The sequence below is a fragment of the uncultured Vagococcus sp. genome (assembly GCF_963518325.1).
Classification (GTDB): domain Bacteria; phylum Bacillota; class Bacilli; order Lactobacillales; family Vagococcaceae; genus Vagococcus_D.
This window is the reverse complement of the sequence record NZ_CAUQJB010000018.1, coordinates 1-57,671: the sequence shown is the minus strand read 5'-3', so window position 1 is coordinate 57,671 and position 57,671 is coordinate 1. Positions and strand designations below refer to the sequence as shown.

At 41.3% G+C, this 57,671-nt stretch carries 58 protein-coding genes, 1 pseudogene and 2 other annotated features (1 of these 61 running past the window's edge); of the genes and pseudogenes, 14 read left to right on the top strand and 45 right to left on the bottom strand.

Going from position 1 to position 57,671, the window contains the following annotated elements; translation table 11 throughout:
• From cysS to RWN13_RS14430, 14 genes and pseudogenes are all read right to left on the bottom strand, one after another.
• A protein-coding gene (gene cysS / locus RWN13_RS14495) for a cysteine--tRNA ligase (RefSeq protein ID WP_314065052.1) crosses the window boundary here: on the bottom strand, positions 1-461 show its beginning. Its footprint begins 949 nt before the window's first position; 461 of the gene's 1,410 nt are visible here — the first part of the coding sequence; the start codon lies at positions 459-461; its stop codon lies beyond the left edge, outside the window.
• Positions 445-978 carry a serine O-acetyltransferase EpsC gene (gene epsC / locus RWN13_RS14490; RefSeq protein ID WP_314065049.1) on the bottom strand — a complete coding sequence of 178 codons (534 nt, stop codon included), beginning with the start codon at positions 976-978 and terminating at the stop codon, positions 445-447. Before epsC ends, cysS begins: the two co-directional genes overlap by 17 nt.
• Positions 979-996: 18 nt before the next feature.
• Positions 997-1,294, bottom strand: a pseudogene (locus RWN13_RS14485) (YetF domain-containing protein).
• The gene (locus tag RWN13_RS23675; RefSeq protein ID WP_399553675.1) at positions 1,291-1,485 is read right to left on the bottom strand and encodes a hypothetical protein; all 195 of its coding nucleotides are present in this window, start codon (positions 1,483-1,485) and stop codon (positions 1,291-1,293) included. Before RWN13_RS23675 ends, RWN13_RS14485 begins: the two are co-directional and overlap by 4 nt.
• 163 nt (positions 1,486-1,648) lie before the next feature.
• Positions 1,649-1,859, bottom strand: a binding site (T-box leader).
• Positions 1,860-1,872: 13 nt separating this feature from the next.
• Positions 1,873-3,336 (bottom strand): glutamate--tRNA ligase, encoded by a 1,464-nt coding sequence (gene gltX / locus RWN13_RS14475; RefSeq protein WP_314065047.1) that lies wholly within the window; start codon positions 3,334-3,336, stop codon positions 1,873-1,875.
• 15 nt (positions 3,337-3,351) lie between these two features.
• Positions 3,352-3,828 (bottom strand): 2-C-methyl-D-erythritol 2,4-cyclodiphosphate synthase, encoded by a 477-nt coding sequence (ispF, locus tag RWN13_RS14470; RefSeq protein WP_314065045.1) that lies wholly within the window; start codon positions 3,826-3,828, stop codon positions 3,352-3,354.
• Positions 3,829-4,536, bottom strand: a complete 708-nt coding sequence (gene ispD / locus RWN13_RS14465; protein ID WP_314065043.1) for a 2-C-methyl-D-erythritol 4-phosphate cytidylyltransferase — start codon at positions 4,534-4,536, stop codon at positions 3,829-3,831. It lies immediately after the preceding gene.
• Between the two features lie 40 nt (positions 4,537-4,576).
• Positions 4,577-5,731, bottom strand: a complete 1,155-nt coding sequence (locus RWN13_RS14460; RefSeq protein WP_314065040.1) for a PIN/TRAM domain-containing protein — start codon at positions 5,729-5,731, stop codon at positions 4,577-4,579.
• A 68-nt stretch (positions 5,732-5,799) separates the two neighbouring features.
• Positions 5,800-7,170, bottom strand: coding sequence for a DNA repair protein RadA (radA, locus tag RWN13_RS14455; protein ID WP_314065037.1), 1,371 nt, complete (start codon positions 7,168-7,170; stop codon positions 5,800-5,802).
• Positions 7,171-7,447: 277 nt separating this feature from the next.
• A complete protein-coding gene (locus RWN13_RS14450) occupies positions 7,448-7,975 on the bottom strand; it encodes a dUTP diphosphatase (protein ID WP_314065035.1) in 528 nt (175 codons plus the stop codon).
• 175 nt (positions 7,976-8,150) lie between these two features.
• Positions 8,151-8,282 (bottom strand): hypothetical protein, encoded by a 132-nt coding sequence (locus RWN13_RS14445; RefSeq protein ID WP_314065032.1) that lies wholly within the window; start codon positions 8,280-8,282, stop codon positions 8,151-8,153.
• A 35-nt stretch (positions 8,283-8,317) separates the two neighbouring features.
• Positions 8,318-8,575 (bottom strand): metal-sensitive transcriptional regulator, encoded by a 258-nt coding sequence (locus RWN13_RS14440; protein WP_314065030.1) that lies wholly within the window; start codon positions 8,573-8,575, stop codon positions 8,318-8,320.
• Positions 8,572-10,224, bottom strand: coding sequence for an FAD-dependent oxidoreductase (locus RWN13_RS14435; RefSeq protein ID WP_314065027.1), 1,653 nt, complete (start codon positions 10,222-10,224; stop codon positions 8,572-8,574). The genes RWN13_RS14440 and RWN13_RS14435 overlap by 4 nt, the downstream gene beginning before the upstream one ends.
• Positions 10,225-10,239: 15 nt before the next feature.
• Positions 10,240-10,542, bottom strand: coding sequence for a rhodanese-like domain-containing protein (locus RWN13_RS14430; RefSeq protein WP_314065025.1), 303 nt, complete (start codon positions 10,540-10,542; stop codon positions 10,240-10,242).
• 175 nt (positions 10,543-10,717) lie between these two features.
• Here RWN13_RS14430 and RWN13_RS14425 point away from each other — a divergent pair, with 175 nt between their 5' ends.
• Positions 10,718-11,752 carry a M42 family metallopeptidase gene (locus tag RWN13_RS14425; protein WP_314065023.1) on the top strand — a complete coding sequence of 345 codons (1,035 nt, stop codon included), beginning with the start codon at positions 10,718-10,720 and terminating at the stop codon, positions 11,750-11,752.
• A gap of 47 nt (positions 11,753-11,799) precedes the next feature.
• Here RWN13_RS14425 and RWN13_RS14420 read toward each other — a convergent pair whose 3' ends face one another.
• The gene (locus tag RWN13_RS14420; RefSeq protein WP_314065020.1) at positions 11,800-12,291 is read right to left on the bottom strand and encodes a cupin domain-containing protein; all 492 of its coding nucleotides are present in this window, start codon (positions 12,289-12,291) and stop codon (positions 11,800-11,802) included.
• A gap of 243 nt (positions 12,292-12,534) precedes the next feature.
• Between RWN13_RS14420 and RWN13_RS14415 the strand changes: the two genes are divergently transcribed.
• The gene (locus RWN13_RS14415) at positions 12,535-12,921 is read left to right on the top strand and encodes a YxeA family protein (protein ID WP_314065018.1); all 387 of its coding nucleotides are present in this window, start codon (positions 12,535-12,537) and stop codon (positions 12,919-12,921) included.
• A 53-nt stretch (positions 12,922-12,974) separates the two neighbouring features.
• On the opposite strand, the gene RWN13_RS14410 is transcribed toward RWN13_RS14415, so the two are convergent.
• Positions 12,975-13,862, bottom strand: coding sequence for a LysR family transcriptional regulator (locus RWN13_RS14410; protein ID WP_314065016.1), 888 nt, complete (start codon positions 13,860-13,862; stop codon positions 12,975-12,977).
• A gap of 109 nt (positions 13,863-13,971) precedes the next feature.
• On the opposite strand from RWN13_RS14410, the gene RWN13_RS14405 reads away from it, so the two are divergent.
• On the top strand, positions 13,972-14,589 hold the full coding sequence (locus RWN13_RS14405; RefSeq protein WP_314065013.1) for a histidine phosphatase family protein: 618 nt from the start codon (positions 13,972-13,974) through the stop codon (positions 14,587-14,589).
• Positions 14,590-15,034: 445 nt separating this feature from the next.
• On the opposite strand, the gene nagA is transcribed toward RWN13_RS14405, so the two are convergent.
• Together nagA and RWN13_RS14395 are read right to left on the bottom strand one after the other, a co-directional pair.
• On the bottom strand, positions 15,035-16,177 hold the full coding sequence (gene nagA / locus RWN13_RS14400; protein ID WP_314065010.1) for an N-acetylglucosamine-6-phosphate deacetylase: 1,143 nt from the start codon (positions 16,175-16,177) through the stop codon (positions 15,035-15,037).
• 1 nt (position 16,178) lies between these two features.
• Positions 16,179-16,943: a DeoR/GlpR family DNA-binding transcription regulator gene (locus RWN13_RS14395; protein ID WP_314065007.1), complete on the bottom strand. Its 765-nt coding sequence runs from the start codon at positions 16,941-16,943 to the stop codon at positions 16,179-16,181.
• A gap of 152 nt (positions 16,944-17,095) precedes the next feature.
• Between RWN13_RS14395 and RWN13_RS14390 the strand changes: the two genes are divergently transcribed.
• A complete protein-coding gene (locus RWN13_RS14390) occupies positions 17,096-17,989 on the top strand; it encodes an aminoglycoside phosphotransferase family protein (RefSeq protein WP_314065004.1) in 894 nt (297 codons plus the stop codon).
• A 49-nt stretch (positions 17,990-18,038) separates the two neighbouring features.
• Here the strand turns inward: RWN13_RS14390 and RWN13_RS14385 are convergent, their stop codons facing one another.
• The 3 genes from RWN13_RS14385 to RWN13_RS14375 all read right to left on the bottom strand — a co-directional run bounded on the left by RWN13_RS14385 (position 18,039) and on the right by RWN13_RS14375 (position 20,809).
• Positions 18,039-18,494 (bottom strand): GNAT family N-acetyltransferase, encoded by a 456-nt coding sequence (locus RWN13_RS14385; RefSeq protein WP_314065002.1) that lies wholly within the window; start codon positions 18,492-18,494, stop codon positions 18,039-18,041.
• Positions 18,495-18,638: 144 nt separating this feature from the next.
• Positions 18,639-19,100, bottom strand: a complete 462-nt coding sequence (locus tag RWN13_RS14380; protein WP_314065000.1) for an MEKHLA domain-containing protein — start codon at positions 19,098-19,100, stop codon at positions 18,639-18,641.
• 11 nt (positions 19,101-19,111) lie between these two features.
• Complete coding sequence (locus tag RWN13_RS14375; protein WP_314064998.1) at positions 19,112-20,809, bottom strand: thiamine pyrophosphate-dependent enzyme; 1,698 nt, start codon at positions 20,807-20,809, stop codon at positions 19,112-19,114.
• A gap of 766 nt (positions 20,810-21,575) precedes the next feature.
• On the opposite strand from RWN13_RS14375, the gene RWN13_RS14370 reads away from it, so the two are divergent.
• A complete protein-coding gene (locus RWN13_RS14370) occupies positions 21,576-21,728 on the top strand; it encodes a hypothetical protein (RefSeq protein ID WP_314064996.1) in 153 nt (50 codons plus the stop codon).
• Positions 21,729-21,825: 97 nt separating this feature from the next.
• Here the strand turns inward: RWN13_RS14370 and RWN13_RS14365 are convergent, their stop codons facing one another.
• On the bottom strand, positions 21,826-22,773 hold the full coding sequence (locus RWN13_RS14365; RefSeq protein WP_314064994.1) for an HTH domain-containing protein: 948 nt from the start codon (positions 22,771-22,773) through the stop codon (positions 21,826-21,828).
• A gap of 108 nt (positions 22,774-22,881) precedes the next feature.
• On the opposite strand from RWN13_RS14365, the gene RWN13_RS14360 reads away from it, so the two are divergent.
• Positions 22,882-23,361 (top strand): GyrI-like domain-containing protein, encoded by a 480-nt coding sequence (locus tag RWN13_RS14360; protein ID WP_314064990.1) that lies wholly within the window; start codon positions 22,882-22,884, stop codon positions 23,359-23,361.
• A 65-nt stretch (positions 23,362-23,426) separates the two neighbouring features.
• On the opposite strand, the gene RWN13_RS14355 is transcribed toward RWN13_RS14360, so the two are convergent.
• The 12 genes from RWN13_RS14355 to RWN13_RS14300 all read right to left on the bottom strand — a co-directional run bounded on the left by RWN13_RS14355 (position 23,427) and on the right by RWN13_RS14300 (position 33,965).
• Positions 23,427-24,092: a hypothetical protein gene (locus tag RWN13_RS14355; RefSeq protein WP_314064988.1), complete on the bottom strand. Its 666-nt coding sequence runs from the start codon at positions 24,090-24,092 to the stop codon at positions 23,427-23,429.
• Positions 24,093-24,247: 155 nt separating this feature from the next.
• A complete protein-coding gene (locus RWN13_RS14350; RefSeq protein ID WP_314064987.1) occupies positions 24,248-24,463 on the bottom strand; it encodes a helix-turn-helix transcriptional regulator in 216 nt (71 codons plus the stop codon).
• A 10-nt stretch (positions 24,464-24,473) separates the two neighbouring features.
• On the bottom strand, positions 24,474-25,103 hold the full coding sequence (locus tag RWN13_RS14345) for a V-type ATP synthase subunit D (protein ID WP_314064986.1): 630 nt from the start codon (positions 25,101-25,103) through the stop codon (positions 24,474-24,476).
• 4 nt (positions 25,104-25,107) lie between these two features.
• Positions 25,108-26,484 (bottom strand): V-type ATP synthase subunit B, encoded by a 1,377-nt coding sequence (locus RWN13_RS14340; protein ID WP_314064983.1) that lies wholly within the window; start codon positions 26,482-26,484, stop codon positions 25,108-25,110.
• Entirely contained in the window at positions 26,477-28,258 is a 1,782-nt protein-coding gene (locus tag RWN13_RS14335; protein WP_314064980.1) for a V-type ATP synthase subunit A, read from the bottom strand. Before RWN13_RS14335 ends, RWN13_RS14340 begins: the two co-directional genes overlap by 8 nt.
• Before the next feature lie 24 nt (positions 28,259-28,282).
• A complete protein-coding gene (locus tag RWN13_RS14330; RefSeq protein ID WP_314064978.1) occupies positions 28,283-28,600 on the bottom strand; it encodes a V-type ATP synthase subunit F in 318 nt (105 codons plus the stop codon).
• Positions 28,590-29,594, bottom strand: a complete 1,005-nt coding sequence (locus RWN13_RS14325) for a V-type ATPase subunit (RefSeq protein ID WP_314064976.1) — start codon at positions 29,592-29,594, stop codon at positions 28,590-28,592. The genes RWN13_RS14330 and RWN13_RS14325 overlap by 11 nt, the downstream gene beginning before the upstream one ends.
• Complete coding sequence (locus tag RWN13_RS14320) at positions 29,591-30,205, bottom strand: hypothetical protein (RefSeq protein ID WP_314064973.1); 615 nt, start codon at positions 30,203-30,205, stop codon at positions 29,591-29,593. The genes RWN13_RS14325 and RWN13_RS14320 overlap by 4 nt, the downstream gene beginning before the upstream one ends.
• Positions 30,206-30,224: 19 nt before the next feature.
• The gene (locus RWN13_RS14315; protein ID WP_314064970.1) at positions 30,225-30,695 is read right to left on the bottom strand and encodes a V-type ATP synthase subunit K; all 471 of its coding nucleotides are present in this window, start codon (positions 30,693-30,695) and stop codon (positions 30,225-30,227) included.
• A gap of 28 nt (positions 30,696-30,723) precedes the next feature.
• Positions 30,724-32,676, bottom strand: a complete 1,953-nt coding sequence (locus RWN13_RS14310) for a V-type ATP synthase subunit I (RefSeq protein WP_314064969.1) — start codon at positions 32,674-32,676, stop codon at positions 30,724-30,726.
• Positions 32,663-32,986, bottom strand: coding sequence for a hypothetical protein (locus RWN13_RS14305; RefSeq protein ID WP_314064968.1), 324 nt, complete (start codon positions 32,984-32,986; stop codon positions 32,663-32,665). The genes RWN13_RS14310 and RWN13_RS14305 overlap by 14 nt, the downstream gene beginning before the upstream one ends.
• A 184-nt stretch (positions 32,987-33,170) precedes the next feature.
• Positions 33,171-33,216, bottom strand: a sequence feature (sodium ion sensor (DUF1646 type); this cis-regulatory element may regulate processes involved in with the transportation of sodium ions).
• Between the two features lie 257 nt (positions 33,217-33,473).
• A complete protein-coding gene (locus tag RWN13_RS14300) occupies positions 33,474-33,965 on the bottom strand; it encodes a GNAT family N-acetyltransferase (protein ID WP_314064965.1) in 492 nt (163 codons plus the stop codon).
• Positions 33,966-34,883: 918 nt separating this feature from the next.
• Between RWN13_RS14300 and RWN13_RS14295 the strand changes: the two genes are divergently transcribed.
• Complete coding sequence (locus RWN13_RS14295; protein ID WP_314064963.1) at positions 34,884-36,176, top strand: glycoside hydrolase family 18 protein; 1,293 nt, start codon at positions 34,884-34,886, stop codon at positions 36,174-36,176.
• Positions 36,177-36,254: 78 nt separating this feature from the next.
• Here the strand turns inward: RWN13_RS14295 and RWN13_RS14290 are convergent, their stop codons facing one another.
• From RWN13_RS14290 to RWN13_RS14270, 5 genes are all read right to left on the bottom strand, one after another.
• Complete coding sequence (locus RWN13_RS14290) at positions 36,255-38,300, bottom strand: beta-galactosidase (RefSeq protein ID WP_314064961.1); 2,046 nt, start codon at positions 38,298-38,300, stop codon at positions 36,255-36,257.
• Positions 38,301-38,320: 20 nt separating this feature from the next.
• Entirely contained in the window at positions 38,321-40,549 is a 2,229-nt protein-coding gene (locus RWN13_RS14285; protein ID WP_314064958.1) for an alpha-galactosidase, read from the bottom strand.
• Between the two features lie 26 nt (positions 40,550-40,575).
• A complete protein-coding gene (locus tag RWN13_RS14280) occupies positions 40,576-41,034 on the bottom strand; it encodes a DUF3284 domain-containing protein (RefSeq protein WP_314064955.1) in 459 nt (152 codons plus the stop codon).
• 22 nt (positions 41,035-41,056) lie between these two features.
• A complete protein-coding gene (locus tag RWN13_RS14275; RefSeq protein ID WP_314064953.1) occupies positions 41,057-42,346 on the bottom strand; it encodes a PTS transporter subunit EIIC in 1,290 nt (429 codons plus the stop codon).
• Positions 42,347-42,554: 208 nt separating this feature from the next.
• Positions 42,555-43,589, bottom strand: coding sequence for a LacI family DNA-binding transcriptional regulator (locus RWN13_RS14270; protein ID WP_314064951.1), 1,035 nt, complete (start codon positions 43,587-43,589; stop codon positions 42,555-42,557).
• Positions 43,590-44,035: 446 nt separating this feature from the next.
• Here RWN13_RS14270 and RWN13_RS14265 point away from each other — a divergent pair, with 446 nt between their 5' ends.
• The 4 genes from RWN13_RS14265 to RWN13_RS14250 all read left to right on the top strand — a co-directional run bounded on the left by RWN13_RS14265 (position 44,036) and on the right by RWN13_RS14250 (position 48,375).
• Positions 44,036-45,139, top strand: coding sequence for a toxic anion resistance protein (locus RWN13_RS14265; protein WP_314064947.1), 1,104 nt, complete (start codon positions 44,036-44,038; stop codon positions 45,137-45,139).
• Between the two features lie 11 nt (positions 45,140-45,150).
• Positions 45,151-45,837, top strand: coding sequence for a hypothetical protein (locus RWN13_RS14260; protein ID WP_314064944.1), 687 nt, complete (start codon positions 45,151-45,153; stop codon positions 45,835-45,837).
• Between the two features lie 21 nt (positions 45,838-45,858).
• Positions 45,859-47,547, top strand: a complete 1,689-nt coding sequence (locus RWN13_RS14255) for a VWA domain-containing protein (RefSeq protein WP_314064941.1) — start codon at positions 45,859-45,861, stop codon at positions 47,545-47,547.
• A gap of 153 nt (positions 47,548-47,700) precedes the next feature.
• A complete protein-coding gene (locus tag RWN13_RS14250) occupies positions 47,701-48,375 on the top strand; it encodes an O-methyltransferase (protein WP_314064938.1) in 675 nt (224 codons plus the stop codon).
• Between the two features lie 42 nt (positions 48,376-48,417).
• On the opposite strand, the gene RWN13_RS14245 is transcribed toward RWN13_RS14250, so the two are convergent.
• Positions 48,418-49,080, bottom strand: coding sequence for a class I SAM-dependent methyltransferase (locus tag RWN13_RS14245; RefSeq protein WP_314064935.1), 663 nt, complete (start codon positions 49,078-49,080; stop codon positions 48,418-48,420).
• Between the two features lie 77 nt (positions 49,081-49,157).
• Entirely contained in the window at positions 49,158-49,607 is a 450-nt protein-coding gene (locus tag RWN13_RS14240; protein ID WP_314064932.1) for a VOC family protein, read from the bottom strand.
• A gap of 212 nt (positions 49,608-49,819) precedes the next feature.
• Here RWN13_RS14240 and RWN13_RS14235 point away from each other — a divergent pair, with 212 nt between their 5' ends.
• Entirely contained in the window at positions 49,820-50,509 is a 690-nt protein-coding gene (locus RWN13_RS14235) for a hypothetical protein (RefSeq protein ID WP_314064929.1), read from the top strand.
• A 10-nt stretch (positions 50,510-50,519) separates the two neighbouring features.
• Complete coding sequence (locus RWN13_RS14230; RefSeq protein ID WP_314064927.1) at positions 50,520-51,428, top strand: sce7725 family protein; 909 nt, start codon at positions 50,520-50,522, stop codon at positions 51,426-51,428.
• A gap of 29 nt (positions 51,429-51,457) precedes the next feature.
• Here RWN13_RS14230 and RWN13_RS14225 read toward each other — a convergent pair whose 3' ends face one another.
• Positions 51,458-51,727: a hypothetical protein gene (locus RWN13_RS14225; RefSeq protein WP_314064925.1), complete on the bottom strand. Its 270-nt coding sequence runs from the start codon at positions 51,725-51,727 to the stop codon at positions 51,458-51,460.
• Positions 51,728-51,948: 221 nt separating this feature from the next.
• Here RWN13_RS14225 and RWN13_RS14220 point away from each other — a divergent pair, with 221 nt between their 5' ends.
• Positions 51,949-53,454 (top strand): helix-turn-helix domain-containing protein, encoded by a 1,506-nt coding sequence (locus RWN13_RS14220; RefSeq protein ID WP_314064923.1) that lies wholly within the window; start codon positions 51,949-51,951, stop codon positions 53,452-53,454.
• A gap of 38 nt (positions 53,455-53,492) precedes the next feature.
• On the opposite strand, the gene RWN13_RS14215 is transcribed toward RWN13_RS14220, so the two are convergent.
• The 3 genes from RWN13_RS14215 to RWN13_RS14205 all read right to left on the bottom strand — a co-directional run bounded on the left by RWN13_RS14215 (position 53,493) and on the right by RWN13_RS14205 (position 57,017).
• Positions 53,493-54,242, bottom strand: coding sequence for a YibE/F family protein (locus RWN13_RS14215; protein ID WP_314064922.1), 750 nt, complete (start codon positions 54,240-54,242; stop codon positions 53,493-53,495).
• 1 nt (position 54,243) lies between these two features.
• The gene (locus RWN13_RS14210) at positions 54,244-55,314 is read right to left on the bottom strand and encodes a YibE/F family protein (protein ID WP_314064919.1); all 1,071 of its coding nucleotides are present in this window, start codon (positions 55,312-55,314) and stop codon (positions 54,244-54,246) included.
• Positions 55,315-55,529: 215 nt separating this feature from the next.
• A complete protein-coding gene (locus RWN13_RS14205; RefSeq protein WP_314064918.1) occupies positions 55,530-57,017 on the bottom strand; it encodes a glucosaminidase domain-containing protein in 1,488 nt (495 codons plus the stop codon).
• Between the last annotated feature and the right edge of the window lie 654 nt (positions 57,018-57,671).

The window sequence follows — 57,671 nt, the reverse complement described above, 5'->3', positions numbered from 1 at the left end:
AACTGACCGTAGTTAGCAAACTTTCGGGTGCGATAATACACATCACCTTGAGAAACGTAAGCATACTCTTTTTCAATTAAGGCGTCAATAAACTCGATAATGTCGTCCATGTACTCCACCACTCGCGGATGTTCACAAGCCGGCTTAACGTTCAACGCAGCTGTATCTTCGTGAAAGGCCGCCACAAAACGATCAGCCAATTCTTTCGGCGAAATCCCTTGAGCCTTAGCTTCACGAATGATTTTATCATCCACATCCGTAAAGTTAGACACATAATGGACCTGATAGCCCCGATATTCCAAGTACTTACGAATCGTATCAAAGGCAATCGAACTGCGGGCATTGCCGATATGGATGTAATTATAGACCGTCGGCCCACAAACATACATCTTAACCTTCCCAGGTTCCAACGGAACAAAGGTTTCTTTTTCACGTGTTAAGGTATTATATATTTTTATCATCTATCTGACTCCTTTTCTGCTTAACTACTTTTGCTGGAATTCCCACAGCGGTGGCTCCCGCAGGAATATCCATTAAGACCACTGCAGAGGCACCAATTTTTGCGCCTTCACCAATCGTAATAGGTCCTAAAATTTGAGCCTGTGCTGATAATAAAACGCCGTTTTCAATCGTCGGATGTCGTTTACCGCACTCTTTCCCCGTCCCACCAAGGGTCACCCCATGAAATATCACCACATCATCGCCGACTTCAGCCGTCTCACCAATTACCACACCCATGCCATGATCAATAAATACTCGTCGGCCAACCGTTGCCCCTGGATGTATCTCAATCCCTGTAATAAAACGCCAAAACTGCGAGTTGATGCGAGCTAATAATTTAAAACCATGTTTGAACAGAAAATGGGAAACCCGATGAGCCCAAATAGCATGGAGACCGGGATAGGTTAAGATGACCTCAAGAGTCGTTCGCGCAGCGGGATCATTTTCTTTTACAGCTTGAATATCTTCTAGTCTCATCTTCCTCTCCTCATCTTTCTATTTTTGATACAAGTGGGCGATCAACTCGCCTGAAATGTATTCGCCAATATAAATATCTTTCAACTCTAGCCCTTGTTGTTTCAATTTCCCATCCAGCCAAAGACTGTCAAGATCAACTAATTCCAGGACGTCCTGATTAATTTGACCCTCTAAAATCAGCGGATACTTCACCGTATTAACGGATAGTCCACTGTCCATTTTGCTCAAGAATTCCTTTGTGAACCTTGCTAATTTCATAAACACCTGCTGTTCGTAATTTAAAACTGAGATCACTAGCTGCAATCCCATTTCTCATGCATTCACAAGGACCTTGCCATTTGAAATCAGCGTAACCGGTTTGCCATCAATGATTTGCTTGGCTAAACGGTTGTGATTTTTAATGAATTTAAGGGTAAAAACTAAAAAGGTCCAGATCACCAACACCAAGAAAAACTGCAATATCGTAATATCATCGTTATAAATAATGCCGCAAATACTGAAAGCCAACCAGTAGTAACAACACTAATACTGCCTACCAACACATAGTTAAGATAATTCGTTAAATGAGTCTGGTTTTCTAAAAACGAATAGGTATAAAACTGCATACGTCTCCCCCTCTAAAGGACAAATACAACTAAAAAACGTCTTTTTCCTCAAGCTAAAACTTGAAGAAAAAGACGTTTACACGTGGTTCCACTTTTTTTCGTGAGAGTTCCTCACCTCTAAACAAGCTAACGGCTGTTATCCCGTTTTTAGCTACTGAAAGTCCTTCGCTAAAACCACTGAAAGAGGCATTTCAAGACTCGTTAGTATCTGTTTTCACCAACCACAGACTCTCTGCAACTAACAACATCCTTACTTCTTCTTCTCAACGTGTTTGTACTGCTATTTATTTTATGCTAAAGCATTTTCCAAATGGGCGATTGTTTTTTCTTTACCAAGTAACACAATGGTATCACCTAATTCAGGACCGTGCATTTCACCTGAAACAGCGACACGAATTGGCATAAAGAGATTTTTCCCCTTAACACCTGTTTCCTTTTGAACAGCTTTAATTGCCCCTTTAATCGCTGGGACATCAAATTCAGTTAGTCCCTTGATCTCTTCTTTAAAGGCCGTTAGAACGGTTGGAACCGTTTCGCCTGCTAAGATTTCTTTGGCTTCCCCATCAGCAACAGGATGATCGCCGAAAAATAAATCTGACAACTCCACAATCTCTGCTGCGTAACTCATTTGCGGTTGATACAAGCTAACTAATTTTTTAACCCAAGCTAATTTTTCCGCATTGGGATTGGCTTCTACTTTATCAGCTTTCACTAAGAAAGGCAAGGCCATTTCAGTCAATTGATCCAAGTCTAATTGTTTAATGTACTGATTGTTAATCCACTCTAATTTTTTACCATCAAAAGCTGCTGGTGATTTACTTAAGCGATCCGCATCAAACATCTCAATGATTTGAGCTGGCGTGAAGAGTTCTTCTTCTCCCACCGGCGACCAACCTAATAAGGCAATAAAGTTAAACATCGCATCTGGTAAATAACCTAAATCACGGTACTGCTCAATAAATTGTAAAATCGTTTCATCCCGCTTGCTTAGTTTTTTACCCGTTTCACTGTTGATAATCAGCGTCATGTGGCCAAAGACTGGCGGTACCCAACCAAAAGCTTCATAGATCATCAATTGCTTTGGCGTATTAGCAATGTGATCATCGCCCCGAAGGACATGAGAAATTTCCATCATGTGATCGTCTACAGCCACAGCAAAGTTGTAAGTCGGCATGCCATCGCGTTTTAAAATAACGAAATCTCCACCAACACTGTCTGACTCGAAACTAATATCGCCTTTAACCAAGTCATTAAATTTAAATTCTTTGTTTTTCGGTACTCGGAAGCGAACCACATGCTCACGGCCTTCTGCTTCATACGCCGCTTGTTCATCGGCGGTTAAATCCGCACACATCCCGTTATAATGAGGCATTTCACCGCGCGCTTTTTGAGCTTCACGAACCTCTTCTAATTCAGCTTCTGTGGCATAACATTTGTAGGCCAAGTTGCTAGCTAACAATTGATCCACTAAAGGCGTGTAGATTTCTTTACGTTCCGATTGACGGTAAGGACCATATTTCCCAGGATTTTCCGGACCTTCTGCCCAATCAATTCCTAACCATGTTAAATTATCTAACTGGCTTTTTTCGCCACCTTCAATATTACGTTTCAAGTCGGTGTCTTCAATTCGAATAATAAACTCACCATCGTGATGTTTCGCATATAAATAGTTAAATAGCGCAGTTCGCGCGTTTCCAATGTGTAGATGTCCTGTTGGACTTGGTGCGTAACGCACACGTACTTTTTTCGTCATGGTCATAGCCTCTTTCTATTTTGTTATCACTAATAATGCTACTGCAAGGGCGCCGATTCCTTCTTCCTGACCGACAAAACCCATTGTTTCCATCGTCGTTGCCTTCACATTAACTTGAGAGATATCACAACCACAAGCCTGAGCAATTCGTGATTTCATTTCTGGCAAGTAAGGTTGCATTTTTGGCTTCTCAGCTAAAATAGTGCAGTCCAGATTGCCAATCGTAAAACCTGCTCGACTAATCTCTTGCCAAGCTTTACTTAATAATACCACGGAATCCGCATCTTTAAAATCATCATCTGTATCTGGGAATAAATGACCGATATCCGCCAAGCCAGCAGCACCTAAAAGAGCGTCAGTAATGGCATGTAATAAGACATCAGCATCGGAATGTCCGAGCAGTCCTTTTCCATAAGGAATATTCACCCCGCCAATCATCAACGGGCGCCCTGAAACCAGCTGGTGAACGTCAAACCCTTGACCAATCCTCATCTAATACCCTCCACTCTGTAATCGCCACTTGGCTATCGCCTCACCCATGATCATGTCATCAGGTGTCGTTAGTTTAATGTTTTCGTAACTGCCAGGCACCATCGCAATTTCTCGGTTGCCATACTCTTCAATCAGAGACGCATCGTCTGTCCCAAGATAGCCATCTCTTTGAGCTTGTTCATGAGCCTGACGCAATTCTAATGCCACAAAGGCTTGCGGCGTTTGAACTTGCCACAAGGTATCCCGAGGAATTGTCCCGATAACATTGCCACCTTCAGCTTTTTTGATCGTGTCTTTCACAGGTACTCCCACAATGGCAGCCTGTTGCCGCATAACACTCTTACTGACGGCTTTTAAAATTTCTTGTGTCACAAAAGGTCGAGCGCCATCGTGAACAAAGACATAACCAGATTGATTCTGAACGGCCAGTAACCCTTGGTAGACACTGTCCTGACGCTCACAACCACCAACTACCAATTCAATTGGGGTCCTACTATCAGGAAAGTAAACCGCGACCAAAGCTTCCACTAACGAGCGCTCGTCCTCTTGAATTACCACGATGACACGCTGACACGCCGGATCAGCTAAGAAAGTTGCCAAGGCATACGCCAGCACCGGTTTACCGTTTAGTTCAAGCAATACTTTATTACGAGACGCCCGCATTCGCCTTCCCTGGCCGGCACCTAACAGAATTAACTCATATTCCATGGCCAACGCCCCTCTCATGTTAAGCTTTCACTATTGGATTTTATTTCCTTTTTTTCTTCTGATTTTGATTCTGATTTTTATCGTAACGCGACTCGTGCTGATTTTCATTTAAGCCTCTTTGAGCATGAACGGGTTTAGCAAAAATCATTCGTCCAGCAGCTGTTTGCAAGGCGCTGGTTACCACCACATCGATATCCTGATTCATATAGTGCTGACCATCTTCCACAACAATCATCGTACCATCATCCAGATAAGCCACTCCTTGTTGACGCTCCGTTCCATCTTTGACAACCATCACCCGCATAGTCTCCCCAGGAATTACGACCGGTTTCACCGCATTAGCCAGCGCATTGATATTTAAAACTGGCACATTTTGAAATTCTGCTACCTTGTTCAAGTTAAAATCATTGGTCACAACGACACCATCCAACAATTTAGCTAACTTAATTAACTTACTATCAACTTCAGCAATGTCTTCAAAATCACCCTCATACATCTCAACCTGAACACTGTCTTCTTTTTGAAGAGCATTTAAAATATCTAAGCCTCGACGACCGCGAACCCGTTTCAAACTATCGCCAGAATCAGCAATGTATTGCAATTCATATAACACAAAATTAGGAATCAACAAGACCCCTTCAATAAAACCTGTTTTTGCTACATCGTATATCCGTCCGTCAATAATCACGCTAGTATCCAATACTTTATACTTGCGAAAGGTGTCTGACGCTTTACGCTCAAGGACATCCTCTGAATTCCGTTTATTTTTTGAAGCAAATAACTTCTTGAATTCATCTTGACGAAGGGTTCCCACTCTAAATCCTAAATAAGCTAACACCGTCATAATGATAATCGGGATAATATTGCTAATAACTGGTGAATCCGAATTAAACAGTGGCACAGAAACCAACACACCTAGCAATAAGCCAATTGCCGTCCCGATTGTCCCAAATAATAAATACGTCAAACTTTGACCGCTCAGACTTTTTTCTACTCGTTTGATTGCTGCGATAACGTATTTCCCAGTCACTAAAGATATAATAAGAAAAATAATAGCGCCAATAAGTCCATTTGAAAAATAATTGTTTAAAATACTGTTATCGATATTAAATAATTCCCACGCTTTGGGCATAAATGTAATCCCTAAACTCAAGCCCAGTAAAATCATGAAAAATGAAAATATTCTTTTTTCCAAGCTAATCGCCTCCTCTAATTTTGTTGTATGAAAAGCTAGGACAATGGTGCCCTAGCCATTTATGACACTTATGGAAATATTTTTCTCAGTGCTTCGCCTAAGGTTGCCACGCCAACAACTTCAATTCCTTTCGGTGGTTCCCAGCCCGCTAAGTTGTTTTTCGGCACGTAAATCTTTTTAAATCCTAATTTTTTTGCTTCGCCAACACGTTGCTCAATCCGACTAACTCGTCTAATTTCACCTGTCAAGCCAATCTCACCTACAAAACACTCAGTTGGTAATGTCCCTTGATCTTTATAGCTTGAGGCTATGGCTACCGCAATCGCTAGATCAATCGAAGGTTCATCCAATTTGACACCGCCCGCTGCTTTTAAATAGGCATCCTGATTTTGCAATAATAAACCAGCACGCTTTTCTAAGACTGCCATAATTAAGGACACTCGATTGTAATCCAGTCCGGTTGAAGTCCGCTTGGCATTGCCAAACATACTTGGCGTCACCAGTGATTGAACCTCTACTAAAATGGGGCGCGTTCCTTCCATGGAAACTACTATGGCCGAACCAGTTGCACCGTCAATCCGTTCTTCAAGGAAGACTTCTGATGGATTGACCACTTCAACTAAGCCCTTTTCTTTCATCTCAAAAATACCAATCTCATTCGTTGACCCGAAACGATTCTTAACTGCCCGTAAAATACGGAAAGTATGGTGTCGATCTCCTTCAAAGTACAAAACAGTGTCAACCATATGCTCTAACATTCGCGGTCCTGCTAAAGCTCCTTCTTTGGTCACATGTCCCACAATAAAAATGGCAATTTCATTGGTTTTGGCAATTTGCATTAATTCTGCCGTCGTTTCCCGCACCTGACTCACACTACCTGTAGCACTGGAAATTTCCGGCTGCATCATCGTTTGAATCGAGTCAATAATCACATAGTCAGGTTCCAGTTCTTCAATTGTTTGACGAATCGCCGACATATCCGTTTCCGGATAAACAAAAAAATCATTGCCTTCAATACTCAAGCGCTCGGCACGCATTTTAATTTGCTCAGCACTTTCCTCACCAGAAACGTAAAGTACTTTCCCGCCACTTTGATGCAGTTGTTGAGAAACCTGCAGTAGTAAGGTTGATTTCCCTATTCCCGGATCACCACCGATTAAGACTAATGAACCTGGGACAACACCGCCACCAAGAACTCGATTTAATTCATCTAATTTGGTTTTAACTCGTGGTTCTTTTTTAGACGTCACATCCCCAAGCTTCTGAGCCGTCGAACGTCTCCCAGTCATACTAACACGGCTATTGCGAGTCGCTTCTTCCTGAATTTTAACTTCTAGCATTTCATTCCACGTACCACAATTGGGGCAACGGCCTAAATACTTCGGTGAAATATAGCCACAAGCCTGACATTCAAATTGTGTTTTTGCTTTTTTGGCCACATTATCCCTCTTTCTTCACTATAAACCTCGTATACGTTAATTCTATGAAAAATATTAGAAAAAGAGTGTAAACACTCCAATATTAGTCCGAACTTTTTCAGAAATCTCATAATTTTTCAATCTATCCTTTATTTTAACATAACACTGGCAGATACGCCCCATATTAACCTGTTCTTTTGTCGATTTTTAATTAAAAATAAGCGATTTGCCCAAACAAATGAAAAACAAGCAACAGCCTCTTTATGAAAAGCACTGCTACTTGTTTACACACCTCTATTTACTTGCCAGAAGAACCAAAACCACCTGTCCGTTCACCAAGTGTCACATCCTGATCCGCTTTTAAGAATGGTAGAAAAATCCCTTGGCCAATTCGTTCGCCTTTTTTTATGACCTTGTCTGTTAAACCAAAATTGATAAATTGAAACATGATATGCCCTTCATTATCGGCATTGTCATAATAATCACTGTCAATCACTCCAACACCATTTCCCAGAAGTAAAAAGTTTTTCAGCGGATTACTTGAACGATTGCACAATTGTAAAAATTCATCTTCACCCATATACGCTTTAATGCCTGTAGGGATTAGAACTGGCTTCACTTCTTTAACACTTTGTTGATCCATCAAAACAGACTCACCTTTTAATGCGGCTTTTAAAACTGTGGCAATTCCCTGTTTCCAAATCGTTGGGATTACCACCTCTTCAGCTGCTTCAAAATCATATCCCGCTGCATTTTTAGTTGCGCGAACGGGCAGATTAACCTCTGTAAATGTAGATACTTTTTCAAACCCTCTTAATTTAGTCATTTAACTCCCCTTCTCTATTCGTTCCACTCCTAGTTTACTCGAAAACTCGGCAAATTTAAAGCCAATCGGTCATCTCCCACCCAAATTAGAACAGAGAAGATGATAAAGTCTTCCATCAAGAGCTTAATCACCTTCCTTTTTTGACTCTCGGGTTGCTACTACGCCACTTTTACAATCAAAATAAGCGCTCTGCTTTTTTAGCCGCTGGCGAATAAGGTCGAAATAACTGACATCCCACATGAGCATGGCTAACAAGGTAACCGATAATGGCACCCTGACGATTCTCAGAGTTCACACGACATAACACAATAAGCCAGCCTTATCCAGACTGACTTACTGTCATTATTTACGTTCAATCATCTGCATGGCTTGAGCCACTTTTTCAGCTTGGGCCTCTTCGTCTGCCAGCGGCTTTTCCAGCGTATGCTTTAAATTCTCACCCGCCATAATTCCCATAATTTTATCAATACTGGAACGAACGGCAGACAACTGAATCATCATGTCATAACAATCTTGACCTTCTTCCATCATCTTTTGAATCCCTCGCATTTGACCTTCTGCCCGTTTTAAACGATTAATTATTTTTTTATCACACTTCATTCCTCAACCCCCTTCACAACATCTTCCGGACGAACTTGGCTGTATAAACCGAAAGCCCCATCTAAATTTTTCACCTTAAAACCAGACTGTTTCAACAGCCTCTCAGCGATATAGCTTCGTTGTCCACTTGCACAACTCACAATGTAAGACTGTTCCTTATCCAGTTCAGATAACCGCTGACGCAAGTCTGGCAAAGGCAGATTGACGCCACCCTTAATGTAGCCAGCTGCATATTCCTCCGGTCCTCGCACATCCAACAATCGACGCCCCTCAGCCAACAGCCCTTGCAAGTCATACCATTGAACCATCTCACTGTGACCTTCCATCACATTCAACGCCACATACCCCAACATATTGACAGGATCTTTAGCCACACCAAAGGGTGGCGCGTAGGTAAATTCAAGTTCAGGTAAGTCGGCTACCCTTAACTGACCCTTAATAGCCGTGGCCAAACTGTCTATTCGTTTATCAATTCCTTTTTCACCCACACCTTGAGCCCCATAAATTTCCCCAGACTCCGGATTAAAGATAAGCTTTAATAAAACGGCTGTCGCCCCTGGGTAATAACCAGCATGATCATTGCCCCTAACGTGAACCACCTGATAATTTAAACCAGCTAGTTTCGCTTGCCGCTCACTTAGCCCTGTAGTAGCGGCAGTTAACTCAAAGAGACGAACAATTGCCGTACCGATGCTCCCTTGATTGATCCGTGGCAGTCCTGCAATCACATCTGCCACTTGACGACCTTGTCGATTGGCCGGAGAAGCCAAAGAGATTAAGGCCTCTTCTCCTGTAACTTGTTGTGTCACGACAATCGCATCACCTACGGCATAAACATCAGGTAAATTGGTCCGATAATGCTCGTCCACTAAAATACCACCACCTAAGCCAAGCTTGATTCCTGCGGCTTCGGCCAAGGTCGTTTCAGGCCGAACCCCTACGGATAAAATAATCATATCTGTTTCCAATTCTTGGCCATCTTCTAATTGTACACGTCCCTCGTTAAAACTAACCGCCGACAAATTGGTCAAGACACTGACTTGGTGTTTACGCAACTCCCCTTCAGCAAAAACCGCCATCTCTTCATCCAAAGGCGGTAAAACATGAGCCGCTTTTTCCACAATCGTCACATCCAACCCTTTACGTCTGAGGTTTTCAGCCATTTCTAGCCCAATAAAACCGGCACCGATAACCAAGGCCTTGCGGGGCTGTTGCGCTTCGGTAAAAGCCATAATGTTATCCAAATCAATCACGTTTCGCAAAGTAAACACTGATTCCGACTCTATTCCCCTAATTGATGGCACAAATGGACGGGCACCCGGTGACAACACCAAGGAGTCGTAACTCTCCCAGTAAACCTTTTGGCCTTGTTTAATTTTGACTTTTTTAGCCACGCCATCTAGTTCGATTGCTTCGCTTTCAGGACGAACATCCAGATTAAAACGAGCCTTTAAACTAGCAGGTGTTTGAACCAGCAAGGCCTCCCGTTCCGTAATCTCCCCTGATACATAATAGGGCAAGCCACAGTTGGCAAAGGAGACGTGTGGCCCTTTTTCCAACACGATAATCTCTGCTTGTTCATTTAATCGACGTAGTCGGGTTGCTGCCGACATTCCCCCAGCCACACCGCCAATAATTAATACTTTCATCTTCAAGACTCCTTCTTAAGGCTTGACTGGACCATTCCACCCAATCATGCCGTGGGTTAAATTAACAGCTTCATATCCCTTAGCGTTCAAAAGGATCGCCCCTTGTTTGCTGCGCATCCCCGACTGACAAACTACGTAAACTTTGGTCTTCTTGCCTTGATACTGGTCAAGCTCTCCCAATGGCATATTTTTCGCACCAGGTATGTGTCCTCTGGCAAACTCCTCTTTTTCTCTTACATCAATAATCACTGGTTTTTGACTTAAACATTCCGTCAACTCAGCGGCACTAATCGTCGCTACCTTATTAAATAAAAACATCTTAACTCCCCTTTTTCAGATTATTTCATTGCTACTACAAACACTATATACCTATAGGGGTATTTTTAAAAGTAAAATGCTCAACCTATTTAAGTTTCTTTTTAGTGAATTATCGGCTAGTATAAGGAGTAGAAAAACAATCAGCAGTTGCTGATAACACAAAAGGAGATTTATTATGACTGAAACAACCATTGAATTAGTGGCTAAATTAACCAATATCCCCTCTCCGACAGGCGATACTGCAGCCATTATTCAAACCATCGCTGATGACTTAAAACCTTACGGCTATGCCCCTTATGAAAATCGCAAGGGCAGTTTAATGGTAACTGTTAAGGGCGAAAATACGGAACAAGAACGGTTTATTACCGCTCATGTTGATACCCTTGGGGCCATGGTTCGGGCTATCCGTCCCGATGGTCGCTTAAAATTGGACTTAATTGGTGGCTTCCGTTTTAACGCCATTGAAGGCGAATATTGTCAAATCCACACACAGATTGGCAAAACCTTCACCGGTACGATTTTAATGCATCAAACGAGCGTTCACGTTTACAAAGATGCGGGCACGGCCGAACGCAATCAAGAGAATATGACCGTTCGCATTGATGAGAAGGTCAAGACAGCAGAAGAAACTAAAGCCTTGGGCATTCAAGTGGGCGATTTTATCAGCTTTGATCCTCGAACAGAAATTACCCCTAGTGGGTTTATTAAATCCCGCCACCTCGATGATAAGGTCAGTGCAGCGATTTTAATCCAATTTTTACGACGCTTATCAGAAGACAAGGAAACTCTCCCCTATACGACCCATTTTTTCTTTTCCAATAACGAGGAAATCGGTTACGGTGGTAACTCCAATATTTCTGATAAAGTCGTGGAATACGTTGCTGTCGATATGGGCGCTATGGGGGACGACCAGCAAACAGACGAATACACCGTCTCGATTTGCGTAAAAGATGCCAGCGGACCTTATCACTTAGATCTCCGCAATCATTTATCCAATCTATGCGATGCCCAAAGTATTCCTTACCAATTGGATATCTATCCTTTTTATGGCAGTGACGCCTCCGCCGCTATGAAAGCTGGCGCTGATGTTAAGCACGGCTTATTGGGAGCCGGCATCGAAGCTAGCCACGCTTACGAACGGACTCACAGCGACTCGATTGACGCCACTGAAAAATTAGTAAATGCTTATTTATTTAGCACCTTATGTTAATAGAGAGTAAACTAAAGAGGCATGACACTTAATCATGCCTCTTTGGTTTACTCTGGTAAAATTTCATAGGCCAGCTCTTGAATAATCCTTTTGTGCTGTGGGTATTCCTTCAGTAATTGAGACTGCGTAAACAATTCAAAATCGCTAAAATCAAAGCCAGGTGCTACTAGACAGCTTACCAACGCATAATCGACTGGAACACTGGACGCAAAAATAGTTCCTCTTGGCACAGTATAATGCAATCGCTGGCCACCAGCCACATCTTTACCTAAATAAATGGCTTCGTATCTGCCATCTGGAAACAAACAATGTACCACTAATGGCTGTCCCTCATGGTAATACCAAATTTCATCTGAGGTTAAACGATGAAAATGAGACGGACTCTCAGGTGTTAATAAAAAATAAATACTCGTATACAAAGGCCGCTGACGAGCCTCTTTGCCCAGGGACAAATCACTCTCTTCCGTTCGCTTATAAAAACCACCCTCTGGATGAGGTTCTAGCCCTAACTCATCAATCCACTCCTGAGCTTTTTTCATCTCGATCACTCCTCCTTTTATGTCTGCCACAAGTGTACCAAATCAAAGACCAATTGTCTTTAGTGCCATTTCTTCCAGCTAAGGCAAAGACCGTCTTAAGATGGAGAAAAAAGTCAATCTTGGGCATCATGTTTTTTTATCATAATTCCTTTATACTTGAGATAAGTTAAACTCTCTCTTACAATCCCTATTAAAGGTTGAATCAGAGACATATCTTTAAAGTTAAAAGAAAGAAGGGACGTTATGTTAAGACACACAGTCGCTTTTCTGATTAAAACAATTCTGACACTCACCGTCATCACCGGTTTGTTCGGCGCCTTTACTCTGGCAACTCAACAGGAAACAGGTCCTTTTTATGGCTTGATGGACCGTTACAATATATTGATTGACTGGCAGCCTCTTTATGTTAAGACCAATAACCAAGGAACCATTGAAACGACAGGTTACCGCTACACCCAAGTCGCCTACACCACTGATGGCGACTCTCAGGATGTTAGCTACGACACTTCAGAAAAGCTTCAGCATCATCATTATTTAAAATTAACAGCTAAAGGTCGCTATGTTCAGCATTACGAAGAAATCAATAAATCAGAGGTACCTAAAAAAGCCTTAGAACGTTTAAACAGCTAGCAAAAAGAGCCTCTTTCAGGCTCTTTTTTGCTGACCTTATTCAGGGACATTCATCAACCTACGCTTGTCAGTATTAAATGTTTAAAATCCCGAGCCGCCTTGCCTAATGGATTGTTCCTTAAGTGATAAAGGTAAATGGCGTGTGACTGGGGAGGGATATCCACCTTTATCTCTACCAAATCCCCCTTTTCCAGCGCTTCACTGACCATTAAATACGAACAATAATGAATGCCTTTACCGGCTAAAGCCGCTTCCAGAGCATCGCGTGAGTTATTATAAATCAAACTAAAACGTGGCAACGCCACCTCTGATGAGCGGTACAAAGACTCAAGGGATTGTTGAGTAAAACTTGCTGGCTCTCGACCAATAAAATCAGCCTCGGCCAAACAAGCCAAGCTTAAGGTCTGACCCTTGGCCTGTTCTAAACTTGGAGACCCAATAAAACACAATCGGTCTTCATACACCTTGTAACGAGCCAATCGGGAATCTGTCACCTGACTTGCGCCCAGAAGAGCCATATCCAGTTGCCCCGCCAACAGCCCTTTCACTAAATCATGAGAGTTTAACGTTGCTAATTCAATGGAACCTGAAAAAACCGCCGCAAACTGTGCCTTCCAATCAGGAATCAAATGAGTGACGGTTAAGTAATTTCCCCCAAGACGCAAAACAGCTTCCGTTTGTTTGGTTGCCTCTTGAAAGAGACTCACGATTTCCTGTTCAACCGCAAATAACTCTTGACTCATCTGATAGACTGACTCACCTAGAGACGTTAATTGAATCCCTCGTCCAGCTGGCACAAACAGCTGAACCCCTTCATCCTTTTCAAACTTTTTAATCTGGGAGGTGACAGAAGGTTGACTGATTCTTAAGCTCTCAGACGCCTTCGTAACACTGCCGTATTTAGCCACTTCATGAAACAAACGCAGCCCATGCAAATTCATTACGTCCCCCCTCTCATAGCTTATCTATATGAATCATACTCGATTTTGTATTAGAACGCACGCCTTTTTTAGCCTATAGTGATGTTAACCTGATAAAAGGAGCCAACTAATGACACAGACCGAACTATACTTAGTGCGCCATGGGGAAACCATTTGGAATGCTGAAAAAAGAATGCAGGGACATTTAAATTCTGACTTAACCAGTCAAGGAATTAAACAAGCTCAACTACTGGGGGAGAAACTTGCTTCACTACCAATCGATGCTTGCTATACGAGCGACAGTCCTAGGGCGATAAAAACAGCCCAGCTAATCACCCAACAATTATCACTTACCCCAAAAGCTGACAGCCGTTTGCGAGAAATTGGTATGGGAACCTGGGAGGGACGAACTCGTCAAGAAATTGCTGAAACAGATCAGACCGAGTGGCAACGATTTTGGGAAACTCCCCATCTTTTCCAAGGGGACAATGGTGGAGAAACCTTCCAAGCGCTGAAAAACCGCAGCAGTGCCAGCATCAAGGAGATTGTCGATTCCCATCCCCAACAAAAAATAATGATTGTCTCCCATCGTTTAACAATTAAAACCATCATCAGCTCCCTTCTACAACGAGAACTGGCTGATTTAAACGGTCTGGCTGATGTGGAGCCCAACAGTTTAAGCATCTTGACATTAACAGATAAAGAAGTGAAGATCATCACCTACAGCGATACCTCTCATTACTCCTAAAGACGAAAAAACCCTTCCTCACGCTACGTGAGAAGGGGCTATTTTAAGCTTAACTAATGATAATTGGGTGACTCTTTTTCAACTGTTTGACCTCTTTACGGGTCATGTAAGCAAGGACAACAAGAGCTGAAAGTGACGAGCCAATGGCCAATAATTTCTTCATAATAAGACATCCTTTCATCTAATATTTGGTGCGCCTAGCGCAAGCGTGGACGGTAGGATTCGAACCTACACCTCGGAACAGAGAACGAACCAACTGATATCCTCAAAGAGTTTAACACCACGTTCATCCACAAAATTAAATTGTTTGGTTAACCTGCTATTACTATACTGCTAAAAGCTTAAGCCAAGGTTAAGAATAAACGTTTTTTTTGTACCTTTATGTGATTTTTTTGTGAATATGCTTAAGAAAAAATAAGCCAAGGCTCTGGCTTATTGATCTCTACTAATATTCGACACCATCAATCCATGTGGTCAACACATTAAATTCCTCATCAAGCAGAACTAAATCCGCCACAAATCCCTCTTTAATCTGTCCCACATCAGCTATCCCTAAGACCCTTGCTGGCGTTCCAGCAGCCATCTCAATCGTGTCCGCTAACGGGATACCAAAAGACGTGCTAAATTGTAACGAACGATTCATCGTCACGGTACTTGAAGCTAAGGTCCCATCTTGCAAGCGAGCAACCCCATCTGTCACCGTCACCTGGTGTCCGCCAAACAGATAGTCACCATCGCCAACTCCCATGGCTTGTAACGCATCTGTTGTCAGCACCATTTTATCAGGTCCCTTGATTTTATGCATCAAGCGAACAATCCCCGGATGAAGATGAACCCCATCAACAATTGCTTGAACACTCACGCTATCATCTTCTAATGCAGCCGTCACTAAACCCGGCGCTCGATGGTGAATAGCCGGCATGGCATTAAAACAATGAGTAATATGAGATGCTCCCTTACTGAAAGCCATTTGAGCTTCCTCATATGTCGCATTAGAATGAGCAATTGCCACAACCACTCCTCGCTCTTTTAGAAAATCAATTAACTCAAGTCCACCTGGTAACTCTGGGGCAATTGTCACCATCTTAATCAACCCATCAGCCACATCAAGGATAGTCTTCATTTCCTCTAAATCGGGATGGCGTAAAAAGACTGGATTTTGCATGCCCTTCTTCTCCACATTAAGATAAGGTCCTTCCAAGTGAATACCAGCAATTTTCGCCCCCTGTTCTTTGCCAATAACCCTCTTGGTTTGCTCAATCATTTGTAGTAAGGCTTCCAAGCTAGAACTAACAGAGGTGACTAAAAAACTAGTGCAGCCCGTCTCTGCGCATGCTTTTGACACAGCTTGAATACTCTCAACAGTGCCGTCCATCATATCAAAATTATGAGCTCCATGAATATGAACATCAATCATTCCCGGAATCAACAATTGGTTGTTTCCGTCAACTACATTCCCTTGAAAGGACTCCGTTACCCCTAAGGACTCCTCCACCAAAATACGCTGAATTTTGCCCCCTTCAGCGATGACTGTTGCAGCTACTAATTCTTGACCTTGAGTGATTCTGACATTTTTAATAATTGTCATATTAGTTTCCTTCTTTCACGATGACTAGCTCGATTTTTTCTGCTTTGATAACTTCCATTAAGCCCAGTGGTAAAGGCTTATCCGTCATGATCAGGTCAATACCTGAAAAGCTGATTTTATAAGGCGATTGTTGATTAACCTTACTGCTGTCAATCAGCAAGCAAACGTTTTGTGAATTTTGACAAACCGCCTGTTTTAATTGAGTATCAGCTAATTCTGAATAAAACACCCCTTGTTCTGTTATTCCCGCTCCACCAATAAAAGCCCAATCGAAATTAAATTGATGAAGTTGCTGCAAAACAGCCTCGCCAGCTAACAAACGTGAGTTACCATCGAATAAGCCTCCCAGTAAATAAACTTGATTACTTTCTTTTTGAGGCACCACTATGGCATTATCCATAGAATTGGTGACGACTAGTAACTGATTTCCCAACAAACTTGCGGCTAAAAAATTAACAGTCGTTGAAACATCCAGATAAATAGTCATTTTTGATTGTAATAAAGCAGCTGCCCCTTGTGCAATGCGTTGTTTTTCCTTAGAATGCTTAATTAAACGATTGGAATACGTCTCAATCTGCGCTTTTAATACTGGACGGGAAATCCCTCCTGGATAACGCTCTGCTAAACCACTATTCACTAATTTCAGAATATCTCTGCGAGCCGTGTCTCTTGAGATACCAAAAATAGCCATCAGTTCTTCCTGGGAGATTTTCCCTCGATCCTCCAATAAGGTTAATAGTTTAGCTATTCTGTCTTGCTGATTCATAAGTCCTCCCCGTTAAGCTTTTATAAGTTTATGTCTATAATAATTAAGTTTTTATAAGTTAATTATAAACCTAATCTTTCCTTTGTCAACCAAACAAACTTAAAGAGGGACTTTTTGTGATATACTAACCTTAAAAATTAAAGGAGGCCCCTATGAAACTAAACACGCATCTGGTTAGGCAACTAATTAACAGCCAATTTCCAGAATATGCCCAGCTTCCCATTAAGCCAGTTGCTAAAAGTGGTCACGACAATCGAACCTTCCATCTGGGCGACCACTTATCCATTCGCTTACCTAGCGCAGAAGGTTATGCGGCACAAGTCAACAAAGAGCAGCGTTGGCTGCCTTACTTACAACAGCATCTGAGTTTGCCTATTACAAGGCAAGTCGCTGTTGGCAAAGCCGAATTTGATTATCCCTATAGCTGGTCCATCTGTCACTGGCTACCAGGCAAGACTGCTGACGAAGGGCCAATTAATGATCTGTCTCAATTTGCCAAAGACTTAGCCAACTTTTTGATGGAACTACAAAAGATAGACTGCCACGCTGGACCAACTGCCGGTTTACATAACTATTACCGCGGCGGAAACCTGGCCACCTATGACCATGAAGTGGCTCGCGTATTAGCAAATCAGACCCTAAACCTACAAGCCAATCGTCACCAATTAGCAGCCCTCTGGCAACAAGCCTTAGCATCGAAATGGCCCTTACCAGAGGTCTGGGTACATGGGGATGTCACTCCCACAAATCTGCTTGTCAGAAAAGGACGCTTATCAGCGGTAATTGATTTTGGCATACTTGGAACAGGTGACCCTAGTTGTGACTTAGTGATGGCTTGGACCTTTTTCAGCGGCCAAAGTCAACAACTCTTCAAAGAAACTTTGGATTTTCCAATGGATGTTTGGCAACGCGCTAAAGGCTGGGCACTCTGGAAAGCCCTTATTACCATTGAAGAATGGCAAGACAAGGATCCCTCACGTTATTTAGAAGCCGTCAAGGTGATTCATCAAGTGCTGGCCGATAACGAAAAGAGTCAACCTAACTGAAAATTAGGTTGACTCTTTTCGTTGGTTTCCCTATCTGTGAACCTTCCAACTAACTATACACTTGCTCGTTTAATCCTGATTTAAGAGCCACATCCAACACGCAGTTAAAACGTTCAACACCTGGGTATTTTTCACCTAAGCTCTGTATTTCAAAACCGTAACGTTGATAAAACCCAACCCCTTCAGCATCTGTTTCAGCCGATACGACAGCCGGACGGTATTTTTTTACCACATAATCAATCATGGACGAGCCTATTTTTTGATGACGATAGGGTTCCAATACCCCAATGTGAGCTATGACAATGTCTCCTTGTTGTTTCTCAATTCCAATCCCCCCTACTAATTCATGGCCCTGATAATTGAGGTACAGCCCTCTTACAGCCTGATTTAGATACTTTTCCAACTCCTTTTCCACTCGATTTCTAGAAGTGGTTAGGCATAACAAATCGACTATCTCATGAGACACAGATTCTATTTTCTTCATCATACGAATCCCTTTCTTCACTTAATATCTCCGACACGATCAATGCTGACTTTCACTTATATGGTTAGTGTATCAAATTTAGTTTAAGATAAACACCTTAACAGGAAAAGGAGTGGCTGAAAGAATAGTCCCAGCAACTCCTTATTTTTTCAAAACAGCCTCACCTTATCCCAGACTTGTCGAATCCTGCCAAACCATTGCGGCAGTTCCGACAACTTCATCTGATGAGTTCATCACTTTCCAGATACTGCCATTAGTTATCTTAAATAAGTTTCCTTGTTTATCAATTCTGGTCCCCTGATACCCCTCAAATATACCTTTTTTGGCGACTTCCTGTAACATCTGACGCCGCCCCTCCAGATTCTCCAGAGGGGCACTTTTACTGGCAGGAGTTTTCAAAAATTCCGCTAAGCTGTAACCAAAAATACGTTGTGCTTGTTGATTGGCATAAATAAACAGTGGTTCTTCTTCCGTACTTTGAACCAATAAAGCATAAGGAGACGCTTCATCCAACCAACGAAACCGCTGATTTGCCATCCTGTCAGGCACTGGCAATGGTTGGCCTGTCCACTGTTCATAAGAGCGATTGACTAAGCGAAGCAGGTTATAATCTTCTTCATTCATCATGACCCTTCTTTCTATAAATTACGCACTCGTGGATTCTGACCTAAGATCTGTTCCGGATCTACCGGCACCCTGACTAAAATCGACTTGTTTTTATTTTGCTCTATTTCCAATAAGATGTCTTCAAAATTCGTTAAATCTGCCGACAATGAATAACTTAGCCAGCCAGATGCTTCTGCCATTTTCGCATAATCCATACTGCTTAAAGTATCGTGGAATCTTTCTGGCTCAACCGTTGGTAAAATCACAGGGAGTCCTTGAGCAACGATCGAATAAGTATGATTATCCAGTAAGAACAATACAATCCCCAAATCCTTTGCTTCGTTTAAACTGCCACCGTAAAGTCTGAAACAACCATCCCCACTAAATAAGTAAACACGCTTATCAGGTGCCGCCAACTTCGCCCCCACCGCTACACCATAAGCACCACCCATAGCAGAACCACGGTAAAAAGAGAAATACGTGATTAAATCATTGGGCCTCTGGGTGACATACTGATAATCTTTATAGGCCAGGCAAACATCGCTAATAACCAGACTGTTAGGTTGCCACCAATGATATAACCGGTTATAAACTTCTGCCATATCCGCATAACCTGTTTGAGGAGCTCTTAACTCCCGATTATTGAGGTCAACTGGGGCAAGAGGACAGGCTTTGGTAGAAAACCTTTCCGCCACTATCCCTTCCAAAACCTCACTAATCGGTCCATTAATCTGATGTAATCCATGTTGAACACTATGTTGATAACTTCCTCTTATTTGTCCATAAGCATTTTCAATTTCCGTTATAAAAAAAACATCTCCCGCAGGGATTTTCTTTAAATCAGTTGTGTATTCGTCTGGTGTCACTCCGATACACAGTACCACGTCCTCTTCAGTAACCGAGTCCCAGATGTCCAAAGCTTTATCATTTCCACCAAAAGATATATAACCATACCCATAAGGATTCGCTCCTTCAACACAGTTGCCGCCGTTCATGCTCCATACGACAGCTGCCTTTAAGACCTGACTCACCGCTGTCGTCAACTGTCTAATATTAGGTTCGTACATACCTTCTTCCCCTACTAGTAATAAGACTCGTCTGCCTGTCACTTTCTCTTTCAACAACTTAGTAAAATCAGCAATTTCTGAGGTTTTATCTAAGGGCTGGTAAGTGACATGCTCTGGCAAATGCTCAACTGGTAAAGCCATTTTTTCGTTATCCAATAAGAAAATAACCGGTTTACGAGATATTAACCCCTGTCTTGCCAATTCCAATTGTTTCGCAAAGGTAAATGGATTATCCAAAAGAAACACATGCTGGGGAAACTCGGCCAATAATTGCTGAACAATGTTGCTCCCATAAATAGAAGAATCCTGTAACGCACTGTCTTCCGTGTGAAGAATTGTCGAGACTGGAAAAACATAGACAGACGGAATATTATGGAGCTTGGCATCACTAAGGCCACAGGAAACTAACTTAGTCGCCGCCCCCGTCGTTGCAATAGCTGCAGAAACATTGCCCGTCGCAAGATAATGCCCCAAAGGAATAAACCCTGCCGGATATTCACTAATCGTAAACAAGGAAGTCGTCTGCTCTTCAGCCTTGTAAGGTGCTAGGTATTTCATGTAGTGAACAACTCCCCCACCCGTTACGCCAGCATACGAATTAATCCCTAATAAAGATAAATAATCTACAAGTGTCTTAAATCCATCCTGTTTTGCCATAGTCATTGTTCTTCTTCCCCTCTTTTGAGTTCCAATTTAAAACGATGATATAACATATTATATAACAGGTTAAAAAATAAGAGACAGCATTATGCTTGTTACCTTTTTTTAACGTACCTTAACGCACTAATCGACTCTATCAACCTATTTAAGTCTCTTTAATACAAGAGAATCCCCTCTAATAAATAACGAAAATAAAATAAAAAAAATTCATCATTATGCTCCCATATCATGTATTTTTTATACCCAGATTGTACAATCGACTCCTAAAAAGTAAAAACTAACAATTTTAAGACCTATTATTTTAAATAGGCACCTCAGTTACATATTTAACGGATGCCATTATTTTACCGGCATTTGGATTTCTATTTTTATTGTAACAAGACCGTGGCAGTTACTCCTAGAAACGATTGCCTTCTGAAACGCAACCGTTGCCCTTCATCACAGATCCATTAACATAGCAACGATCATTGATAACTATCCCCTATACTACGAGGTAACCCATGAAAATCTCACTGAGTAACTCAACTATCTGAATTAACGAGTAAAATCCCCCGTCCACCTATACTAATGGCTGATGGGGTAAGAACTTGTTCCTTACAATCTAAAAAGCCATTGCGGCCTTAGGGGGTCATTCATCTCAAGGGAGAAGGACTGTAAAAAAACAAATTCATTAGACGTCAATCAGTTAAACACACCTTTACGAACCCTTATAACCACTTAGTTTGACCAGTTCATGATATACTTTGCCTATAGAAAGAGGTGACCAGTCATGAGTCTACTAAAATCAGCCCTTAAGTATAAAACGGCAAAAAAAGTAACAGATAAAGCACTTGGTGGTGGTGTTCTTTCAACTGTTGCCGCAACGAAAGTCGTCAAAAGAAGCAATGAACGCAGCAGAAGTCGCCGAGCTGGCAAAAAATAAGCCCTATTTCATTGCCAAACCACTACCGCTACAAACTTAAGTCCTAGTCAACGACTGATTGATTCGTTTGACTAGGACCTTTTTTTATTCACACCAGTTACCAGCTGGTTTGTCTGCGACTAAGTATATCGGCAAGTTCTTCTGGTACTTGTTTAATGATCAAATCCTCTCCCAGAAATAACAACCAATTAGCCATCTCCACCAAGCTCTCCTCCTTAATCGCCACATACGTTTTTAATAAGGCCTTGGTTTGAAAAGGATCTAAATAAGAAAGGGTTAAGCCATAGGGACTGTATTTCTTAAATTGCAAAATAGCTCTCATGTTTAACTCAAGTATCAGATTAACTTCGGTCACCTTGCTAATTTCTTGAATCTTTTTAGCACTCAATCTTTTTTGCGGTTGATAGCCCGCCACGTTTTCAATATTATCCACCGAAATTTTTTGCTTGCCAGTTTGGCTTAAATCCACGCCTTCCACATACCAAACGCTTTTTTCTTTATATAGATGAATCAAATAAATGGGCAAAGAGATCAGTTCCCCTCGATCGCGGATATCAATGAGGAGGTAACGATCGATCAATACCCGTTGAATCAGTTTGTCTAACATCGGGTGAGGTAAATCCGATAACTCAAGCAAATCCGGATTATGAGGATTGGTTCCTTCAAATAACAATAACTGATTTAAGATCACTAGCTGATCTTGCTGATTTTGGGGAATCAAGCCGATCAACTTCTCAGCTAAGGACTGACGACTAGTCAAATAGGGCAGTTGTTGGTTTCTTGTTGCCATAAACGCAATGAAAAGAGCCTTAACTTCATTATCCGTAAAGCGAATCGCTGGCAGAAATGAATTATTCATCACAAAATAGCCACCACTTCTGCCAACCTCTGAAACAAGTGGCATGCCCATGCTTTCAATTTCATTAACATCTCGGATCGCCGTTGAGCGGGAAATATCAAATTCTGCCATAATATCAGAAATGGTAAACTGTGCTCGATTATTAATATAACGCATTATTGTGTTGATTCGTTCGACTTTTTTCATGGTCCGCTCCTAAACAGTGTCATTTTTTGACATGATTTAAGGTTATTATATACTTATCAGATGACGAAAGAAACCATTTGAAACAAATCAGAGAAAAGAGGAATAACAATGGCAACTTATACATTGGAAGAAAAAGAAGGATTTACGGTTTTAGGTTTTGGTGTTGAATTAAAAAGCGATTACACTGATTATATGGGAATTGCAAAAGAAAAATCTGCTTTTTTAGCTCAAGCTCAAACAGATGGGACCATTGAGAAATTAAAAACAGTGGCTCTAAACGATGATTTTTTTATCGTTAACGAAGCGGTCAATAACAAAATGATGTACTATGTAGGGGTTATGGCTAATGACACCCTACCTGAGGCAACTCGGATGATCCAGTTCCCGAAAGGTCAGTATTTAGTAATTGAAGGTGAAGGCAATAACTCTGAAGAATTAAGCAACAACCTAACAGGTATGGCCTTTGGTCAAGTTTTAGGAGAAGTAACGGACGTGGCTTATGTTGGTGGTCCAAATACCTCTGTTGAAACAGGTACCCGTGACGGCATGGTGACAGGTGAAATGTGGATTCCAGTGGTCAAACAATAACTTGTAGGTTTATGATTAGCTTTTAGGAGGATGGGGTTCCCATCCTCCATTTTCTGATGAACTAACTATAAGCCCTGATAATCCTCTAGCTTCTCCATCAAAAATTCTTCGGAAAGCTGATACTCGCTTTTCATTTCAACATTAGCATAATAACTTAAACTGTAACTACAGGATTGCCCCATTCCATCTTCATCAACGCTAACTCCCTGATAATTAACGTAAGTCTTGTCCTTTTTATACCGAGCAAAGACGCCTTCTTCGCCGATACTTGACAGCTTTAGCTCTGCGAACAGAGGAAATTCTAAGACTTCCAACAAGGCTACAACCTGCTCTTTCTCTGACGTAGTCATATAAACGGCAATCAGTTGTCCTTGTTGGTTAAAGGACAACTGTACCGATAGCCCTCCATTAGCTTCTTTTGTTAAAACAGCATTATAAACACCTTCCGTCATAACAAAAATCTCGAATGCAGTTGTGTTACCACAAAAGATTTCAGACTTAGACTCATCGATTATCACCTGATTCAAAGGCAACACGGTCTCATCTTCCGCTACTAACCCATGAACTTTTTCAATCGTCTTTTTCATAAACTCATGATTATTTTCTGACACACTGATTTCTACCTCTAACTCTTTTGACTGGCTGACCGATGTTGTCATCAACTTGTCATTAAGATTGGTTTCGCTACAAGCGCTTAATAAAAACACCCCCAACACTAGTACTTTTTTCATAAGTCCCTCTTTTCATTTTAGATCCCTTAATTATAAACCGATCAATCGGAGAAAGCGACTCCATTCAAGACCTCACCTCCTCTCAACAAAAAAACAGAGCTGACACGAAAGCTTATGGTGTCAACTCTGCTTGATTAGCATTAGCGGCTAGAGGGTTATTCATAATAAGTAAATATGTCATCAATCCCTTTACCAAAATAAGTAGCAATTCGGAAAGCTAGAAGTAAAGAAGGATTGCCTTCACCTTTTTCGATTAAAAAGATTGTTTGACGACTAACACCAATACGTTCCGCTAATTCATTTTGGGACAGACGCTCAAGCACTCGGTATTCATACACTTGGTTTGTGATGCGCTCATTTCTTTTCTTCACGGTTCGCCTCCTACTTGTTCATACTCTTAACTTTGATTAAACGGATAATATTGGACCGCTCGTTCTCTTCTAATTTCATCTTAATAAACGTAATCGTTTCTTCTAATTGTGGAATAGTCAGTGATTCCAGAGCGTTCACACGTCGACGAGTCTTTTCGATTTCATCCGCCATAAGCTGACAGGATTTTTCTTGTTCCGTTAGTTTCAATAGATTGGGACGTAAGCGTAGCAAGCTATCTATGGCCTCATCCAACTCTTCATTGGAATTTAAGTAGCCATAGTTTAAGTTATTCGTCACCAAGTCTTGATCATAAGCAAAGCTCATCTGTGGCAGCTCCACACTTAACACATTCGTTGACATAATGTCTAAAGAAACCCTGTCGGCTGGAATCGCAAACAGCTCTTCAATAAAGGCTTCGTGAATGGTTGCATTAGCCAAAACTACCGCTCGCATCGTTCTGATCAGATCAGCTTCGACTTCATCCCGTAATTGATTGGCTGCCTTAGCCAAGATAATAAAGCGGCGCATTAGCTCATCCTGTTTATCTTTTAATAATTTATGGCCTCGTGTGGCAGTTCCTAAACGATTAGTCAATTTGGTTAACTCCATCCGAGTTGGGTTGACAGTCAAACGAACCATTTACTCACTTCCTTTCAGGCAAAAACTCGTCTAACATCTCATCTTTAATCCGCTTCAGCTCAGTTCGCGGCAACATTTTCAAAAGCTCCCAGGAGAGGTTCAACGTATCTTCAATCCCACGATTAGTTGTAAATCCCTGATTGATATACTCCATTTCAAAACGCTCTGCAAACTTGGCGTAAATCCGATCTTCCACTGACAAGGCTGACTCACCTAAAACAACGGCTAGTTCTTTTGCTTGTTTCCCTTGAGCATAGGCCGCAAACAGTTGGTTCATAGTCGCCGCATGATCATGCCGCGTTTTCCCCGCTCCAGTCCCTTTATCTTTCAAACGAGATAAAGAGGGCAATACATCAATAGGAGGCTGAACACCACTTTTAAATAAATCGCGAGATAAAATAATTTGCCCCTCAGTAATATACCCTGTCAAATCAGGAATAGGATGAGTTTTATCGTCTTCCGGCATGGTTAAAATTGGGATTTGAGTCACCGACCCTTCGATTCCTTTAATCCGACCAGCGCGCTCATACAGGGTTGCCAGGTTGGTATATAAATAACCGGGATAACCTCTTCGTCCTGGCACTTCCCGTCTGGCCGCAGACACTTCCCGCAAGGCCTCACAGTAGTTAGTCATGTCCGTCATAATGACCAAGACATGCATCCCTTTCTCATATGCCAAATATTCAGCCGTCGTTAGAGCCATTTTAGGCGTTGCAATCCGTTCAATCGCTGGATCATTTGCCAGATTAACAAACATGACCGAACGATCCATCGCACCAGTTTTCTTGAAATCTTCCATAAAAAATTCTGCTTCTTCGAAGGTAATTCCGATCGCTGCAAAGACCACAGCAAATTTTTCGTCGCTGTTTAAAACGGCTGCCTGTCTGGCAATTTGAGCCGCAAGCTCTTTATGAGGCAAACCAGAGCCAGAAAATATGGGTAATTTTTGTCCTCGGACTAAGGTGTTTAAATGATCGATGGCCGAAATCCCTGTTTGAATAAATTCATCCGGGTAATCCCGCGACATTGGATTAATCGCCTCACCATTCACATCATAATTAGCTTCTGCCAGAACCTTTCCGCCACCATCTTTAGGATTCCCTAATCCATCGAAGACACGGCCTAGCATCCCTTCAGACACACCTAAATTTAAGGAATGACCTAAAAAGCGAACTTTTGAGTCACGGATGTTAATGCCACTCGTTCCTTCAAACAATTGAACTAACGCCGTTTCTTCTGAAATTTCCAGCACTTGACCTCGTCTGATTTGACCATTTTGCAGACGCACTTCTACTAACTCATCAAATTTAACGTCTCTGATTTTTTCCACTAGCATCAAGGGGCCAACTGCTTCATTGATTGTTCGGTATTCTTTACGCATTTTGACTCCCGCCTTCCTCTAGTATCTGTTGAATGACTTCGATTAACTTGACCTTTAATTTATCCAAGGTCTCCAGCTCATTTTCTGGGGTATACTTCATCCGGGCAATTCGATCCCGAACACTTTTCGTACCAGTCATTAACTCCTGATAGTAGGCTCCCAGTTCCAAGGCGCGAGCTCCTGCTGTTCTCATGGTCAAGATGATCTCCAGCATCTTAAACTGTTTGATTCTGGAGGTAAAGGTATCCACGTCATCAAATGCATTTTGTTGTAAGTAATCTTCACGAATCGATTTGGCGATGTCCAAGGTCAACTTATCTTTATCAGATAAGGTGTCAATTCCCACTAATCGCACAATCTCTTCTAACTCTGATTCTTCTTGAAGCAAGCCCATGGCCTCACTAACTAAGGCTGACCAGTTCTCTTGCAACAACTCATCCACCTTCTTCCCCATCTCTTCAAGATATAAGGAATAAGATGACAGCCAGTTAATCGAGGGAAAGTGACGCTTTTGTGCTAAAATCGAATCCAACCCCCAAAAGACTTTGACAATCCTCAACGTATTCTGAGTCACCGGTTCCGAGGTGTCTCCTCCAGGTGGTGAAACGGCACCGATCGCCGTAATACTACCTTCCCGTCTGTCAGTGCCCAACACAATCGCCTTACCCGCTCGCTCGTAATACTCAGCCAACCGACTGCCTAGATAGGCGGGATAACCTTCATCTCCCGGCATCTCTTCTAAACGACCGCTCATTTCCCGCAAAGCTTCTGCCCAGCGAGAAGTGGAATCCGCCATTATAGCAACGGAGTAGCCCATGTCTCTAAAATACTCAGCAATCGTAATCCCAGTATAGATTGATGCTTCCCGAGCGGCAACTGGCATATTTGAGGTATTGGCAATCAATACCGTCCGGGCCATTAGGGATTCGCCTGTATTCGGGTCAATTAATTCGGGGAACTCATTAATCACATCTGTCATCTCATTCCCACGCTCACCACAACCAACGTAGACTACCACGTCCACATCGCTCCACTTGGCGATTTGATGTTGGACAACCGTTTTGCCTGCGCCAAAGGGTCCAGGAACAGCCGCCGCACCACCTTTTGCCACAGGGAAAAAGGTATCAATCACCCGCTGCCCCGTAATTAGCGGATCGGTTGGTGAGACTTTCTGAGCAATTGGCCGGGCCTGCCTAACCGGCCATTTTTGAAGCATCGTTAGTTCCTCTCCCCCTGTTGCTGTTTCCAGAACACAAATGACCGCTTCAATAGTAAATTCCCCTTCATAAATAGCCGTGACCGTGCCTCCCCGTTTAAAAGGAACCATAATTCGATGATTAATCGTCGGCGTCTCAGCCACAACACCAATAATATCCCCACCTATCAGCTGATCCCCAACCTTTACAAGTGGCTGAAAATGCCACTTTTTATCACGGTCTAGAGGCGGGATATGGATTCCCCTTGTTAAATAACTACTATCCGTTACCTTTCGGAACGTTTCTAAGGGACGCTGAATTCCGTCAAACATCTGAGACATAATCCCTGGACCTAATTCCACGACTAAAGGTTCATTAGTTGTTAAGACCTCTTCACCAGGGCCCACTCCCGACGTTTCTTCGTAGACTTGGATAGACGCCACGTCGCCACGCATCTCAATAATTTCACCTACTAATTGTTTTTGTCCCACATAACATATATCTTGAATATTCGCATCAGACATCCCCTTAGCAAGGACTAAGGGGCCTGATACCTTGATGATTGTTCCATTCTTCAATAACTTCACCCTTTCACGGCAGGTTTATTTCTCTAAGATGTTCTGCCCCACGGCTTTTTCAACATACTCTTGGATTTTTTGTTTCCCATAACCATTGCTGCCAGCATGGGTAGGGATACTGATAATGGCTGGCGTCATTTCGCCTTCATAGCGCGCGACCACGTCGGTTAATTCCACTAATAGGTAGTCACTGACATAGATTACCCCAAAATCGGCTTGCGCTAGCTCGTCAATTTTGAGTCGCGCTTCCTGAGGCTGCTCAACGTAATGCACGTCAAATCCCACAAATTTAAAGGCCATGACCGATTCCTTATGACCAACAACGCCTATCTTATAGCCCATCAAGTTCACGCATCCTTTCACCAATCACTTCTTCTGAAAAATGATTTTTTTTGCCCACTAAAAGCAACTGTATATTGCGAATCTCAATATCTTTTGCATTAAGTAAAGCCAATAAGGGTAATGGACCAAAAGCTTGCGTATGGGCGGTACTGTATAACTTGGTTAGAAAATTATCCCGTTCCCTGGCTAGTAACTGCAAATTTATTTCTTGAGTCTCAGAATCAATCAACGGCGCAACCACCCCTTTATAGTCACTGGCCATTAAAAAATCAATAAAGTCGGCTAATGGTTTCGAGGCAAACGTGGCCAAATGGCGTTTGGAAAAAGAGCCCGAACTGGATAGCCCCGCTAATAAAAAGTTCTCATTACGCCCCTGCCGAATTCCTCGTGCGACCATTGAAATATTGGTTAAATCAATAAACGCAATGACTTCCTTTGTCAAATCTGGGTAGTTTAATTGATCGGCTACTGCCCGTTGTTGTTTTAGATAGTAACGATCATAAATCAAATCGATCGCTCTTAGATTGTCGTAATTATCTAAATAATCATGAACCTCGACTATACTCTCCATCAATAAGCCTTTGACAGACGAGGACCTTCGATTTTTTATGGCACTTTTGATGGTAGCCAAGGAATAAACCCCATCATCTAAAAAATACTGATCCAACGGTTGATTCGAATAGGCTGCTTTCGTCAATAACTTCACATTATGATAGGTATACCTTAGGCTATATATCTCAATAACTTCCTTTTCCGGTCCCAAGTTATACATTTTTTTTAACAGTCTCGCTTGTTCTTTTCGCAAATAATAGTCAAATTTTGTATCAAAGTCAGACGCTTCAATAAATTCCGCATAAGGCGTCCCTTGAAGCAACGCTTTAACCTCGATAAAGCTTTGACTGGCTAACATCTTGCTAAACAAAGCTGAACCAAGTAAACGGCTTTCTTCGATGCGCACGATTGGATTGATTTGATTGTAAAGCAGGTCTCTCATTGCCCCACCTCTTCAAATAAAAACTTAGCAATCCTTCGTTCACTTTTTTCATTGACTTCTTCTAGCAGACTGCTGTATAAAAAATTGTACTCAATTCCTCCTTGGCTCAAAACAAATCCACCTTCATCAGCAATCAGTTCAGCTGACAATTTGTATTCAATATTCCCATGCTCACTGGCAAAGTCACTTAATTGTTTATCCGCTAAAAACCCTTGAGAATAGCTACCTAATGTAACAGTCACCACACCAGTCAGAGAATTATCGTTAAAAATTGGTTGGACCATCTGGCTAAATGCCTCCGGTGACCAAGCTTGTATGTTCCCTCGAGCCTCGTCAAAGAGTTGTGACAAATACCCTTGCTTCTTAGCTATCACACGTTGGGCCGTGTCCAAGGCCTCTCGTTGTGATTGACGCTGAGACACAACTGCCAACTCTTCAGTGAGTTTCAGCCTGGCCTTGTGGTGAACCAATTCCAAGTCAGCTAACTCCCCTGCTACCCGCTCTATGATTTCCTCTTTTTTTTGTAAAAAATAAAGTTGATTGTCCTCATGACCTGTTTTCAGAACGAGGTCAACCATTTGTTGAAGTTCCTCTTGGTAATTTTTACTCATGATTTTCCTGCTTTCTGTTTTAGTTTTGTAAAATCAGCATTAACGAAATAACAAAGCCCAGAATCGCATAAGTTTCTACCATGGCTGAATAAATGATGCCTTGCGTGGCGCTCTCTGGTTTTTTAGCTAAAATTTGAATACCTGCCGCCGCCACACGACCTTGAGCCATTCCTGAAAAAAGCCCTGTAAACGCAATCGGCAGTGAGGCACCTAATAATGAAAGCCCCTCAACCATGGTCATATCCGCGTTGATTTGGCCTAAAATGAAAAAGGCAATAACAAACCCATACAACCCTTGTGTGCCTGGTAATAATTGTAAAATCAAGGCTTGTCCAAATTTTTCAGGCTGCTCCGTCGATAAAATAGCCGCCGCTTCCCCGGTCATCCCAACACCTTTAGCTGAACCAATGCCGGAAAAAATTGTGGCAAACCCCATTCCTAAAATAGCAAAGATGATCCCACCATTGTTTTCGATTAAATAATTAAACATATTTATAAATCCTCCTCAGAATGTGTGCTTAGTTTTTATCATTAATTTTAAAATCAAGGTATTTCTCTTCTGGTTTAAGGGGCGAAAATTTCTTGCCGCCACCTTGAAAAAACTTGCCGAAATATTCGACATACTGCAAACGAGCCCCGTGAACATAAGCACTTAATAGGCTTAAGAAAATATTTAACCCATGAAGCAAGACAATTAAGATCAAGCCGATACTAAAACGAGCAAGGGGTGGCATAAACCCAACTAGCATATTAAAGGCAGCGGCAATACTCCCTCCCGAAATCCCCAAAGCCATCAACCGTGTATAACTGACCAGGTCACCGATATAGCCGGTAATGCCATAAAAAGCATACACGCCTTTCGCCAGACCTTTCCCTTTTGATGGGCTTAAGATCATTGGAACAAAGATAATGCAGAGCGCACATAAAATAAACGTTCCCACACTAACGGTCGTTAGCCATTGATTAGCAAAAAGAAGTTTAGCCGTGACAAGCATTATTGCGGAGATCAAGATACCTTGCCAAGCAAAGGCTTCACTAACACTCTTTAAGTACTCTTGCTTTTTCACCAATTGAATCCCGTTAACCAATAAACCAACAAACAACTGAATCACCCCAAAAATAACTGAGATCAACAAAATTGTGTTCATATCTTTAGTCGTGGACAAGAGATGAAAAGGCAGTGACAGGCCAAAGAATGACCCGTAAATCAACCCCCAGATCATCACTGGTAGGGATAAAAATTGAAAAAGTTCAACAAAATTTTGGGCTGATGTCCGAAGTGACAAACGTTTAACCACCGTCGTCACTATCAGCATTAACATGCCATAACCGACATCTGCCACCATCATTCCAAAAAACACCATGTAAAATGGCATCAATAATGGGGTTGGATCTAATTCACCATATTTTGGCAAGCTGTACATTTCGGTAATCATTTCAAAAGGACGAACTAGCCGATTATTTTTTAAGGCCGTCGGCACCTCTTGGCTTACTTTCGCTTCTTCGTATGTCACTACTACTGGCTGCTGAGGCGTGGAAATCTGTCCCACCTGCTGATCAAAAAGAGGTACCCCATCTGATTCAATCCAACCACGAATCACGATGAACTGATTGTAAATCCCCAGCTTTTTTTTCGCATCCGAACGGGCCATTCGAGAAAGCAATACCTCTTCCGACTGCATTAAAAATCGCAGTTCCTGCTCAAACAACTTGAGTTCAGCTATTAGCGCCCTTTTCTTTTCAGTTACCTTTACAAGCTGAGCTTGAGTCTCCCGATAGACGATCCTCGGAGATTCCTCTTCTTGATAATCAAACCAATTAAAGCTGTGATTGTTCAGCAACTCACTAACTAAGTGGTCATCCTTTTTCACGTTGACCACAAGTAGGTAGACTCTTGTCTGACTTTCATAGATGACCTCTGCTTTGACAGCAGGTAACTCCCTAATTGCGCTGAGCAAAGGTTCCTTAACTGCTACGGAAAAATCACCCATTGTGGTTGTCGTGTACAGGGCATTCCCTAATTCCTGTGGCCTCATAGTCAAGTTCTGCCATTTTTCAAGTGAAGTCGCTTGGGTTCGTAATGTTTCCAACTGTTCATCTAAACGTATTTCCCGATGATGAATCGCCTTCACCCGCCCGATAGTTTCTTCAAGTTGATCAAGCTGAACCCTTTCTTCAAATTCAGCCATCGTCTGTTCAGTCCTAATCGTCTGCTCTTTTTTAGCTATGTGAGGCATTAAATACGTGACACAACTTTGGATCACTCCTAACTGTTTTTCTAGCCCGTCATACTCCCGACTAACGTCAGAATCGTTACTGCTTATCTCTTTTAGTAGTCGACTTTCTTCAGTCAAATCCTTGATGCTACTAACTATTTCAATATTTTGCATATTCTGCATCAGTTTCATTAAAGGTTCTTCGTTAATTCTAGGGGATAAGATGGTCACTTTTTTCATTTTAGAAATGGCCATATAAGTCTTGCACCTCCTTCACAATTTCTTCGACGATGATCGGCTTCTTTTGGTTCATTTGGTCTTCCATCGCTTTAAAGGTCTCCTTCAGGTACCTTTGATTGCTCTCAACCAATTTTTTACCTTGTTCTTCCATCCTGGATATTGCCTGTTTTTCGGCCTCTTCTAATTCTCGTTTATAGGCCTCCTTAGTTGCAGCAAGTTGCTGCTGACCATTTAACTCCAGCACCTTCAACTCTTGTTCTAATGTTTCCCGCTCTGTCACGATTTGCCCTTCGGCTTTTGATAGTTCTTCAATAACCTTTTGCATGATTTCCACCTCATTTCAATTTTTATGATGACAGCCATTTTGATCACTTAACTCCTCTGCCTTCCCGTTCTTGGCACTAGCTGTTTACTAACCGATATAGATATAGTCGGTTTTTCTCGATAAAAAATCAAAAAAGGAGGTATATTCTTATCGAATACACCTCCTAGGGTACACTCAACATATATTTTTCTCGCCCTAGAAAAATATACCTTGAAAGCTTGCGCCCAACCGTTTATCTATAATGTTGTATTAAACTCATTTAACTTACAAAATTAACTATACCATATCCAGATAGCCATTTCCAACCATCTCATTAAAAATTAAGGTTAATTAAAGCGTTCACTTTTTTTCAAAAAATCAGCGACTACCTTATACATCAGCGATTAAAAAAAAGCATAAAATCCCCCAACTTTTATTTTATCCTTCCTTTTTTACCTTTTCAAACAGGTGGATTCTGACTTCACCTGGAATCAAGGCACTTTCCGAATCATTCAAGGGAATAAACCATGTTATACCATCTTTCCCCCGCATGTGCCGACTCTGAAACGCCCTCATTCTGGTACCCATTTTTTTCATAGAATGGCACCAACTCAGCTAAGCAAGTCAACGTAATCGCCTTGCGTCCCTGAGACTTCGCCCGTTCTGCCAAGCAGCTTAACAAGTCACTGCCAAGTCCCTGATAGTGATAATCCACTGCTACCGCTAAGCTCAGAACCGTTTGATAGGGAGCGGATTGATCATTTGGTGTCAGTTCTTCATACAAGTCATCGGTTAGATAACGCTTATTATATGCCGGACCTACGATGTACCCTACGACCTGCTCTTCATTACGAGCGACGATAAAGGTGTCATTAATTAATTCGATACGCTCAGCCATGGCTTTTTCTGTAGCAGCTTCTTCTGGTGAAAAGCCCTCTTGCTCAATTTTCATGATCCTTGCTAAATCCTTTAGCTCTGGGTGGTTAAATACGAGAGTCATTTGTACCTCCAATAAGTTGTTTTCGCTCATTAGTATCTCATTTATTCCCTGTTTTTACCACCCTCTTCTTTGGCTCTCTCAAAATCAATGAAATCTATTCCACATATATACAACTTTAGTCTAATATCATTCCTTAGTCTCTTCCGTTATAATAAATTAAACAACGAACAAAAAGGAGTCTCCATTTATGATAACCAAAAAAATAATTGCGTTATGTGCTTTTTCACTAGCCGTTGCTTTTCTGTCATCGTCTAAAGGGAAACGACATTATATCCCCATTGTGCCAACAAAAAACAACCAGTGATCTTTTTCACTCAACAATCAGACTTTAATTTACCTTACCTATAGACTATTAGAAAAGTTGGTGCTTAACATGTTAAAACTAATCATTGCCACTCTTGCTGTCGGCGCTTTTATCACCTTTATTGAAAGGCTTCAATTGTCGTTACCAAAAAATTAGCCCCTGTAACAAAGATTCCCTCCCAAATGATGCTATCTTCTGCCCCTTGCAAAAGGGGCTCTTTGGGTGTCTGCTTATAATCAGACTTCCACCAAGCAATCCATAAAGACTATCTTGTTTTTTTTAGTCTATTCATCTGCAAGTTTTCTGACACGAACTTATCCAAAGGAAAGTCCGTTATAGTTGCTTAATTGGGGCGTATCGTGATATGATTATCAAAAAACAACCCTTAATAGAAAAATAACGAGTAGTTTTACTCACGATTAGATAATCTTTTTCTGTTATTTAATCCTAAATAAATCATTGGATAACTACTAGAAAACGAGATGCCTTCAACTTTACTCGAAGGCCCTTTTTTGCCGTCTAAGATCCGGGGGAGGATTTACACAACGCTCATTTATAAGGGGGGATGGCGTTGGGTAGGGCAGTATAAATAAAAAAGTCAGAATGGAGATAATATGGGGAAGCAGATTTACTGGAAACGACTAGTTATGCTAGTGTTTCTTTTTTTGGGGAGTTTAGCAACACCCCTTTTGGCAAGCGGGAATGAATCGCCAAAGGGAATGAAGGTAGTGGGCTATGTCCCCGACTACGATTATAAATTAATTGAAAGTACGATTGATTTCACAAAATTTAGTGACCTTAATTATTTTAATATGTTGCCACAAGCAGATGGCTCATTAGCTTTTTCTGACAGTGGCAGTCCTGACCGCCTAATGGCTTTCGTTAAGCAAGGTCATGGTCACAATGTTAAAGTCGGTCTCAGTATCGGCGGTTGGGGCAATGATAAAGCCTTCGAAAGCGCCACAAGTCCTGAGAATTTACAGCGTTTTGTGAAAGAATTGGTGTCAACGGCTAAAAAGTATCAGTTGGACACTCTCGATATTGACTGGGAATACCCTGCCGCCGAGTTCTCACAACAGTTTGAAACCTTTATTGTCACCTTGTCCGAAGCGCTAGATGGGCATACGGCTCTTTCGATTTGTGTGCCTACAGGTGTGGCAGCCAACGGTCGTGAGCTGATGGATTGGTCTCAACATTTCACACCTAAAGCCCTCCATGAAGCAGATTGGGTAAACATCATGTCTTACGATGCCGAAGTGGCGCCTAGTGATCACCATTCCCCTTTGTTCTTACAAAATCTTAATTTAAGGTATTGGAGCACACTGATGGGCGGTGAGTCTATGGGAAAATTAGTGAGTGGCATTCCTTTTTACGGAAAAGCTGACAATGGCTCTGTGAAAACTTATGCTCAACTGACTGGCAGCAGTGACAAGGCCTTAACCTCTGATAAAGTTTTAGTTGATGGTACGTCTTACCGATTCAACAGTAAACAAACGGTTAAGAGTAAAGTCCAAGATACCATTGATTCCGGGGCCTTGGGCGTTATGGTTTGGACACCTACCCACGATAATCCGATTGCCACTGGGAATCGTTTGATAGACATCATCTCTCAAACCTTGGTGGATAATCAATTCGTATTAGAAAACACCCTCGTCCCTGAGTCAATAACTAGCAAACCAAGAGCCATTTGGTGGCAGCAAAAAGAAAGTTATTTGCTAATCGGGATTCTGCTGGTAACCCTACTTTACAACAAACTAGGGAGCTTTCTCATTCCCAAAGAAATCAAAGGAAAAACAGTCAATCGGCGGCAGTTTTCTCAAGCTCTGGCAACAATTATTTCCATCGGCATTATGATAATTCTACTAATGGAAGTCCTTTGGAAAAGTTATTTAGTTAGTTTTTTATAGAAAATCAGGCAACAGAAGGTTGGTGTATTCCAACTTACTGTTGCCTGATTTTTTTAAGCCCCCGATCTAGAGAGCGTCTCATTCTTTGACGATTCTCACTTCATATGGCTTTAATGACAGCTTCCCAATGAGGGATTGGCCGCTTTCCATGTCTGTGACCTTTCTACTTATCACAATGGTTTGACACTCTTCTGAGAAATTCATCATAAAATGATACTGGCAATTTTTTCCGACTCGCCTTTGGACTGAAACCTCTGGATTCCCTTGAGTCACCAATTGATTTTCCAACCTTAAGCTCCTTATGATAGGCTCATAAAATACTGCTAAAAACGCTTCTCCCGTTCTGGCAGCTAAATAATAACTCTTCCCCTGCCCGTAGTTCTTTGTCGTCACAGCCGCTGTTCCCGCGTAAAAGTCTGTTTCATAGGTTCCCAAAATCTGGCTATCGAGAACTTTTATAACCCCGGAATAATCTTTTGTTTCATAAAATTTATGTTGATACAAAAGTTGATTATGCTGATCGTCATATAGGGTATCAAGTTCAAGTAAGTCAATTCCAAATAGTTCTTGAAGTGGTTTTGGCCAACCACCGAGATAAAGTAAATCTGTTTCATTAACTAAGCCACTAAAGTAGCTAGAAACGAGTGTCCCTCCCTGACGGACATAGTCTTGAAGCATCATCATAGTCTTCTTTGTCATTAAATAGAGCATTGGCGCAATCACTAAGTCGTACTGCCCTAATGACTGTTCCGAAGTGACGATATCTACGGGAATATCCTGCTCCCAAAAGATAGCATAATGCTCTTGAAGGGTCTGAGGATAACGTCTCGTAGGTCGACCAAAGCCACCCCCTCGTTTTAATGCCCAGTTACTGTCCCAATCAAAAATAATCGCGACCTTAACCTCTTTGCTGGTTCCTTTGATTTCAGCAATCGTTTCAAGACGCCGCCCATATTCAGCAACTTCTTTAAACACCCGATTTTCCATAGAATTATCATGATCGACAACTGCTCCATGAAATTTCTCTGAATTCCCTCGAGACTTCCGCCATTGAAAATACAACGTACTGTCTGAGCCATGAGCTAACTGCTGCATGGCGCTTAACATATGCATGCCAGGTCGTTTAGACTTATTAATTTGATGCCAGTTAACCTCACTTGGAGTTGATTCCATCACTAAAAAAGGCTGCCGTTTTAACGACCAATATTGATCATGAACATATGCCGATTTCATGGCGGTCCTTGCTACAGTTTCAAAATTATTATGCCAATCAGGGTAACTGTCCCAACTAATCACGTCCACATGTTTAGCAAATTCACCGTAATCAATTCCTTCCAAAGGGATAAAATCATGGTTGTCGTGACCTTCCGCCATAAAATTGGTTGTGACGGGAATATCTGGCGTAAGCTCTCTAATAGGTCTTAGCTCCGCCAGATAGAAATCAATGGTCATCTCCGTCACAAATCGTTTCCAATCCAAATCCATGCCATGAACTTTATGCTCCCCTAATGGTGAAGGCGCCACAACTTGACTCCAGTCAGTATAACGATTCCCCCAAAAGTTCAACCACCAACTTTGATTAATAGCCTCCAAGGTCCCATATTTATTTTTTAACCATTGCCGCCAATTCATTTGACACCCATCACAAAAACATTCACCCGAATATTCATTGGAAATATGCCACATGGACAAAGCAGGATGATTGCCATACCGCTCAGCTAGTTTACGATTGATTACTTGAACTTTTTCTCGATAAATTGGCGAGGAATAACAATGATTATGACGGAAACCATGACTGTGTTTTTGTCCGAATTGATCGGTTCGATTCACCTCTGGATAAGCCTCACTCAACCATTGGGGTCTGCCACCACTGGGGGTAGCTAAAATAACATTCCCCCCTTTTTGATAGATTGTCTCAATGGCTTCATCCAGCCAGTCAAAATGAAAAACACCTTCTTGAGGTTCAAGCTGCGCCCAAGAGAATATTCCCAGTGTGACTGTATTAATACGAGCTACTGCCATCATCTCTGCATCTTCTTTGATAATGTCAGGGTAGTCTAACCACTGATCAGGGTTATAATCCCCACCATGTAAAAAACGTTGATCACGATCAAATCTTACCACCTTTTTTCACCTCTTTCTAATTAACTAACTTCCACAATATGGTAGATAAAGGACTGAAAATCACCAATTAACTGAGCTTGCCCCTGATTAGCACCATTGAATTGATAGGGTTTTTTAAGGCCCACTTGCTTTAAGAAGCGACCACTCACTCGATCCTGACCATTAATCTGATAGGTTTTAGTTTCTGATACAAAGGGCAGCGGCAAATACTCCAAAACAGCTGAATTCGGTTTTGCTAAAATTCGATAAAAACCAATAATCCCCTCCTGTTGCCTAGAGTCTATCACTCCCCATGCTGTTTCATTATCATGTCCTTCAATCAACTGCTGAAACTTACCATGTGTCAATAATTGACGATGTTCTTGGTAAAACTTAATCTGTTCTTTGATGGCTTCTTTTTCGCTCTCAGACAGACATTTCAAGTCTAATTCATAGCCTGTCGGCCCAAACAGAGCCACATTTTGACGCATCTCAAGTGACGTCACTCGCTTAACTTGATGGTTAGGACTGGCAGAGACATGATTACTAAACGTCGACAAGGGATAAGCTAATAATGTGCCTCTTTGAATACTCAAGCGTTCCACTGCGTCACTATCATCACTGGGCCAAATTTGCGGGCTATAAAAAAGAATGCCCAAATCATAGCGGCCACCGCCACCGGCACATCCCTCAATTAGAATCTGTGGAAAATCACTTAAAATCTTATTGTACAATTGGTAGACACCCATCATATAACGATGAAAAAATTCTGTTTGAGAAATCCCACGACTGTTCAGGTAGTGTGAATACGCTTCGGTAATATTTCGATTCATGTCCCATTTAATATAAGACAACTTCGTCTCCAAAATAATGAGTTTCATCTGCTGGTAGATGCTTTCCACTACTTCTGGATTCGCAAAATCTAAGACGTATTGTCCCCGACCAACTGAATATCGATCATAGGGATGACGGACGACCCATTCTGGATGTTTTTGATACAAACGGCTGTTTGGTGAGATCATCTCCGGCTCAAACCAAACCCCTAACGCCAACCCCAGATTATGTATATCCTGAGCAAACGCACCAATCCCCTTAGGAAACTTCTGGCGATCATCGTACCAATCACCTAATGAGCCTCTATCCGAATGACGTTCGCCAAACCAGCCATCATCTAAGACAAAACATTCCATGCCTAATTCTTTACCCGTCGTAGCTAATTCAATTAGCGAATCATGATTAAAATCAAAATAGGTGGCCTCCCAATTATTAAACACAATCGGCCTTGGCTTTGTTAGCCATTGACGGTCAATAATATGCTGCTCAATAAACTGTGAAAAACTAGCTGCCATGCCATTTAACCCCTCAGCGCTATAGACAAACACTACTTCTGGTGTTTTGAAACTTGCCTCAGCCTTTAACTCCCAAGAAAAATGACTGGGGTTAATGCCAGACATCACTCTTAAATTATCCCACTCATCCAGTTCAGCCTGTCCAATAAAGTTACCTGAATAGATCAAATTAACGCCATATACCTTCCCTGTTGACAGAGTGCCCCCTTTTTCCTGTAAGGCAATAAACGGATTGTGTTGATGGCCAGAAGCCCCCTTTAAAGAACCGACTGACACAGTCCCCTGAGTCAATGATTGCCGCTTTAAGTGACGCTCTTTTAACCAAGCCCCTGACAAGTGCAGAAAGTCATAATTAGCGTTGGGAATTTCCAAGACACCACTTAGCATTTTTTGAATCGTCAGACTCTCTTCGCCTAAGTTTTTGACTTCCTGACTTCTCACAATCGCTGGCGAATCCTTAAATATCGTGTAATTAAGGGTTACTGCCAGTTGATGATTGTGATCATGCAACCTAATCGCCAGAGTCTCTGATTCTCCTTTTTCAGCATAACTTGATGGAAAAGATAAGTCTCTAATTTTCTCATTTGTCACCTTATAATCAACATATTGAAGGTCTAAATAGAGTGGTGTTTCTCCTTTTAGCACATCAATTGCGCCTTCTTTAAAATCTGTCGAGCCATATACGGGATATTCTTGGAGACGATCGCTTAAAGTAAAATGACCATCATCCTCATAAAACTTAACGGTCCCCGCTGACTTATTGTGACGCGACATAAAATAAGCTAAATCATCTTCAGAAAGTGCGCCTAAAGAAGTACCATAATAAAGATGGCCTAATTGTTTATTTTTCATCAGATAAAACAAGTAACTCACTTGATGATTTCTCAAGTGAAAATAAGTATCATTAATAATCTCAATCATTTTTTTCGTGTCCTTTGTGATAAATTCTAGTGTGATAGTACCTTCTGTTGCGCTAAGCCTTCGATGTATTGCAGCCGTTTTTTTATCCCTTTATTGTAGGCCAATTTATAGATTAAACCGATTAACATAAAACTGTATTGATGGCGATTTTCAATAAAACTATTCCTTTCCCAATAGCTCACTTCCGTCTTACCATCCACCTTTTCGACTAATTCATAGGTTTGCAAAATAGTGCCAGCTGCATAAGCTGTCTCCATTTGAAAAAGCTGCTTATCGATTAACTGAAGGATGGTAATCGTGCCGGGAACTCCAACTTTTTGAGTTTTTGTTTGAAATACCTTTGAAATTTGCGTTCCCACCGCTAAACCAGTTAAACTAGTTTGATATCTTTTGAAAAACTTGTACTGTTCGTCCAGCAAACTCTGATAGACCCTGGACGGCTCCGCATTCATCACATAGCTATACTTTAATGTATCCACTCGCATCGTCGGCGCCTCCTCGAAACAATTATTCGACTGCTTTTTCCGCTAATTCTTCTTTATAGTACTCCCGATCCATTGCCATTAAAAAGGGTAACCAGATCAGCGTCATTACCACAACCGTTACGATTTGCAAAATAGCACCAGCAATTGAGCCTGTGCCTATCCAACCAGATAAGATGATCGGAGTCGTCCAAACTACTGTGGCCCCAATCGGACGAGGCACTAAACCAATTGCGATGGCAAAATAAGAAATAGTCGTCGATACCAAGGGCGCTAATATCCAAGGAATAAACGCAATCGGATTTAACACAATTGGTAAGCCAAAGGTCATCGGCTCCGATACGTTAAATATCGCTGGCGCAATAATCGTCTTCATGGTTTTTTTCATTCGAATGGATTTCGCTATAAAAAACGCCATAGCAATCGACACACCTAACTGCATGCCTTGGTTAACAAAAACTCCCATAAAAGTGGTACTGATAATATGAGGCAATTGTTCTGCCCCCGATTTGTAAGCTTCATAATTTTCAATCGCTAAGGCGCCCATAATCGGATCAATTACAGCGTTTACAACTAAGGTGCCATGAATACCAAACCACCAGAAAAACTGAGTAAAGAAGACCGCAATTAAAACTGCTGGCAAAGTGCCACCTAGGCCCATTAAAGGTTTTTGTAATAGTTCATACATAAAATCAACGGCATTTCCCCAAGAGGTAAACGTAAATAAATAACGAACGACATTAAAGAGGAATAAGGGAACTGCCCCTGGAATAATCGCTGTAAAAGAGGCTGCAATCATGGGTGGAACAGAATCTGGCATTTTTATGGTTAGTCCAGCTCTGCCAATTCTGCAATAAATCTCAGTGGCGATAATCGCTGTTAAAATACCGACAAACATCCCTTGAGCGCCAAGTTTAGATAACGGCATAAAGGTTCCTAACTTTTCATCTGAGCCAAAAGGCAATAAAAGGATGAAGGAGGATAATGAAATCGCTCCGGCAAAAATCTGCGATTGTTTGTAGTGAGCTGCTAAATGATAACCAATCCCAAAAACAATAAAGACCGCTGAAATACTCATAGTTGCATTTCCAATTGGCCCAAAAAAATCGTTTAAAAACTTATTGATCGATTCTGGTAAATAGTTAGCAAACCCGAACGTCGTTGGCAAGTTTTGAATAATAATCATAATAGAGGCAAACATCGTCGCTGGAAACGCCATCATAAAACCATCTCGCAAACTTAAAAGATAGCGATTATTCGCAATCACTTGAGCTAAAGGAACCATTTTTTCCGAAAGTTTATCCGCAAAATTCATTGTTAAATCTCCCTTGTACTTTATTTTTTTAATTCTTGATGCCTTATTTAGTAAACGTCTACTTCATAAAAATGAGTATAAATGTTTAGTTAATGTTTACGCAAGCCTTTTCTTTTTATTTTTTTATCACGACCAAACTAACACCCAACTAACCATCCAAGGACAAGGGTTCCTCAATTGGTTAGTTGGGTGTTTATGGATTTAATGTTTAAGGAAGTCGTTTGCCTACCGACTCCCTTAATTTTAATTCACTGGCGCAAGTTACTCTTATCGGCATACTACGTTCGCCTAAAATTCGTTCCTTTGACAAGGTCACCGCTAAGCGTCCCATTTCTTCTGCGTTCATCCAGATACTCGTAAGGCTTGGCACCATGAACTTCGCCATTTGAATATCATCAAAACTGACCACTGAAATATCCGCGGGTATTCGTAAACCAGCCTCACTGATGGCCTTATACACGCCAACGGCCATTGGATCACTGGCCACGACAATCGCAGTCGGATGTGGTTCTGTCTGCAACATTTCTTTGGTTAACTCTACGGCACTCTCAGTTGACCAATTTCCTTGAGACACTTTCGAATACTTCTCTAAATTATGCAACTTCATCCACTCACGGTATTGCTCCGCTCTGACTTCTTCTGAATACCTGACAGACTGACCAGCCATATCAACTTTGCTCCCAAGACCACCGATAAAGCCTATATTTCGATGATTATAATCATGAAGAACCTTTAAAATTTCGTGAGTTTTCGCATCAAAATCTGTTTGGATGCAATCATAATTAGGATGATTAGCATAATTATCTACTAATATTAACTTTTGGTTATAACCATAGATTTTTTCCAACGCATCCGTAGTCATATCACCGATCATAATGACCGCACCATATTTTTTTAATTGCTCCCAGTCTTTTTCCTCGTCATGCATCCGAAAAGCCCTAACTACCCTTAATCGCCATTTTGCCGCTTCCTTTTCAATTCCTAACCGGATATGTTGAAAATAAGGGTCGTTGATTTCCGACTCCTCACTGTGGCGAACAATTAACGCGATGGTTAAATCATCACCAACGCTTCGAACCCCACGCCGATTTTTATCTGTGGAGTAATTGGCTTTATTAGCAACATCAATCACTCGTTGCCGAGTGTTCTCGTTAATACTAAAGGTTGGATCATTATTTAATATTCTTGAGACACTAGCAGCTGATACCCCTGCCATCTTTGCAATATCCCTGATACTGGTCATCTTCCCAACTCCCTCTGACAGTCAAGTCACTCATCTCGTGTTCTTTGTTCATTTTAGCAACTATTGGCTAGTTTCACAATTGAAATTTTTAAGATCCCCTCACTCCCATAGATAAGTATTACCTGCTCACAAAATCAGGACTAAGGTCCGATTTGCTCAGCGATGGTGAGTGATATACTGCTAATTAAGCTCTACTAATCCAACTAAACCTCTTTTAATGAACTTAAAAACCAACGTTCAAATGCTTACCATCGTTGGTTTAACAAGTTATTTTATCATTATTTTCAAAAATGGTAGTTAAATCAAGGGGTTGTTATGGTAAAATTAAACAGTAATACTGGTATCTACCACGACAATCAGTCTGTCAACACAGGACCACTAGACTCACCCTCATTAACAGTGAATGACACTCTCATTCAATCACACAAAGAAAGGCGTGTCCCCTTATGGAAGAATTTACTTTCGGTGCCTCGGCTGCCGAGGAAAAGATCGATGATTTATTAGATATCAACACGGAGCAACCAGAGCAAATCTCTCTAACTCCTGCCCAGACTCAAGCAATTACTGGTTTAAAAGAACAAATTGATATTAATGATGTCATGGGTGTGATGACTTATGGCTCAAAAGAACAATCTCGCTTATCTGAATTTTCAGAACAAGCCCTTGAAAAAGTCAAGAGCCATGAATTAGGCGATGTCGGTAAAATTATTAATGAATTAGTCGTCGAGCTTGAAAGCTTTAAACCTGAAGAAAACGATGGCTTTTTAACCAAATTATTCAAACGTGGTAAAAGTAAAATCGACACGATGATGATTCGCTTTGAAGATGTTAACGCCAATGTCTCGCGCATCGTCAATAGTTTAGAAGGCCATTATTTAACCATGACCAATGACATCATCAGCTTGGAAGAAATGGCTGAAGCAAATAAAACCTTCTATCAAAATTTATCTGTTTACGTTGAAGCAGGCCAAGTAAAAATCAGCGAACTTAACGCCACTACTTTGCCGGAACTGCAAACAAAAGCAGCCAGTCAAAATCAAGAAGATTTAAACAACTTATCTGAGTTTTCCGATAAGCTAACCCAATTTGAAAAGAAAGTCCATGATTTAGATATGACGAAAATGATTAGCCAGCAAATGGCCACACAGATTAGAGTCATTCAAAATGCCAATAAGGCCATGGCATATAAAATTCAGTCCACCATGACGAATACTATTCCCATGTGGAAACAACAAATGGTGATTGCCTTATCTGCTCAACACACCTTATCGGCAATCGAAGCCGACAATGCCGTCTCTGATATAACCAATGAGTTATTTAAGAAAAACGCTGAAAAGATTCACCATGTCTCCACACAAGCGGCAGAGGCCTCAGAGAAAAGTATTGTTGATATTGAGACCTTGGAACACGTAAATAGCCAGACCATCGCCGCCCTCCAAGAAATTCAAGGGATTCGTGAAAAAGGCGCGGCTAATCGCCAACAGGCTCAAGAGGAATTACTTAAAATGCGCACGGAACTAGCTAATGCGCTAATCGATGTAACGAAATGAGGTTACCCATCATGACAAAAAAAGTGAGAACTTCCCTAATCGTTTTCGGCTCTCTGAGTTTACTAATCGCCATTGGCATCAAACTGCTACTCTCCGACATTGACGAAGCCATCATTCAATATGGCTCACAAACCGTTCGTTTCTTAACAACTCTTTCAAATGGTTTGTTGGTCGTCGTTGTCCTTGTCGTAGCAATGGTTATTTTCCTCCAACTCAAACAACGTCGCCAAACCCAAACGGCCATCAAAGAAAAGACCGTGGCTAAGCAGACCAATCCTCATTTTGAAGAGCAGGATCTTTTAACCAGATTGGATCACTTAGATGATCCTCAACACCTCTATCAGGAGGATATCGCCTTGGCCAAACAGATGATTAAACAAATGAATGATTATTTGTCTGACTTACAGGACCTCCGCTCAACAAATGAGTACGAAATCTTAGATAAAATCAAATTTTCCATGAACCAAGCTAAAACACAGCTATTGCAAAATACTAAGAGCATTATTAACCGCATTACCGTCGAAGGCGACCGAAAAGAAATTGAAAAACGGCTGACCACAAATAAACAAATCTTACACCAGGTCAAAGGACTCTTAAATGAGACCGTTAATTATTTGGATTCCAAATCCCCTTCAACAAAAGCAGATTTAGACAATATGACAAAAGCACTACAATCGTTAAATATGACCATTGAATAGCTAAATAAAAGGAGATTTTATATGAAAAAGTGGAAATTAACAACCCTAGTCGTTACCAGTCTTGTACTGGCAGTCAGCTTGGTTGGTTGTACCAGCAAAGACAGTAAAATTGAAAATAGTTCAAATGACATCAAAACTCTTTCAAAATCTGATGCGAAGTCCGAGCTGAACAGTTATACAAAAAAAATTGATCCTAGTACGGCTGAGCTCAAACGGGATATCGATAGTAGCTCCATCGATGATAAGGCTGAACTGCCTCCCATCGATAAAACTTATCCTTTATCGGTTGAAGGAACCAATCAAATCAATGCGGAGATATTTGTTAGCCCTGAAAAAGCTGGCAGTGGTAAAGATGGCCTCTTTAACGAATTAGCCGAAGCTTTTAATAGCAAAAATAATAAAATCGACGGCAAAACCATCTCCATTTCTGTCCGCTCGATGGCTTCCGGCACTGGTTTAGATTATATCAATACAGGAAATTACATCCCTGATGCATATACCCCCTCCAATCAGTTATGGGGAAAAATGCTTGAATCAAGTGGGGTTGGCATCACCACTGTCGCTGAGCGGACAATTGGCAACACAGGTGGTTTATTGATGAAGGAAAGCACCTATAAGGAGATTGAAACGAAATACAATGAGGTTAACATTGACGCTTTAGTCAAATCCGTAACAGAAGATGAGTTATTGTTGGGATATACCAACCCTTATACCTCTTCAACTGGATTAAGCCTCTTGACACAATTAATGAGCCATTTTGATAAGGGCAATCCCTTAAGTGATCAAGCAGTCGCCTCCCTACAGAACTTCCAAAAAGAGTTACCTTCAACGCTTTACAATACGTTGCAACTAAGAGAAGTAGCCAAAAACGGTTCTGTTGATATTATGTCCATTAGTTACCAAACGTATATCAACACGCCTGAATTCAAGCAATACAAGTATGTGCCTATTGGGATGCGTCAGGATTCACCTATGTACACCCTTAACTCAGCCAATGAAGAGAAGAAACAAGTGATTAGCCAGTTCACTCAATTTATAGCTGAGCAAGCCAACCAGGACAAAGCCTCTTCTTATGGCTTTAATCAACTGGAGGACTATCAATTCGAACTTGGTGACATTGATGGTTCCACCATTACAGCCATTCAAAAGTTATGGAAAGAAAATAAAAATGGTGGCAAGCCAATTATTGCCGTATTTGTAGCCGATGTTTCCGGTTCAATGGACGGTGCGCCAATCAACGCCCTAAGACAATCCCTCTTAAACAGTGGTAAATATATTGGAGATGATGCTTATGTCGGACTTGTTTCTTACAGTTCAGACGTCACCATCGAATTACCGATTGATCGTATGACAGCGAAACAACGGAGTTACTTTACCGGAGCGATTAAAAACCTAACCGCTGACGGTGGGACTGCCACTTATGACGGAACATTAGTCGCCTTAAAAATGATTCAAGAACAATTGGCTATCACCCCTGATGCACGTCCTGTTATTTTTGTGTTATCGGATGGGGAAACCAATCAAGGTTATAAATTTGAAAAAGTCGCACCGATTATTAAAGCCCTTGGCGTATCCATTAATACCATCGGCTACAACGCCCAATTAGAAGAATTACGCAAATTATCTAATATCAACGAAAGTGCCACCATTAATGCTGACAGTGATGACGTGGTTTACCAATTAAAACAACTATTTAATGCCGAATTATAATGAACCATCAGCCTGACTTTTTTTACAAATGATCCATCCATTAATCTGTAACCAATCGCTGAGACATTAGAGGTCTCGGCGATTTGCTTAGAGCAAGTTCCTTCTATTACTGGTTCAAGGGCGCTATAATTAACGTAAAAGGAGCTGATAGATTTGACAGATTATCAAGGCGTCGATCACTATTTTATCGATCAATTAGTTAATGAAGACAGGGCTTTAAAGGACTTATTAGACACTAACCAAAAGGAAGGCTTGCCTCCCCATGATGTGTCCCCCTCTCAAGGAAAATTTCTCGCAATGTTAACCAAAATCACCAAAGCTGATCGGGTATTGGAAATTGGCACACTGGGTGGCTATAGCACCTTGTGGTTTGCTAGTGCTCTACCTGCCCATGGGAGGATTGTCACTCTGGAATACTCTAGCCATCATGCTCGCGTCGCTAGAGCAAATTTTGAAAATAGTCATTTCGCTCATAAAATTGACCTAATTGAAGGGGCCGCAGCAAAGAGCTTGCAGCACTTAATTGACCAACAAGAAAAACCCTTTGACTTGATTTTTATTGATGCAGATAAAGAGAACAATGCCCTTTATTTGGAACTCAGTTTACAACTCTCTAACGTAGGCACCATCATCATTGGTGATAATGTCGTCCGTAACGGAGAGGTTTTAAATAAAGACAGCACCGACAGTCGCGTTCAAGGCGTCCGGCGCTTTGTCGAGGCCTTAAGTGCTTCGCCCTATCTTGACTCCACTGCAATTGAAACGATTGGTGTCAAAGGCTATGATGGTTTTACTATCAGTCTAGTTAATGCCACACCTCCTCACTAACCTAAATAAGACTAGGGCTTGATGGCGAGCCTTAGTCTTATTTCACTGCCTTTTTTTCAGTAACCATACTTCAACAGGCAAAATATGAGCGATTTTTTCCACTTCAAAAAAACCAGCGGCTTTAGCCACTGTTTCGATAGACTCACTCTGAGCCTTAGCCATTAGTTTAGCCGGATTGGTCGCCATTTGCCTCACTTCTGCTTGATTGGCACCCTGACTAAGAGCAAATGACTGCCACCAATCTAGGTGATAAGGCGTGAACACACTGATGATAGCAATTCCATCTGCTGTGAGCGACTGATATAGTTTGCCCAAAAAAGCTTGCTTATCTTCGATAAAATGAAGCACTAATAAGCACAAACTAAGCTCCGCTTCTTTAGTCAGTGGATACTCTTCAAAAGGAAGATTAATAAACTGATGGTTAGCTAGTCGACTAGTCGCCTCAAATCTTTCTTTGGTTAAATCCAACATTTTAGAGCTCGGATCTATCACGGTTATCTCTGCCAAAGGAAAGGAGTGAGCTAATCGTCCTAGTTCAATTTCACCACCTCCAATTGAGAGAATGTGAGTCGGTTTTCGATTTGCCAGTTCCACAGGAAGAACCCCTGAAAAAATCAACTCAAAGATAAGTTGATAGCCAGGTATTTTGGTTTCCATATCGGCTACATAGGCTGTTGCATACTCATCTTTGTCAAAATCCTTCATGTTATCACCAACCTTTTCCTTTTTACGAACGATAAAAAGCTAGTAACTGGGTTACTAGCTTCAATGACAGAGACAACTTAATTAGTATAATAGTACTCATCAGATGTGCAGTTAAACTGCCATCCAATCCCAAATTTATCAACTAACATGCCATAACTTTCTGACCAAGGCGTTTGTGACAACGGCATCGTCACCGTTCCACCCACTGATAATTTATCGAAATACTTTTTAATGTCAGCTTTCTCTTTTAAAACGACACTTAGGGTAACATTATTCCCCGCAATAAAGCTATCTGCCATCTCTTTCATAGAAGGCAGAACATCAGATAACATGATAATCCCTCCTGCAAATTTCATGGAGGCATTCATGATCAGCTCCAGTTCTTCTGCTGGAATCGGATAATGAGGGTCTTGCGGAAAATCTTTAAACGTGAATTTTTTAATCTCTGTTGCATCAAGAGCTTCTTCGTAAAAATCAATGACTTCTGCGGTATTGCCAGCAAAATTTAAATAAGCAATTATTGCCATGGTATTGACCTCTTTCTTTTTCAATTTGATTGTCCAACCATCAAAAAAATAGCAAACTCTTAAACAACGACATTTTATTTTTTGACACCTTCATTGTATATAAATACCATGCGTTATGTAAAGAAATAACCTCTTAGCTAGAACTATAAAAGACCTCTTCACAGATACGAATATATGTTCTATAATAAAGGTATCGAAATCGAGGTGAATAGATGAAAACTCAGCTGACTACCGATATGGAAGAAGCCTTATATTATTATTGTTTGGAGCAAGGGGACGTCGTCGTCGAAGAAGTCACCATGCCTGACGATCAAGGGATTGTTGATACCTTAAGCTGTCGCTTTTTAACAACCGGTGAACTGGAATGGCGTTGTTACGAAATCAAAGCGACCAAAGCTGATTTCAGATCAAAAGCCAAACTGTCCTTTATCGGTCATTATAATTATTTTCTACTTCCCCTGGCTCTTTACGACGCCGTGAAAGAAGAAATTCCTGATCGAATAGGTGTGATGGTTTATCGGCCTTATGATGGTAGTTTCACTCAAGATTTATTGAGCCCAGGGATGTTAACCATCGTTAAAAATGCCCGTAGACAGGAATTGGAAGTCGATCACGGACGCTTAACACAACGCTTTATGGCTTCTCAAGCCAGAGAAGTCCGGAAAGCTAAAATGGTGGCAAAAGGTTTGTCATTGTATCCTTCCGAACAACTCTTTCAAGAGTTAAAGAAAAGGGAAATTAGTAGTCTAACGGCCACTGACAGTCGCTTCTATCAAAAGTTTTTAGCAGACTTAGAAAATCAAACCATAGCTGATTTACGAACAGAACTTTCTCTCTTAAAAGTAGAAAAAGAACTTCACCACAAAAAAGCCCGCCGTCGACGGACAGAGGCCCTAGAATAGGAGTGACGTGTTGTATTTCCCTTATATCAGAAGTAAACAATTCGACCTGTTAGGGCTGAAAGAACTGACAGAAAGACAGCTGTTGCACCCATCAGTGATTCCCTTAATCGAGCCGATTAAAGATTCAGCAGCCCTAAAACGGACAATCGCTAGTTTCGTTAAACATGATCAGCCCTTGGCCATTATTCACAATCCCGAAGTGGGCGAGTTTGATCGAAGCCAAGACAAGCTACACAGCATTGAGGAATTGAAACTAACCCCACCTATCTTGCCTGCTTTTATTACCAATGAACAGTTTACAGGTTCCTTGATTACGGGCAAACACAACCTGTTAATTACCAATCGTTATGAAGGGACCGACTTTAAGCAAATTGAGACCTTAGCCTCACAATATGAGACCACTCAGATTGTGATTGAGGATCCTCGCCTGCAGCCAATCTCCAACGCCGTCAGACTCCAGGATCCCTTTACCACCTTAAAACATGTCGAGGACTATTTATACGCCGATGATGAGTTTTTTTCAGATGACCATCTTTTTTATTTGGAAGACGGCTTCAAAGGCTTTGCTGACTACAGCATCAACGGCGCTGTTTATTACGAAAAAGGGTTCCCGGCCAAGGCTGTTTCCCTTCATATTATGTACGTTGATGCTTATCAAAATTTACGAATTAAACACTTTACGTCAGACTCCAACGAGGATTACACTAACCCCGGTGGAAAATTTTTAGAAGCTGCCACGAAGCTAGCTCGTTGGTACCAGAAATATCAAGATCAGCTGATACTGACCTACGGACTTTCAGAATTATTGCAGTATCACCAACAGAAAAAATTTCCTGGTTTGGGCGTCATCAAAAAATTGTCCTTGATGCATCATTTAGAGCTGGTCAGTGCTTACTTTTATCAGCAAATCAAGTTGTAACAGCAACCCACTGTTTACGAACAGCTTATTTAAAAGCGTGGCAAAACTAATAGCTCATCTAAAACACCATCATTTTCTTCTGAACAGATATAGGGACTCTTATAGATAGGATGACGGGCAATCACTTTAATGACCGTTCCCCCTTGATTATAAAAATAATAAACCACACCTAATTCCAGCGCCTGAATGACGTAGTTAGTGGATTGAACCTCTTCACTTGCTAGCCTAATTTCAAAAATGTCATCGACAATAGGCTTTTTTGAACGTCTTACCCGAATGGCCGTAATTCTTTCATACATCTCATTTACCAACTTTCTCAAATCCTTTTGTTGAAAAATAATATAACACATATAAATCAACTTGTTTTATCAAAAAAACTAGGTTATCCTAGTTTTTTTGATAAAATTCGCTTAACATCCCTTTAAAGATAGTTGTTACATCGATTGATTGCTTTTGCCCCTCTTTCGATTTATGATAGAAGTAATTATTAAATAACTAATTATTGAAAAGGATTGGTTAGATGGAACGCTTACTTGATAACGACACTCGCCGCCGCCTCAAGATGATTGAACTGCTTTACGCTAAGCCTGGTTGGCAAACGACAAAAAGCCTTACGAAAAAACTAAACTGTTCGGAAAGTGTGCTGTTAAAAGATATCACCATGTACAACAGCCTCTTCCAAAGCTACAAAGAATTGCCGAAATACCAAACTCATTTAAAGGATGTTCCCTTGGAAATCCTAACGTCTCATTACGGTATTCATTTTGCTTTTCCGACGGGACTTGGTTTAGATTTCTTTTATCAATTTGTCCTTAAAACCACCCCAGCTTTTCAACTGTTGGAACTCGTTTTTTTCGATGAAACCTTAACGGTGACTCAATTAGCTGATAAATTATTTTTCAGTGTTCCCACCGTTTACCGCCTAATCACTAAAATCAACCAAGCACTGACTTATTTTGCCATTGAATTAAAACCCAATCCCTGCCGAATGACTGGAAATGAAGGACAAATTCGCTATTTTTATAGCAATTACTTTCTTGAATCGTACACATTCAATGAATGGCCATTCACTTTTAATGAATCAACTTTTGAGGGACTGATTCATATCCTTTTCCAGCCCCATCTAGACCAATTGGATGTCGCCTCTTTTCAGCAAATTAAAATCCGCTCCGCTGTTCAGCTTACCCGTCATCAGCTCGGGCACCTTAACTACCATGACCCTATCGTTCAGCAACAGCTGCTTGCTCACTGTTTACCTGTTTTATCGGCATCACTTGCAGATCAGCCGAATCGAGATCTGTCAGCTGAGATGATGTTGGATGTTTTTGGTCTGTTTATGATTGATCAGCAATTACTAGACGACCATCAATTATTCCCTAAACTCACTTCTTTTGTTCAACAATTAGCAAAAAGTCTTGATCTGGACTGCCCTGCCAATTGTGAAGAAATCAGCACTCGCTTATTGACGGTTCTGCACTTAACAACCCGATTCGCTTCTGGGCCAAGCTACATTCTCTACAACGCAAAAAAGGCCTTTGTTATGGCCGTAGCTGAAAATCATCCAAACTTATTTGCAGAGACTCAACGAGCGTTGCATTCATTTTTAAAAGAGCTAGTGCCCAAATTCTCACCTGGGTTAATAAATGATTTGCTTTACAGCCTCTTCACTTGCTGGAAAGAATTAATGACGATTGGTCAAGTCTCTGTTCGTATCCTAATTCTTAGTTCGCGAAATCAAGGACATGCCCAGCTGATTAATACCCAATTACAAAGACGTTATGGCAGCCGAATCGAAACCACTATTTACCAGGGCGTGACCTTTAATCAACAGGTCCTTGAAGCGGCCGATTTTGACATGTTAATTAGCGACGCCTCATTTTTTTTCGCCCCACCCAAAACCAGTATTTGGATTAACGGTTATCCTACTTGCGGCGACTTTGAACGAATTGAAACGGCTCTGCGCTCTTATGAGCTTAGAGACTCTTCTCTAGCCCTCTCCAACAAGACTGTCCTCCATCAGGATTAACCCGGTGGAGGGCCTTTTAAGGTTTCTAACGCGACTTATTAATCGATCGTGTAACGTTTAGCGCAAATCCAAGCTGTAAAAGGTAAGATCAGCACAGCAAACATCCCTGTCAATAACATCGTTAACAACTCTGCTACTAACAACTGGGAATTAAGTAATTGCCCAAAGCTATAATGCAAGTCTTTAAACCAGATAATCAAGGCCAGCTGACTGCCAAAAAAGGCAAAAAACAAGGTGTTGATCGTGGTCCCTAAGATATCTCTTCCCATCCGTAACCCTGAACTCAACAGCTCATTTTGAGAGATAGTCGGATGATGTTCCTTAACCTCTGTCATAGCAGAAGCCACCGCTAAGGCTGAATCCGTCACGGCCCCCATCATGCCTACTAAGATTACAGCTAAAGATAACTGGCTAAAATTAACATCGATCAACATTGTAAAATGCCCTAGCTCTTCCGTTTCCTCAGCAGCAAACCCTTGAATATAAGCTTTATTAACAATGTAAGGGACGATTAAACAGACCACGACCATCACAATTAACGTGCCGATAAATGCACTTTGAGTTCGTTGATTCCAGCCGTTGACAAAGAAAAAATTAATACAGGCAATTAAGACACAACTGATAAAGGCGGTCAGATAAACATTGGCATGCTGATAGAGAAAATAACACATCCCTAAAAAAACAATCACATTTAAGAACATCCCTAAGAAGGAAAATAAACCTGTTTCACCCCCAACAGCAAGCATTAACCCCAATAATAAAGCCGCTAAAACAAAGAGAACATTCACCTTAAACACCTCGCTTTCGGGACATTAGCGCGACTACCAAGACACTTAAAGGGATCGTTAAGACGATGCCGATGCCACCAACTAACGCTCGAGCAACTTCAAGAGACAACGTCATTTCAATCGTTGGCCCAAAGTCCCAGCCATTTTTCAGATAGAGAATAATCGTGGGAATCCCGCCACTCAAGTAGGCAAATAATAAGACGCTAGCCATAGATCCCATGACATTTTTGCCAACATTTTGGCCAGCTGCAATCAACTGTTTTGTACTAATAGCTGGATTTTTCTCAAGCAATTCCATAATGGTTGACACCACCGTTATGGCGATATCCATAGCCGCCCCAAGAGTCCCTAAAAACAAGCTGGCAATAAAGATTTGCCGATACGGCCGGGTTAAAAACTGCATCTCTTCATACCGCAGGCCTTTGTCGTGAAACACCGTCAGAACGAGCCAACCAACTAACCAAGCAATCGTTGAAGCCCCTAAAGTAGCCATGACGGTCGCCACTGTTTTTTTACTCCAGCCAGTGCTGAGAACCAGTGATAAGGTTGTTGTTAAACTACCCGTCACAAACATGATGGCAATGAGAGGAATTTGTGGCCATTTGACATAAGTTGCCACAGCCATAAGCAATATGCTGATGTTTAGCCCCACACTCATTAACGAATAAATCCCTTGTCTTTTTCCAACCCACCAAATCAGCAGAATAAACAGACCGAGTAGAAGCAGAACATACCGATCTCGTTTAACCGATTGAACATTTACGGTTCCCCCTGACCTATCAATAAACAATTGACTGCCTTTTTGATACGTCGGCGCCACCGCTTGGGAATAACTTGTCGGCGCCTCAAAGGTTATGATCTCTCCTTTGTGGGACCCATTTTGGATGCGCCCAGTTATTTCTTGACGACCTTCCTCTGAAGGGTCACTCCTGTCCGTTGTTTCAACAGAGAGAACCTTAAGAAGGGTCTCTTGATAGAATCGGCCATTGAATTGGGTAAACAGCAAACTGGCGATAAGCCACACCATTCCCAGGATAACCGTTAGCTGATTTTTCGTTATTTTAACTCTCATAAACTCTCCCATCTTTAAGACGGCTTTTTCTAAATCGACATCATTACGCCTTGTAAAAATGAGTATAATCATCTTTCCTTAAAATTGCAACCCTCATCTTATTACGACAACTAATATTAGAAGAACTTTAACACAATCCTTAGGTTTCAACCTCACGCAAAAAAAAAACAGCCTTAGCACGTCTGCTAAAACTGTTTTTGAAACAACTCTTTAAATTAGAAGGAAACTAATTCTTCTGGATCAAGGTAATCTGACCACTTCGCTTCACTGATGGCAAAATGAAGATGTGGCCCTGTCGAATCGCCTGTCGAACCAACCAGCCCAATGACATCCCCTTGCTCTACTTTGGCACCTACTTCCACCAGTCGCTTACTTTGATGGAAATAACTGGTAAAGTAACCATCGGCATGCTCGATAATGACATAGTTACCAGCCGAAACGTTGAACCCACTCTCAACCACTTCACCTTTAGCCGATGCCATTATCTCTTCACCTGTATTGGCAGCTAAGTCAATCCCTCGATGCTCCGCAATATTAACCCCATCGGAAGGATTGGTTCGTTTTCCGTAACCACTCGTTACTTCATACGTATCCAGTGGCACATCGAATACTTCATTTTCTTTTACTTCTGCTTTGACGACATATACTTCACCTGGGTGAATCACATTTTCATCCGAGATGGTGGTATTTAATTTTTTTATTTCATCAAGTGTCGTACTGTGTGCTTTAGCAATTAATTCCAGTGTGTCACCACTTTTAACCGCGTACTTAACTTCTTCCACACGTCCACCATTGTCATATTGAGTCAATTTATAAGCGACAATGATCGCATTTAATTTCTTATGGTAAGACGAATCTGTGGCATAAACACCTGTTAACGAGCGCGTTGCTTCACGGTAGGTTTTGGCATTTTCGCGCCATGTTCCCGCATATATTTTCTCATTACCAGTAATACCGCCCTTTAATAACTTAGCATAATCCTCCAATGAGTCTTTATAAGAGTCATAGGATCGAAAATTACTTCTAATTTGATACATCGCACCACTGGCATTTTCTTCTAAAGTAGCCATATTAACCGACTTGCCACCATTAGACCCTTTGATGCCAAACAAATTATGATGGGGGGCGCTGGCCAAAAGGCTATTACCGTAGCCACTTTCCAACGCAGCCTGCGCAATCATAACCGATGCATAGATATCATTCTTTTTGGCAACTTGCTGAGCATCCTTACCAATTAGCTTGATAAACTCTTCACCTTCAAACGTTTTGGTAATCTTATAACTGATACCTGCTGAGTCACTTGCACCAGCTCCATTAGTCGCCGATTCAGTTGGCTTCCCTTGTTCTTCGCTCTCAGCTGGTTTTACCTGAGTGGAACTCGGTGTAGTTGACTGACTAGAACTGGTTCCTGTCGACGCACTCGAACTAGAAGTGGTGGATGTTGAACTGGTTGCTGTTGTGCTACTGGTACTACTTTCAACGCTGGAAGAGTCTGTGCTACTCTCTTCGATCGTTGTTTCTGTTGTCTCTTCTGGAGTTGACTCTTCCGTAGTAGAGCTTTCTTCTACTTCTTCTTGATTAATAACACTACTGTTCTCCTCAATCCCAATACCTGTCTGAGTCGCTAGCACTACTGGCGATAGTGCATTGGACAGTAAACCACAGGTGGCTATTGTTACAATGACCTTTTTAACATTTTTCATTTTATAATTGCTCCCTCATATCGTCGCAAATTATGTAAGTGTATAATTACAAACAATTTCACCAAACATACTCTCAATTATAATATATAAGCGTATATTATACAACGATTTAAGGATAAATAAACCCCTTTTTATAAAATAAATATTTCATCAGATGGTTCTCTGTACTTAACTTTTAGAAGTCTATGTAATTAACACTTATCCATGATTTCTCACTGGGAGAATGGGATCAATTTTAGATAATGAGACGATGAGTCAAAGAAAGTTCTATCAAAAGTCTCGTAAATAATCATACTGTTTATTTAACTCTTCTTTCACTTTTAAAAATGAACATTTAATCGAATTGAACAGTGACATACTTTGATACCTCAATTAGTTTTTTATATTGAAGATTTAAATCATGATTATTTTAACTTTTGAAGCTAACGTCTAACAACTCTCTTCTTTAAGTGGCCTGCTTTCCTAAAGGCATCACGTTCTGACACCTGATAGACTTTTACTGTAACCATAGAGATTGCTGTTACGACATGCCTTATTCAATTTTAATCATTCTAAATGATAATGCAGCGCCACCCTTAACCAGACAACCATCAATCTATAAGTCACACTTTTTGATACCTCACAATAATTTATTACCACTCCAAGCCTTGCTAC

What these genes read in the sequence shown, in the direction of transcription:
- RWN13_RS14450 (WP_314065035.1), bottom strand. Translation starts at nt 7,975, where the DNA reads ATGACTAAATTAAGAGGGTTTGAAAAAGTATCTACATTTACAGAGGTT.
- RWN13_RS14395 (WP_314065007.1), bottom strand. Translation starts at nt 16,943, where the DNA reads ATGAATCAGCAAGACAGAATAGCTAAACTATTAACCTTATTGGAGGAT.
- RWN13_RS14210 (WP_314064919.1), bottom strand. Translation starts at nt 55,314, where the DNA reads ATGAGAGTTAAAATAACGAAAAATCAGCTAACGGTTATCCTGGGAATG.
- RWN13_RS14330 (WP_314064978.1), bottom strand. Translation starts at nt 28,600, where the DNA reads ATGGGCTATAAGATAGGCGTTGTTGGTCATAAGGAATCGGTCATGGCC.
- RWN13_RS14410 (WP_314065016.1), bottom strand. Translation starts at nt 13,862, where the DNA reads ATGAATTTGCATGGGCTGCGTTTGTTTCATGAAGTGGCTAAATACGGC.
- RWN13_RS14205 (WP_314064918.1), bottom strand. Translation starts at nt 57,017, where the DNA reads ATGAAAAATGTTAAAAAGGTCATTGTAACAATAGCCACCTGTGGTTTA.
- RWN13_RS14245 (WP_314064935.1), bottom strand. Translation starts at nt 49,080, where the DNA reads ATGAAGGATTTTGACAAAGATGAGTATGCAACAGCCTATGTAGCCGAT.
- RWN13_RS14220 (WP_314064923.1), top strand. Translation starts at nt 51,949, where the DNA reads ATGGAACGCTTACTTGATAACGACACTCGCCGCCGCCTCAAGATGATT.
- RWN13_RS14435 (WP_314065027.1), bottom strand. Translation starts at nt 10,224, where the DNA reads ATGAAAGTATTAATTATTGGCGGTGTGGCTGGGGGAATGTCGGCAGCA.
- RWN13_RS14375 (WP_314064998.1), bottom strand. Translation starts at nt 20,809, where the DNA reads ATGACTATGGCAAAACAGGATGGATTTAAGACACTTGTAGATTATTTA.
- RWN13_RS14295 (WP_314064963.1), top strand. Translation starts at nt 34,884, where the DNA reads ATGGGGAAGCAGATTTACTGGAAACGACTAGTTATGCTAGTGTTTCTT.
- RWN13_RS14345 (WP_314064986.1), bottom strand. Translation starts at nt 25,103, where the DNA reads ATGGTTCGTTTGACTGTCAACCCAACTCGGATGGAGTTAACCAAATTG.
- RWN13_RS14240 (WP_314064932.1), bottom strand. Translation starts at nt 49,607, where the DNA reads ATGGCAATAATTGCTTATTTAAATTTTGCTGGCAATACCGCAGAAGTC.
- RWN13_RS14360 (WP_314064990.1), top strand. Translation starts at nt 22,882, where the DNA reads ATGGCAACTTATACATTGGAAGAAAAAGAAGGATTTACGGTTTTAGGT.
- RWN13_RS14430 (WP_314065025.1), bottom strand. Translation starts at nt 10,542, where the DNA reads ATGTTTTTATTTAATAAGGTAGCGACGATTAGTGCCGCTGAGTTGACG.
- RWN13_RS14425 (WP_314065023.1), top strand. Translation starts at nt 10,718, where the DNA reads ATGACTGAAACAACCATTGAATTAGTGGCTAAATTAACCAATATCCCC.
- RWN13_RS14315 (WP_314064970.1), bottom strand. Translation starts at nt 30,695, where the DNA reads ATGTTTAATTATTTAATCGAAAACAATGGTGGGATCATCTTTGCTATT.
- RWN13_RS14285 (WP_314064958.1), bottom strand. Translation starts at nt 40,549, where the DNA reads ATGATTGAGATTATTAATGATACTTATTTTCACTTGAGAAATCATCAA.
- RWN13_RS14415 (WP_314065018.1), top strand. Translation starts at nt 12,535, where the DNA reads ATGTTAAGACACACAGTCGCTTTTCTGATTAAAACAATTCTGACACTC.
- RWN13_RS14235 (WP_314064929.1), top strand. Translation starts at nt 49,820, where the DNA reads ATGAAAACTCAGCTGACTACCGATATGGAAGAAGCCTTATATTATTAT.
- RWN13_RS14365 (WP_314064994.1), bottom strand. Translation starts at nt 22,773, where the DNA reads ATGAAAAAAGTCGAACGAATCAACACAATAATGCGTTATATTAATAAT.
- nagA (WP_314065010.1), bottom strand. Translation starts at nt 16,177, where the DNA reads ATGACAATTATTAAAAATGTCAGAATCACTCAAGGTCAAGAATTAGTA.
- RWN13_RS14270 (WP_314064951.1), bottom strand. Translation starts at nt 43,589, where the DNA reads ATGACCAGTATCAGGGATATTGCAAAGATGGCAGGGGTATCAGCTGCT.
- RWN13_RS14380 (WP_314065000.1), bottom strand. Translation starts at nt 19,100, where the DNA reads ATGATGAATGAAGAAGATTATAACCTGCTTCGCTTAGTCAATCGCTCT.
- RWN13_RS14225 (WP_314064925.1), bottom strand. Translation starts at nt 51,727, where the DNA reads ATGTATGAAAGAATTACGGCCATTCGGGTAAGACGTTCAAAAAAGCCT.
- RWN13_RS14275 (WP_314064953.1), bottom strand. Translation starts at nt 42,346, where the DNA reads ATGAATTTTGCGGATAAACTTTCGGAAAAAATGGTTCCTTTAGCTCAA.
- RWN13_RS14420 (WP_314065020.1), bottom strand. Translation starts at nt 12,291, where the DNA reads ATGAAAAAAGCTCAGGAGTGGATTGATGAGTTAGGGCTAGAACCTCAT.
- RWN13_RS14340 (WP_314064983.1), bottom strand. Translation starts at nt 26,484, where the DNA reads ATGCGTAAAGAATACCGAACAATCAATGAAGCAGTTGGCCCCTTGATG.
- RWN13_RS14300 (WP_314064965.1), bottom strand. Translation starts at nt 33,965, where the DNA reads ATGACTCTCGTATTTAACCACCCAGAGCTAAAGGATTTAGCAAGGATC.
- RWN13_RS14260 (WP_314064944.1), top strand. Translation starts at nt 45,151, where the DNA reads ATGACAAAAAAAGTGAGAACTTCCCTAATCGTTTTCGGCTCTCTGAGT.
- RWN13_RS14255 (WP_314064941.1), top strand. Translation starts at nt 45,859, where the DNA reads ATGAAAAAGTGGAAATTAACAACCCTAGTCGTTACCAGTCTTGTACTG.
- RWN13_RS14355 (WP_314064988.1), bottom strand. Translation starts at nt 24,092, where the DNA reads ATGAAAAAAGTACTAGTGTTGGGGGTGTTTTTATTAAGCGCTTGTAGC.
- RWN13_RS14390 (WP_314065004.1), top strand. Translation starts at nt 17,096, where the DNA reads ATGAAACTAAACACGCATCTGGTTAGGCAACTAATTAACAGCCAATTT.
- RWN13_RS14320 (WP_314064973.1), bottom strand. Translation starts at nt 30,205, where the DNA reads ATGAGTAAAAATTACCAAGAGGAACTTCAACAAATGGTTGACCTCGTT.
- epsC (WP_314065049.1), bottom strand. Translation starts at nt 978, where the DNA reads ATGAGACTAGAAGATATTCAAGCTGTAAAAGAAAATGATCCCGCTGCG.
- gltX (WP_314065047.1), bottom strand. Translation starts at nt 3,336, where the DNA reads ATGACGAAAAAAGTACGTGTGCGTTACGCACCAAGTCCAACAGGACAT.
- RWN13_RS14265 (WP_314064947.1), top strand. Translation starts at nt 44,036, where the DNA reads ATGGAAGAATTTACTTTCGGTGCCTCGGCTGCCGAGGAAAAGATCGAT.
- ispF (WP_314065045.1), bottom strand. Translation starts at nt 3,828, where the DNA reads ATGAGGATTGGTCAAGGGTTTGACGTTCACCAGCTGGTTTCAGGGCGC.
- ispD (WP_314065043.1), bottom strand. Translation starts at nt 4,536, where the DNA reads ATGGAATATGAGTTAATTCTGTTAGGTGCCGGCCAGGGAAGGCGAATG.
- RWN13_RS14370 (WP_314064996.1), top strand. Translation starts at nt 21,576, where the DNA reads ATGAGTCTACTAAAATCAGCCCTTAAGTATAAAACGGCAAAAAAAGTA.
- RWN13_RS14325 (WP_314064976.1), bottom strand. Translation starts at nt 29,594, where the DNA reads ATGAGAGACCTGCTTTACAATCAAATCAATCCAATCGTGCGCATCGAA.
- RWN13_RS14440 (WP_314065030.1), bottom strand. Translation starts at nt 8,575, where the DNA reads ATGAAGTGTGATAAAAAAATAATTAATCGTTTAAAACGGGCAGAAGGT.
- RWN13_RS14310 (WP_314064969.1), bottom strand. Translation starts at nt 32,676, where the DNA reads ATGGCCATTTCTAAAATGAAAAAAGTGACCATCTTATCCCCTAGAATT.
- RWN13_RS14305 (WP_314064968.1), bottom strand. Translation starts at nt 32,986, where the DNA reads ATGCAAAAGGTTATTGAAGAACTATCAAAAGCCGAAGGGCAAATCGTG.
- RWN13_RS14280 (WP_314064955.1), bottom strand. Translation starts at nt 41,034, where the DNA reads ATGCGAGTGGATACATTAAAGTATAGCTATGTGATGAATGCGGAGCCG.
- RWN13_RS14405 (WP_314065013.1), top strand. Translation starts at nt 13,972, where the DNA reads ATGACACAGACCGAACTATACTTAGTGCGCCATGGGGAAACCATTTGG.